Origin of the sequence: Anaeromicrobium sp. (genome assembly GCF_025210435.1) — a bacterium.
GTDB lineage: Bacteria > Bacillota > Clostridia > Peptostreptococcales > Thermotaleaceae > Anaeromicrobium.
This window is the reverse complement of sequence record NZ_JAOART010000013.1, coordinates 1-42,117: the sequence shown is the minus strand read 5'-3', so window position 1 is coordinate 42,117 and position 42,117 is coordinate 1. Positions and strand designations below refer to the sequence as shown.

The window sequence follows — 42,117 nt, the reverse complement described above, 5'->3', positions numbered from 1 at the left end:
CAGATTGACGGGTAGAATAACCTTTTGTGACAAATAAAAGATTTTTAATGTTTTTTAATTTTTCAATGCTATGCATAGAGCCATAACCACTATCAGTGCGAATGATGAGTTTTCTATTATTAAGCTCTAAATGAGCAAATCTGATTACAAATATTGGCAAATAAATAAAGACATCCGAAACATTTTAGTGTATGATAAAGTTCTCACACAAAATCACACTAAAAGGAATGTTTTGAATGTCAAACTCTATACTATCAAATAATGAATTAGTTAGCAAGTTTTTCGAGGAAAATAATCTTGATTTTTATTACACAAAAACTGCTGTGAAACATTTTAAAGAATTTGTTGTAGCTACATCTTCTAAAGGATTTACTGCCAAAACTACAGATATTGCTGAATTTAGTGTTAATCACCGTACTACCATTGGTCATTTTTTATCTAATGGAGTATGGGACGAAAAATATATTGATAGAATAATAAAAAAAGAAGTAACTCATTTTATGCTCAAAACTTTTCTGATATTACCATAAAAGAATTTCTAATGAAACTATGTAGGTAGTTCTTAGACTTATTAGTAAGCGTCAAAGTGTGTTTTAAAGAATTGATATTTAGTCAATTCTTCAGGATATGCTTTGACGCTTACTATAATCATCTCTAAATATTCTACTTAGAATAAATTAAAAACTTGTTATTCTCTAAACGTCTAAATACTTAGTTAAAAAAACTCCCATATACGTAAATAAGCATAGGTCAAGCTACTATATACGTAAGTTTGTAAAAAGGGGGGAGGTTCTTGTTATGGGAAAAGATAATGGAGAAGAAAAGATTATAGATATGATTAACAATGACCTTATATATAAAAATACTAAATTGCCAATAAATGGATTGGAATTTAAACGACGTAAAGTATCCAAATCCGTAAAAAAAGTGACTTCTAATATTAACCAACTAAATTTACAAGATATTGAAAATATAATCACCTATTTAATTCTTTCTAGAATGAAAGAGGAAGGACGGATTTAGTGAAGTAAAAACTAATGGCAACGAAGAAATTAGTTTTTAGTACATATTAATTTTTTCATTATCATAATCCATGTGTACACATGGAAAACTATAAATAGTAGTAAAATAATAAGTTCTACTATGGAGGTCATAGGAATGAATGTTTATGGTTATGTTAGAATATCTAGAGATGATAAAGGTGAAAATTATGAAACGATTATTACTCAAAAAAGATTAATAAAAGATTATATTAAAGATAGATTCAATTGTGATATGAAGAAAATATACGAAGATGATAATGTTTCTGGGTATAAATTTGATAGGAGTGGATTTGAGAAGTTAGAGGAAAATATAAAAAAAGGTGAGGTTCAAGTGCTTGCAGTAAAAGACCTATCAAGAATAGGCAGGAATAATGCCCTAACTCTACTATTTTTGGAGTTTTTAAAAGAAAACAATGTGAGATTTATAAGTATATCAGATAATTATGATAGTTTTAAGGATGAAGATGATGTGATTGGTATAAAAACATGGTATAATGAAAGGTATGTCAAGGATATTTCTAAAAAAATTACTGGCAATCTAAAGGTTAAACAAAGGAATGGGGGAGTCATTATAAGACCATACTTTGGTTATAAAATTAACCCAAATGATAAAACCAGATTAATTATTGATGAAAATGTTTCAGGCGTGATTAAAAGGATTTTCAAACTATATGTAGAAGGTAATGGATATAGAAAGATATCAGATATACTAAATTCTGAAGGAATCCTAACTCCATCACAATATAAGAAAATACAAGATGGAAATAAGCGCCCAGTAGCAAAATACTGGACTCCAGTCCATGTATCTAGAATTATCAATGACGATGTATATGTGGGAACGCTACGTTGCGGTAAAACGAAGAAAAAGAAAATTAAAGGTCAATCTATTAGGGTTCCAAAGGAAGAACATATTGTATATGAAGATCATCATGAAGGCATAATTTCAAAGGAAGACTTTAAGCTAGCTCAGGCTATTGCTAAAAGAAGAGATCAAAGAAAAATTAGAGCAGGCTCTCATGGAATAAATTTGTACTCTGGCTTTTTATTTTGTGGAGATTGTGGTAAATATATGGTAATGCGAAGGAGAAAACATAGGTCAGATTCCTATATATGTGGAACTTATCATGGTATGGGTTCAAAATATTGTACATCTCACCATATTAAAGAAGAAGATATTAATAATATACTTTTGAATAATTTACAAGAGCATATGGAGTGTATAGAAGTAAATTTTGAAAAAATACAAGATAATATAGAAAGGGCAAAAAAAAGTAAGAACAATTATGACAAAATTATTAGAAATTTAAATAAAAGTGCTATAAATAAGAAAGAAGAAATAAAAAACTATGCAAGGCAAATGGCTAGGGGATTAGTTGATGAACAAATTCACAATGAATTAGTATGGGAAGCTAATCAAGAATTAAAAATAATCATAAATCAGATTGATGAAATGGAAAAATACAAAAGGTTAGCTTCAAAATCTCAAGAAGAAGTACTAAAGGCAATGGATGAGTTAAAGTCTATTGTAGAAAAAGGAGTTTTAACACGTAGAGATATTGAAGTACTACTAGACAAAATCATTGTATATCAACCAATAAAACCAACTAGAGGCTCTAAATCTGACATACAAGTTCATGTAAAATGGAATAGGTTTATTGGCACAATTTAGACATATACCCAGGAGGATGTGAAATTGGTCCTAGGCCTATAGACCTGCATTTGAAAGCTTTAAGACAATTGGGTGTAAAAATTAAAGAGGCACATGGATTTTTAGAATGTGAAGTGGTAAAATTAGATGGTACAGAGATACATTTAGATTACCCTAGTGTAGGAGCTACAGAAAATACCATGTTATTAGGAGTAATGGCAAATGGTACCACTAAGATACGAAATGCAGCAAAGGAACCAGAAATAGTTGAGTTGCAAACTTATTTGAACAAAATGGGTGCGAAAGTATCAGGAGCTGGAACTAGTGAAATTATTATTGAAGGTGTAAATAAGTTAAATAGAGTTGAGCATAAAATAATGGCAGATAGAATTGTGGCAGGAACTATGTTAGTGGCAGGGGCCATGACTGGTGGAGATATTCTTTTAAAAAATATAGTTATAGACCATATAAAACCAATCATATCTAAGTTAAAGGAATCAGGTTGTATTATAGAAGAAAAATCTGACTCTCTAAGACTTAAAACTAATAAAAGGATAAAAGCTATCGAAATGACTAAAACTTTACCTTATCCTGGTTTTCCAACGGATATGCAGGCACAATTTATGTCACTTATGGCTATTGCTAAGGGAACTAGTATAATTACAGAAACTGTATTTGAAAATCGTTTTAAGCATGTGGATGAACTTATGAGAATGGGAGCTAATATTAAAATAGATGGCAGAGTAGCTGTTATTCAAGGGGTATGTGAATTAACAGGAGCTAATGTTACTGCAAAGGATTTAAGAGGAGGAGCTGCTTTAGTTTTAGCAGGACTTGGTGCAGAAGGAATTACTATAGTAAATAATGTTAAGCATATAGATCGAGGTTATGATAGGATTGAAGAGATGCTAAAATCTCTAGGAGCAGAAGTCTATAGATTGAATTAAGAAGCAGCGTAAGCTGCTCTTAAACAAGTGAAAAAAATGGACAAGTAATGGGATGGTTATGATGAAAAAAAGCAGTGTGGGATTAAAAGTTAATAAAGAAAAGAAGTTGTTCATATTTACCATAATGATATTGATAACCATAGTTTCATTTATTATAGTATTTAAAACAGAGCTATTTAGTGTAAAGCATGTGGAAGTTTTAGGAATAGAAAAGGCAACAAAGGAAATTGTAGTAGAAGAGGCTGGAATTAATTTTGGAGGTCATATATTGAAAGAAGATTTGGAGAATATTAGGATGAATGTAGAGTATGACCCCTATGTTAAAAGTGCCCTAGTAGAACGAAAATTTCCTAACAAAATAGTCATAAAGATAGAAGAAAGAAAAGAAAAAGCTTTAATTAACTTTATGGATACATACTTAATAATTGATGAAGAAGGAGTAGTTCTAAGATCTAGCTTTAATAGTGAAGATTTAATTTTAATTAAAGGCATAGAATTTGACAATTTTGTTGAAGGAGAAAAATTATCAGTAAAGAATCAAAAGGAGTTTATATGTGCACTAAGGATGGTGGATGAAAGTGAGAAGAGCGGAATAAGTGTAGAAGAAATAAATATTAATGATTTAAATGATATTAGAATAAATATTAACAAAGATTTAGTATGCAAGTTAGGTTCTGGTGAAGGGTTAGAAAGAAAACTAAATACCTTAAGGAAGATTTTAAAGGATTTAGAGAAGAAAGATATAGTAAGGGGTATTGTAGATATGAGCCATAATGGCTATCCTACCTATAGACCTATAGAATAGGAGGGATAAAATGAACCAAATGAAGGCTAGAATCTCTATTGGAATAATATGTATGATTTTAGGGTTAGTTTTAGCATTGCAGTTTAGGTCAGTACAAAATAATTATCTTCAAGGAATTGGATCCGCTCAAAAGGCTCAAGATTTGGCTGTGGAACTTAAAAAAGTTAGAAGGGAAAAGGACGCTTTAAAGAGTGAGATAAATTCTTTAGAAGGTAAGATAAAAGAAATAGAGGAATCAGAGGCTAAAGAGGACGTTCTTGTAAGAAATATTAGAAATGAATTAGAAAAGTATAAAATGATTTCTGGACTTAAAAGGGTGAAAGGCCCAGGCGTAGTTGTGGTTATAGATGACCCTCCAATAGATCCTCAATTTCCTACTGATGTTAGTATTATAATGTATAATTATGACTTATTATTAAGTTTAATAAATAAACTAAACGACGCAGGAGCAGAGGCCATATCCATAAATGAACAAAGGGTTGTATCCAAAACAGAAATAAATTTAGCCGGAAGTAATGTTAATATTAACTCTGTACCAACGGCCCCTCCCTTTGTAGTTAAGGCAATTGGCAATCCAGATACTTTAGCTTCTACTTTAAATATCAGATTTGGTATAGTAGAACAAATGAGAAGTGAACGATATAATTTAAGGGTAACCGTTGAGAAAAAGAAGGAAGTACTAATTCCTAGATATAACGAAGTAATTAAATTTAGATATGCAAAGCCTGTGGAAGAAGAACAATAATAGAGGTGAACTCATGAATAGTAAAAAAGGTAAGTGGGTTATATTGTTTTTTTGCTTAATACTAGGAATAACTATTTCTTTAGAACTTAAAAATGTGAAGGATAGATATTTGTACGCACCTTTGAAGGAAATACATGATTATAAAATTACCCTTGAAAGTGAAAAACAAGAAATAAAGAAAATTAAAGAAGTTATAAAAGAAATGAATAAAAAGATACTTGCCTATGAAAAAATCAAAGAGGATGATGGTAAATTAAAATACGAAATGCTTGATGAACTAAAAAACCAAAGGGCTATGGCTGGATTTAGTGAATTAGAGGGACCAGGAATAATACTAACTGTAGATGATAGTGACAGAGAATTATTTGAAGGAGAAGATCCTAATAATGTAATAGTTCATGATGCTGATGTACTAAACTTGGTAAATGACTTAAAAGTAGCAGGAGCAGAGGCCATATCCATAAATGGACAAAGGATAATAAATACTACAGAATTAGTATGTGCTGGCCATAGTATAAGAATAAATAATCAATTTTTTGCTCAGCCCTTTGTAATAAAAGCCATAGGAGAGCCTAAAACCTTAGAGGCATCCTTAATAGCACCTACTACATATGGAGCATTACTTAAGGAATTTGGACTATATATTGAGGTTAATACCTCTTCTCACATTAATATACCTGCTTATGATGAAGGTGTTAATGTGAAATACATGAAAGTTATAAAAGAAGGTGAGTAAATGTATATTGCCATAATAGGATTAATAATAGGTATTGTATTAGGATTTTATTTACCAATTACCTATCCAACATCTTATTCTTTGTACATGTCCGTAGCCATATTAGCAGCACTAGATTCCGTATTTGGTGGAGTAAGGGCATATGTTCAAGAAAAATTTGAAACATTTATATTCATAACAGGTTTTTTTGGTAATGCCATTTTGGCAGGATTATTAGCATACATAGGAGATAAATTAGGAGTGCCCCTATACTATGCAGCCATATTTACTTTTGGTGGTAGATTATTCCAGAACTTCGCCATTTTAAGGAGATTGATGATAGAAAAAATTAGAGAAAAATAATATTTTTTTCTCATAAAAAAAGGGAATTTAAAAGAAATGTTGAATTTACTATAGTAGCCTAGTTATAGTATTTGAAAAAATAGTGTTTATTTAAAATAGAATTAAACTATGCTCCAAACATGATAACATATTTAAGATGTTCATAGCTAAAAGAGGAGGTAATTTCATGTTAGAATTTGATGTGGATATGGAACAATTTGCACAGATTAAAGTTGTTGGAGTCGGCGGCGGGGGAAATAATGCTGTTAATAGAATGATTGAATCACAACTAAAGGGAGTGCAGTTTATTGCTGTAAATACAGATAAGCAAGCGCTGTTTACTTCAAGAGCAGAATATAAAATTCAAATAGGAGATAAGCTTACTAAAGGATTAGGAGCTGGAGCCAATCCTGATATTGGAAGGAAAGCCGCTGAAGAAAGTAAGGAAGATATATATCAAGCCCTACAAGGTGCTGACATGGTTTTTGTAACTGCAGGTATGGGTGGAGGTACAGGAACGGGAGCAGCTCCTGTAGTAGCTCAAATAGCAAAGGAAATGGGTATATTAACTGTAGGAGTTGTAACTAAGCCATTTACATTTGAAGGTAAAAAAAGAATGCAACATGCGGAAAAGGGAATAAAGGATTTAAGGGATAAGGTGGACACTTTAGTAACTATTCCTAATGATAGATTATTACAGGTAGCAGAAAAGAAAACATCCATAATGGATGCATTTAAAATTGCAGATGATGTGCTAAAACAAGGTGTACAAGGTATATCAGACTTAATAGCAGTACCTGGTCTTGTAAACTTGGACTTTGCAGATGTTAAGACTATCATGTTTGAACAAGGTTTAGCGCACATGGGAGTTGGAAGAGTTAGCGGAGAAAATAGAGCAGTTGAGGCAGCTAAACAAGCTATTCAAAGTCCTCTTTTAGAAACTTCAATTCAAGGTGCTAAGGGCGTACTTTTAAATATTACAGGTGGAGGAAACTTAGGATTATTTGAAGTTAATGAAGCAGCTGAATTAGTTTCGCAAGCGGCAGATCCAGATGCAAATATTATATTTGGTGCTGTAATAGATGAAAGTTTAAAGGATGAGCTTATAATTACTGTTATTGCTACTGGATTTGATAATGATAAAACTCCAATTCCTAAAGCTTCTATTTTACCAAAGGAAGAAAGTAAGGATGAAGGCCCTGTTGAGACCAAGACTGAGGAAAGTCAAGGGGAAGATAACTTGGACATACCTACTTTTTTAAGGAGAAGAAGGTAATTTAATTTACAACAAAACATAAATACAATTTAGAGTATATGAAAAGAAAAAGACAATATTATCACAATAAAAAAGTAACTAAAACTTAAAGTTTTAGTTACTTTTTTATTGTCGTAATATAACAGATTATAGAGGGAAATAACCCTTTTTCGACTTCATAGAATGACAAGGTTTTAAAAAAAAATAATATATAATATACATATCCTAAGGGACATGGGAATATTTTTTAAGAAGAGATTATGCTAAACGGGGGAGTAAGTATGTATGAAGTATATGCTGAGTATCTTTTTTTAGAAAATTTACTTATGAATTGGATGATATTACATTTAACAGCACATTTTAGCAAATTTGAAGTGAAAAAATATAAAATATGGGTTGGAGCAATAGTTGGTGCCTTATATGCCTTTGTATTTTTCTTTCCGTCACTTAGTTTTATGTACTCAATGATAATGAAAATAGCTATGTCCATATTAATAGTTGTTCTTACTTTCATGCCATATAAGTTTATTGACTTTTTTAAGCTGGTGGGTATTTTTTACTTAATATCCTTTATGTTTGGAGGGGCAGCCTTTGCATTATTCTATTTTACTGGATTTGAAGGTATAGTCAGTAATGGTATATTCTATATTGGAAATTTCACAACAAAATTATTAATATACTCGGGTATTGTGTCATATATACTAATCAGATTTTGCTGGGAGTATGTGCAAGAAAAAATTTCTAGGGAAAAACTATACATTCCAGTTTCAATAGAAGTGGAAAATAATAAAAGCACAGTAAAGGCATTGGTGGATACAGGAAATTCATTAGAAGATCCATTATCTAAATATCCTGTGATGGTAGCAGAGTATAGTGCCATAAAGGAGCTAATTCCAAATGACATTAAGGATATGTTGGCTAGTGACAATATTACCTATGATTTATTCTTAAAAATAGGCAATGAGTCTAATTGGAACAGCAGAATTAGGGTTATTCCATTTAATTCATTGGGAAAGGAAAATGGTATGCTAATAGGATTTAGGCCAGATATGGTGAATGTGGAAGATAAGAAGCATATTAAAAATATCATAGTAGGAATATATACTAAGAGACTATCTAAAAATGGAGATTATAGTGCTTTACTACATCCAAATATTCTTAAGTAAATTTACATCAAATGGGAGGCGATAAAGTGTTTGAAATATTATCTAACATAAAAAAATCATATAAAAGGTTTATGATTAATATTAAGATTAAACTGGGAATATTTCAGATAAAAGACGTTTTTTATATTGGGGGAAGTGAAGCTCTTCCTCCGCCCCTAAAACCTCAAGAAGAAATGGAATTATTATCTAAACTTGATACGGATAGTAACTATGTGAGGACCGTTTTGATTGAGAGAAATTTAAGGCTGGTAGTATACATAGCTAGAAAATTTGAAAATACGGGTATAGGAGTAGAGGATTTAATTTCAATAGGAACAATAGGTCTTATAAAGGCTGTTAATACTTTTGATCCCCAGAAGAAAATTAAATTGGCTACCTATGCTTCAAGGTGTATCGAAAATGAAATATTAATGTATTTGAGAAGAAATAGTAAGGCAAAGGCGGAAATATCCTTTGATGAACCCTTAAATATCGATTGGGATGGTAATGAATTATTGTTATCAGATATATTAGGAACGGAAAATGATATAATATATAAATTTTTAGAGGAAGAAGTAGATAAAGAACTACTAGATTTGGCTTTAACAAAGTTATCTAGCAGGGAGAAAAAAATAATGGAACTTAGATTTGGACTTAGAAATGGACAGGAAAAAACTCAAAAGGAAGTGGCAGACTTATTAGGAATTTCCCAATCCTACATATCTAGATTAGAAAAGAGAATAATATTTAGACTACAAAAGGAGATAAAAAAGATAACCTAATAGGAAAAAACAATAGGTAGGATAGATTCCTACCTATTTTCTATTTTTTGGATATAGGAAAGTGTATAAACCTAAAATTAAGAGGCAATAATTTTATTAAGTAAGGGGGCAATAAAAGGTAGAAGCGGAGGAATAAGTAATGCATATAAACAAAGTAGAAATTTGTGGTGTTAATACGTCTAAGCTTCCTGTGCTTACAAATAATGAGATGAAAAAATTATTTGGAAGAATTCACGCCGGAGATTTATCAGCTAGAGAAGAGTTTATAAGGGGAAATTTAAGACTAGTTTTAAGTGTAATACAGAGATTTAATAACAGAGGTGAGCATGTGGATGACTTATTTCAAGTTGGATGTATAGGGTTAATAAAGGCAATTGACAATTTTGATTTAAGTCACAATGTGAGATTTTCCACTTATGCAGTTCCCATGATAATAGGAGAAATAAGAAGATATTTAAGAGATAATAATTCCATACGAGTAAGTAGATCACTTAGGGATACTGCATATAAAGCCCTTCAAGTTAGGGATCAATTGATAAATAAAAATTCTAAGGAACCTACAGTAGGAGAAATAGCAAAGGTATTAGACATGCAAAGGGAAGATGTGGTATTTGCCCTAGATGCAATCCAAGACCCCATATCTTTATTTGAACCTATATATCATGACAGTGGAGATGCCATATTTGTTATGGATCAAGTGAGTGATGAAAAAAGTGAGGATGAAATTTGGTTAGAAGGTATAGCCCTAAGGGAAGCCCTTAGAAAACTAAATAATAGGGAGAAGCACATTCTAACATTAAGATTCTTTGAAGGAAGAACTCAGATGGAGGTTGCAGATGAAATAGGCATATCTCAAGCTCAAGTTTCAAGATTAGAAAAAACTGCCTTAAAGCATATGAAGAAATACATATAAATTAAAGGGAAAGCATTATGCTTTCCCTTTAATTTATAAATGGAGTAATTTAATTTAAAGAGAAATAATATACTATTAATAATCAGTATTTCAATATGTATATAACATGGGGTATATGGCTTTGAGTTTAGGAGGGATAAAAGATGATAAGTACAGCTGAATTGAGAGAAAAGGAAATAATAAACATGTCAGATGGGAAAAAATTGGGATTCATATCAGATATAGAAATAAACTTAGAAAAGGGAAGGGTAGTATCTGTTGTAGTTCCCACTGAAGGTAAATTTTTAGGCATATTTGGTAAATACAACGAATATGTCATACCTTGGAGAGAAATAAATAAAATTGGAGTAGATGTGGTATTAGTCAATTCTAAGAATGTGGTGGAAACTAATATGAATAATGAGGAAGAATATGAAGAAATACCTGTAGAAAAGGAGATTTTTATCAAAAAAGAAGGAAATATATAGACATGAGGGAAAAGAAATATTATAATTTGAGTAAAAGTAGATAAAATAGGGGGTGTGCATGTGAACTGCCCGTTTTGTGAGTGTTTTGATACGAAGGTTGTAGATTCACGACCTACTGAAGAAGGACAAGTAATAAGGCGTAGACGAGAATGCAACAAATGTAAGAAGAGATTTACTACATATGAAAAAATAGAAGAGATTCCTTTAATAATAATTAAAAAAGATGGAAATAGGGAAGCTTATAATAGAAATAAAGTATTAAATGGTATAATAAGAGCCTGTGAGAAAAGGCCCGTATCTTTAAAGCATATTGAAAAAATAGTAGACAATATAGAAAGAAATCTTCATAATTCAATGGAAAAGGAAATAAAAAGCACATATGTAGGAGAACTTGTAATGAATGCTTTAAAGGAAATAGATGAAGTTGCTTATGTGAGATTTGCATCTGTATATAGACAATTTAGAGATATTAATACTTTTATGGAAGAATTAAAAAAGATGTTAGATGAAAAATAAAATCATAAATATATATAAATAATAGGAAGTTATATAACTTCCTATTATTTATATATATTTTAGTAGGGAGTTGATTTAGGTGTCTTTTGTATTAAAGGAAAGTATCAAAGGTACAAAATATTATGTCATAGATGAATTTAATAAGACGAAGATGGTAAAGACTTGTTTTACTACAAGGATAGGTGGAGTTAGTAATGGTGAATTTTCAACTTTAAATATGGGAACTAAGACTAGTGATAAAAAAGAAAATATAATTAAAAACTATGAAATTCTATGTGATGCACTAGGTACAAGTATAGAGAACTTAGTATTATCTGATCAGGTACATGGGGATAAAATTAAAATAGTACATATGGATGATAGGGGAAAAGGCCTTTTGTGTGAAAATCCTATTAAGGAGATTGATGGATTAATAACTTCACAAAAGGGAGTATGTTTAGTGACCCAATATGCAGATTGTGTTCCCATATATATATTAGATAAGAAAAATAAAGTAATAGCATTAGTCCACTCGGGATGGCGTGGAACTGTGAAAAAAATAAGTAAAAGGGCCATTGAAATTATGAAAGATGTGTATAATACAAATCCCATAGATTGTTTAGGGGCAATAGGTCCGTCCATAGGTCTTTGTTGTTACGAGGTAGATAAAGGGGTTATAGGTGAGTTTGAAAAGAATTTTAATAATATAGAAGATTTTGTGAAAAATAAGAAAAGTGGAAAATATAATCTAGATCTGTGGGAAGCAAATAAAAGTATATTAAAAGATATAGGTTTTAAGGAAGAAAATATTATAGTGAGCCATGTGTGTACCATGTGTAATGAAGAACTATTTTCATATAGAAGGGATAAGGGAAACACGGGAAGAATGGTAGCAATGATAGAGTTACTGTGAAGGGAGATACAAAATGAAGAAGATATTAGTAGTAGATGATGAGGAATACATACGTGAGCTTATTGAATTTAATTTAAAAAATGACGGTTATGAGGTAATTACTAGTGAAGATGGATACATGGCCATAAAGGTGGCCAAAGAAGAAAAACCAGATCTAATATTACTCGACTTAATGTTACCTAAATTAAACGGATTTGAAGTTTGTAAGGAAATTAGAGTTAATGAGGAAATAGGATCTACACCTATAATAATGCTTACAGCTAAAAATGATGAAGGGAATAAAATTGAAGGATTAGACGCAGGGGCAGATGATTATGTGACAAAACCTTTTAGTGTGAAGGAGTTATTGGCTAGAGTGAGGGCTGTTTTAAGGAGATATGATAAAAATCATAAAAAGAACAATGAAATAGTAATGAAGGATTTAATCATAAATTTAGATAGTTATGAAGTAAGAAGAAATGAGAAAAAAATAGATCTTACTAATAAGGAATTTGAATTATTAAAAGTGCTAATTGAAAATAGAGGAAAGGTTCTTACTAGGAATTTTTTATTAGACCATGTATGGGGATATGATTATTTTGGAGATTCTAGAACTGTAGATGTTCATATAAGATATTTAAGAAAAAAAATAGAAGACACTAATAATGAATTTATAGAAACGGTAAGAGGAGCAGGATACATATTAAGATAGGGTGATTTAATGAAGAAAAAGATATTTGTAGTATATGGTACACTCATGATAATAGGAATTATGCTTACAGGTTTTTTGGCCTTTAGCTTAATTAAAACTAATTATACTATGAAAATCGAAGAGCAATTAATAAGTAATGGAGAACTAATTAATAGTTTTATAGGGGAAAAATTAGAAAATAGTTCTACAAAATATTTGGATTTTGACTCATATGCCATGGAATATGCCATGAAGTCAAAATTAAGAGTAACTTTTATAGATAAAAATGGAATAGTTATGGGTGATTCGGAGGTTAGTGAAGACCTATTAGATCTTATGGAAAATCATATGTATAGGGCAGAAGTAAAAAAAGCTCTAAAGGGTTATATAGGAAAGGATATAAGAACTAGTAGCACTACGGATGTGGAATATATTTATGTGGCAATTCCTTTAAAAGTTAATAATGAAATATATGGTGTAACTCGAGTAGCATTTCCCTTTACAGAAATGAGAAAGATTAATCTTACCTTACTAAAATATATATTTTTATCTGTTATATGTGGAATTTTTTTAAGTCTAATAATTGGATACAGATATGTGGACAATGCTACTAAACCCATAAAGGAAATAACAGAAATATCAAGGAAGATTGCCAAGGAAAACTATAAAGGAAAAGTGGAAGTTAGTGGAGAAGATGAGATTAGAATTTTAGCAGAAAATTTTAATATAATGGTGGAAAAATTAAATAACACCATAAAGGAAACTCGGGATAAAAATATTAAACTAAAATCCACATTAAGTAGTATGAAGGCTGGTATATTTGCTGTTGATAAGGAATTAAACGTAATACTTGTAAATCATGGGGCGAAGGAACTACTAAATATAGACGAGGTAAATGTTTATAAAAGGCATATGGATGAAGTAATACATAATGAAGAATTAAAGGTACTGTTAAAAGAGTTATTAATCAAGGGAGAAAGTATAGAAAAGAAGGTAGAAGTAAAGTTATTAGAAAAAAGAATTTTAAAGATTTATACAAATCCAATAAAATTAGACCTGGATCCCAATAGGATATTAGGAGTAATGGCCCTTATTGAAGATATAACGGAAATTACAAGATTAGAAAATATGAGAAGTCAATTTGTGGCCAATGTTACCCATGAACTAAAGACTCCCCTCACATCCATAAGTGGGTTTATAGAAACCTTAAAATCTGGAGCTATTGACAATAAAAATGTGAGAAATAGATTTTTAGATATTATAGAGGTAGAAACGGAGAGATTAAATAGGCTCATAGACGATATACTTACCTTGTCTGATATAGAAAATAGAAGTTCAAATACTAGAAAAGAAGAAATAAATGTAAAGTCCAGTGTGGAAGAAGTATTTTTCTTAATGAAGAGAATTGGTGAACAAAAGAATGTGGAGTGTGACCTTGAAATATCATCTTCCATATCTTCCATATATGGAAATAGAGATTGGTTTAAACAAATGTTAATAAATTTAATTGATAATGGAATAAAATATACTAATGAAAATGGGAAGTTATATATAAAGGTCTATGAAAAATATAATAAAATAATCATATCCATTAAGGATACAGGAATAGGAATACCTAAAGAGGATATTCCAAGACTTTTTGAAAGATTTTATAGGGTTGATAAGGCTAGAAGTAGAAAAGTTGGTGGAACGGGTCTAGGCTTAGCCATAGTAAAGCATATAGTTTTATCCTTTAAAGGAGTTATCTCTGTTAATAGTATAGTAGGAGAGGGCTCAGAATTCCTTATTAAATTACCCACAAGAAAGATGCTTAAGTAACTTTAAGCATCTTTTTTCATTAAAAATTTTAAAATGTAAATACTAAATAGAAGAAATAGGAGATTTAGTAAGGAGATGATCGTATGCAGGATTTTATTATATCCATGTTACCTTCCTTTATGATGGGGATTTTAGCTAGAATATATATGATAAGAATAGACCAGAGGCAATATCCTAGTTATCCTCAAGGGTTAATATCCCATTTTACTCTAGGGATTATAGCAGCTTTTTTAGGAGCTGTAGCATTACCTGCACTGGTGGAAAAAGAGTTTGGTGCTGTAACATTTTTGGCAGTGGCAGCTCAACAATTTAGGGATGTGAGAAGTATGGAGAGGGAGAGTTTAGACAATATAGAGCCTACTGAATTAGTTCAAAGGGGTACAGCATACATAGAAGATATAGCCAAGGCCTTTGAAGCTAGGAACTATATGGTCATATTAACTTCCTTATCAACTAGTTTAACCATATATTGTGTAAGGATTATTTATACTAATGTGTATGTGGAGGTTATTTCAGGCATAGGTGTAGGAACAATAGTTATGTTGTTTTTAAAATTTATATTAATGAGACAATCCATAAGACAAATAGGAGAAGTAAAAAGTGCTAAAATGGTATTTGATGGACCCATATTATTAGTAAATGATGTGATCATAACAAATGTGGGCCTAGATGCCACAAAGGAATTTTATTTAAAGTATGGACTAGCAGCAGAGATAATTCCAAGGGATGAAAATGCCATTGAAACTTTGGCAAATGTGGGACAAGGCCAAACTATACTTCATAATATATATGTACAGCTTGGCATTAAAAGGGATTCGGACGATGTGGAGTACATTCCCTTTGCTAAAAGAAATTTAGAAACGGGAACCATGATAATCATATGCATACCACTAATCAAAGATGAAAATCTTCTTTTAGAGAGTATAAAAGGAACACCTGTTTTAGAAACTGCTAAAAGAAAGACCTTAGATAAAAATAGTTTAAAAAAAAGTTTTAGGAGGAATTAAAATTGGATATAGGTATAAAAGATTCCATAGTTGCCATAATTACTACAGACAGAAATTCTATTTCTAATTATTGCTCTGTTCCCATATTTTATGCAGATACGAAGGAAGAAAAGGAAAGGTTAGCTGTAAATTTATCTAAGATTACCATGTCTGCAATTCACGATCTGGAAAATGGTTGTTTTGTCCTAGTAAGACATTAAATACTTGACTAACACAAGATTTCCAATTATAGTGTATATATGTTTTTTTTATGATATAATTTTTAAGGTAAATTTATTTGATAAAGGGTGTACTCAATAATGGAAGTAAATGTAGAAAAATTTAAGAATATAATATTAGATGTACAAAAGGATAGTATTGGAGAAGAATTAGGAATAGAACCAGGGGATATATTATTAAAGGTGAATAATATAGAAATAAAAGATATAATTGAATACATGTTTTTAATTTCTGACGAATATATAGAGATGGAAATTAAAAAGAGAAATGGTGAAATTGAAGTTTATAGTATAGAGAAGGATTATGATGAGGAAATGGGAATAATATTTGAAAATCCCATCATAGACAAAGCTAAGAGTTGTAAGAACAAATGTATTTTTTGTTTCATAGACCAATTACCGCCTAATATGAGAAAGACATTGTATTTTAAGGATGATGATTCTCGATTATCTTTTTTACAGGGAAACTTCATAACCCTTACTAATATGAGTGATGAAGATATGGAGAAGATAATAAAATATAGAATTAGCCCTATAAACGTATCTATACATACAACAAATCCAGATTTAAGGATGGAAATGTTAAATAATAATACGGCTTGTAATCTACATGAGAGACTAGAAAAATTAGCAGAAGCTCACATTAATATAAATGGACAAATAGTTTTATGTCCTAATGTGAATGATAAAGAAAATTTAGATAGAACTATCAAAGATTTATACAAACTTTATCCCAGTGTAAAAAGCGTTGCCATAGTCCCTGTAGGTATTACTAAATATAGGGAAAATCTTTATCCATTAAAAATATTTAATAGGGAAAGTGCAAGGGAAACTATTGAACAAATTAAAAGATGGCAAGGTAAATTTTTAGAGGAAAAGGGTATTAGATTTGTCCATCTATCAGATGAATTTTATATTATGGCAAATGAAGACTTTCCGTCATATGACGAGTATGAAGGTTTTCCTCAAATAGAAAATGGTGTAGGACTCATGGTTAAATTAAAGGGTGAATTTGAAAAGTATCTAGACTCCCTAGATGGTAATAGGAATAATAAGACCATCAGCGTTGCTACGGGCAGATCTGCTAAAAAATTCATAGATAATTTAGCTAGAAACCTGAGTAAAAAATATCCTAATATTAATATAAATGTATATGAAATTAAGAATAATTTCTTTGGAGAGACTATAACGGTAGCAGGCCTCATAACTGCCACCGATATAATAGATCAGCTAAAGGATAAAAGATTAGGAGAAAGGCTTTTAATAACAGAGAGTATGCTAAGGGCTGATACAAATGTATTTTTAGATGATTTAACCATAGATGATGTGGAAAAATCATTAAAGGTGAAAATTCAAGTAACAAAAAATAATGGAAAAGACTTTATAGAAAATATAATAAATTAAAGTTTGTGGAGGTGCAGAAGGTGGCAAAACCAGTTGTGGCAATTGTTGGAAGACCAAATGTAGGAAAATCTACTTTCTTCAATAGAATAGCAGGAAAGAGAATATCCATAGTAGAAGATACTCCTGGAGTAACTAGAGACAGAATATATGCAGATGCTGAATGGCTAAATCATAAATTCACCTTAATAGATACGGGTGGAATGGAACCTGACTCTAAGGATATAATATTATCTCAAATGAGAAATCAGGTCTACATGGCCCTAGACACGGCAGATGTAATCGTATTTATAGTAGATGGAAGAACAGGTTTAGTAGCTCAAGATGAAGAAGTGGCTAATATTTTAAGAAGAACGGGTAAGCCTGTAATATTAGTTGTTAATAAAGTTGATAATAATAATTTACCAGATTCCTTCTATGATTTTTATCAATTAGGAATGGGAGAACCCTTTGCAATTTCATCTACTAATGCCCTAGGGTTAGGAGATCTATTAGATGAAGTAGTGGCTAATTTTCCAAAGGACAAGGATTTCGATTATGATGATGATCAAATAAAGGTGGCTGTTATAGGAAAACCTAACGCTGGAAAATCTTCTATAATAAATAAAATATTGGGAAAAGAGCGAGTTATAGTTAGTAATATAGCAGGAACTACTAGGGACGCCATAGATACCCCATTTACCCATGGTGAAGACGAATATGTATTAATAGATACGGCTGGAATAAGAAGAAAGAGTAGGGTAGATGAGAATATAGAAAAATATAGCGTTATAAGGGCACTAAATGCCATTGAAAGAGCCGACGTATGCTTAACTATGATAGATGCTACTGAAGGGATAACAGAGCAGGATAAGAAGGTTGCAGGGTATGCCCATGAAGAAGGTAAGGGAAGCATCATAGTAGTTAATAAATGGGATTTAGTGGAAAAGGATACTTATACCATGGATCAATTTACTAAAATGATCAGAAATGAGCTAGCCTTTATGAGTTATGCACCAATAATATTTGTATCAGCTCTTACGGGGCAAAGGATAAATAAATTATTAGAATTAATTAAGTTTGTATCTAACCAACACAGTATGAGGGTACCAACGGGTAGATTAAATGACGTAATTAATGAGGCCATATTGTTAAATCAACCTCCTTCTGATAAGGGAAAGAGGTTAAAAATTTATTATGCAACTCAAGCCTCTGTTAGACCGCCTAAAATAGTAATATTTATAAATGACAAGGAAATTGCTCATTTTTCATATTCACGATATTTAGAAAACAAAATTAGGGAAGCCTTTGGATTTGAAGGAACACCTATTAGCATTTTATACAGGGAAAGAGAGGGCAAATACTAGGGGGAGTATTTATGAAAAAGATAAACGTTGGTGTAATTGGAGCAGGTAGCTGGGGCAGTGCCCTTGCCATATCCTTAGCTAAAAAGGGACATAGAGTAAATCTATGGGTAAGGCAAGAAGACTTATTTAATAAAATTAAAAAGAGTAGAGAAAATATAAAGTATCTGCCAGGTGTCCTATTTCCAGAAAATATTAAATTATATAATCACATAGATGACACTGTGAAGGATATGGATTTAATATTAGTTTCAGTATCATCTCAGGCCGTTAGAAATGTATTAGAATTATGTAAAGATAATATTAAGGAAGAAGCTGTAATAGTGAATGTGGCAAAGGGTCTAGAAAAGGGAACTTTACTTAGGATATCCCAAGTTGTAAAAGAGATTCTTCCTAAGAATAAGTACTGTGTTTTATCAGGACCATCCCATGCAGAGGAAGTGTCTAGGCATATGCCAACCACATTAGTTGCGGCTTCACATTCTAAAGAGTGTGCTGAATTTGTACAGGATGTATTTATTACTCCAAAATTAAGAGTATATACTAACCCCGATGTGGTAGGTGTAGAATTAGGAGGAGCTCTTAAAAATGTAATTGCCTTAGGAGCGGGTATATCAGATGGCCTTGGATATGGGGATAATGCAAAAGCAGCCCTTATGACTAGGGGAATCAGAGAAATTTCAAGATTAGGTCAAGTTATGGGAGCTAGTATAAGTACCTTTTCAGGACTTACTGGAATTGGAGATTTAATCGTAACTTGTACTAGTATGCATAGTAGAAATAGAAGATGTGGTATAAAACTAGGCCAAGGTATGGAAGTTAATGAAGCAGTAGAGTCTATAGGTATGGTAGTAGAAGGTATAACTACTACTAATGTGGCTTATGATTTATCTAAAAAGTATAATGTTGATATGCCTATCACAAGGGAAATATATAGAATATTAAATGAAAAAAGAGATGCAAAAGAAGCTGTAGTAAAACTAATGATGAGAAGTAAGACCCATGAAATTGAAGAGGTTGTAAATGATATTGTATGGAAAGAAAGATAGCTATTTAATAGCTGTCTTTTTTTTGAAAAAAGTTTGTAAAACCCCTCTTAAGGCATATTCAAAAAATAAATTAGTCATTTTACTGGTTATTTGAATTCTTTTCTTCGTTATGGAATCACTTACATATGGCTAATATGCTCGCTGACCATGCCTTGAAAACAATCCAAATTCCTCAGAAAATTGACTAGTTTATTTTTTTCATACACCTAAAAGTAATAATAAATTTTTTTAGACATATATATATACTGTTAGTATGTCTAATTTATATAGGGATTAATTACAATGGGAGGGGGAAAATAATGGAGAACTTTGATATATATAGAGACATTGCAGAAAGAACCCAAGGAGATATATATATAGGTGTAGTAGGTCCTGTAAGAACTGGAAAATCAACCTTCATAAAAAGATTTATGGACCTTATGGTTATACCTAATATTGAAAATGCCCATATGAGAGAGCGTGCAAAGGATGAGCTTCCTCAAAGTGGTGCAGGAAGAACTATAATGACTACTGAACCCAAATTCGTTCCTAACGAAGCTGTAGAACTTAACATAGATGAAAATGCTAATGTTAAAGTTAGGTTGGTTGATTGTGTAGGGTACTTAGTAGATGGTGCTATTGGATATGAAGAAGAGGGAAAACCTAGAATGGTAAAAACTCCATGGTATGATAAGGAGATTCCTTTTGCAGAGGCAGCAGAAATAGGAACTAAAAAGGTTATAACAGATCATTCCACTATAGGATTAGTAATATTAACTGATGGTACTGTTACTGATATTGATAGAAATAAATATATACAGGCAGAAAATAGAGTTATGGAAGAGTTAAGGGCACTAAATAAGCCTTTTGTCATAGTACTTAATTCGTTAAATCCCCATGGTGAGATGGCACTAGAACTAAAGGACCAATTAGAAGAAAAGTATAAAGTGCCAGTGGTGGTTGCAGATTGTGCTAATATGCATATGGAACATATTAATGAAATCCTTAAAAATGTATTATTTGAATTCCCTATTAGAGAAATAAATATATCACTTCCAGGATGGATGGATGGATTAGATTCAGATCATTGGCTTAAAAAGGATATTATGAACCTTGTAAGGGACTGGAGTAGCCATGTTAGAAATATTAATGATATTAAAAATAGCATGGATGGATTTAAAGATATTGATATAATATCAGAAGCTTTACTTAATGATATACAATTAGGTAAAGGAGTTACTAATATTAACATGAAGGCAAAAGAAGGAATGTTTTATTCTGTATTAGAAGAGATAACTGGACATAAAATTCATGGAGATCATGAACTATTAGGACTAATAACAGAATTTTCTAGGGCTAAAAGGGAATTTGACAGGGTAGAGACGGCCCTTAATGATGTACGTGAAACGGGTTATGGATTAGTTCCTCCAAGTTTGAAGGAGCTAGAACTACAGGAGCCTGAAATATTTAGGCATGGAAATAGATTTGGAGTTAAATTAAGGGCAAATGCCCCATCCCTTCACATTATTAGAGCTGACATTGCAACAGAAGTATCACCTATTGTGGGAACAGAGAAACAAAGTGAAGAACTAGTTAAATATCTATTAGATGAATTTGAATCGGATCCTACTAAAATATGGGAAACTAATATGTTTGGTAAATCATTACATGATATGGTAAAAGAGCAATTACAACATAAACTATATACCATGCCAGATGATGCCAGAAGTAAAATGCAAAAGACATTGCAAAAGATTATTAATGATGGTAATAATGGATTAATATGTATAATTCTTTAAGGATTGTAAAATAATAAATTTAGTGTTAATATGGTTATAGAAGAATTTACCTAAATGAGGTAGTATTAAGTTGTAGGTACTTTCATTTAATAAAAACTTAAAAAATAATATAATTCGGGGCGTATTTCAGTTTGGTAGAATACATGACTGGGGGTCATGTTGTCGCAGGTTCAAGTCCTGTCGCTCCGACCATTGGAATTTAAACAGATGGGTTTTTACTTATCTGTTTTTTTATTTTCTATTTTACCTATATGAAGTATGATTTTTTTGGCTTTTATGAAGGAAAATGGCGCTTCTATGAAGAAATAATACTAGTGTGAGAGGGGGAATGAAAGATTTCTAGGAAACGTAAAAAAAATAATAAATTTAAATATTTTATATTTGCAATATTTATTAGTTTTTCTATTTTAAAAGTATGGCCCTTAGTTTTTTACTCAAATGATACCATTGTGGCTCAATACGGAAATCTACAGGTGATTGATTCTGTGGATGGATATATTATAAGGGATGAAAAGATAATTAAAGCAAATTATGAAGGGGAAATTAAATATTTTGCAGAAGATGGACAAAAGGTTGAAAATGGATATAAAGTATTAGAAATTCAAAAGGACAAAGTTGAAGATGAGACCCGCAAGAAATTAGAAATTATTAATCAAAGAATAAATAACTTAGAAAACGAAAAATTTTTTAAGACTGATATAGATAAATTAAATAAGGAGATAAATAATATAATAGAGGAAATACAAGAGAATTCTAAAAATAATAATGTGGAAAAAGTAATAGAATTGAAAAAACAACTAAAAATAAAATTAGATAAGAAGAATATAATAGCAGGGGATAAAAGTTTTTACAATAAGAATATTGATATGTTAAAAAAGGAACAAGAACAGTTAAAGACTAGAATAGATAATGATATTCAAATAATGAAAAGTCCTGTATCTGGTCTCATAAGTTATTATAGTGATGGTTTAGAGGATATATTTACTATTAATAATATGGCGGCAATAGACTTAGAAAAGGTAAAAGATGTCAAATATCATCCAACGAATTTGAGAGAATCTAAAAATGCCATAATTAATCAACCCTTATATAAAGTTGTAAATAATACTACCTGGTATGTGGCTGTTGAGGTAGATAATAAACAAATTGAGAATTATAAAGAAGGAAGAAGGGTAAAAATAAAAATTTCTGATAGTCAAGTGGAAGGAAAAATATACAGAATCATAAAGAATGAGGACGAATTTATTGTAATAACTAAAATAAATCAATACATGGAAGAATTTTATAAAATTAGACAGGTTAAAGCTGAAATATCAGTAATTGATTATGAGGGTCTAAAGATTCCAAAGGATTCCCTGTTGAAAAAAGATGGCATAGTAGGTGTATATGTATTAGATATAAATAGATATGCCGTGTTTAAAGAGGTGAGTATAGTAGGCTATAATGACCATGATGATTTTGTAATAATAAAGAGCAATTTCTTTTACAAAAAAGAAAATGAAGAAATAAAGACGGTAAAAACTGTAAAATTATATGATGAAGTTGTAAGAAATGGAGATAGGATAAGAGAAGGGCAAATTATATACTAGTTATTTGAAGGAGGATATGTATGAGTATAAAAGAAAATATAGAACATATAAGAAGAGAAATAAAAGAAGTTTGTAATAGGGTAAATAGAGAGTATGATGAAGTGACTTTGATTGGAGTAACCAAAACTATTGATTGTGAAAGAATCAGACAAGCATTAGATGATAAAATTGACCATGTTGGTGAAAATAAAGTTCAAGAAATTATGAATAAGTATGAAGAAATTAAAGATGCGAAAATACATATGATAGGCCACTTGCAGACAAATAAAGTTAAATATATAATTGATAAGGTGTCTTTAATCCATTCTTTAGATAGGTTGAGCCTTGCAAAGGAAATTAATAAAAGGGCTAAACAACATGGCATAATTATGGATACATTAGTTCAGGTTAATGTGGCCAATGAGGATACAAAATTTGGATTAAAGGTGGAGGAAGTTGAAAGATTTTTAGAAGAAATAAGGGACATGGAAAATATAAGGGTATTAGGACTTATGACCATAGCCCCATATGAAGAGGACTCAGAAAATGTAAGAATATATTTTAAGGAGTTAAAAAATATATTTGAAGAACTGAAAAATAAAGATTATTCAAATGTGCATATGAAATATTTGTCTATGGGAATGACAAATGATTATAAAGTTGCAATCGAAGAAGGTACTAACTTTGTAAGAATAGGAACCGGAATTTTTGGAGAACGAAATTATTATAAATAAGGAGGACGAAAATGAGCGGTAAGTTTGTTGATAAGGTAAAATATTTCATGGGATTAGATGATTATGATGAGGATGAGGAAATGATGGAGAAGCCTATAGAGGTAGAAGAAGAGGTAAAGACTATAAATAACAATAAAAAAGTGCTAAATATTCATACTAACTCACAGATGAAAGTTATGGTATGTGAGCCAGTTGAATTTGAAGAATGTCCTAAAATAGTAGATAATTTGAAAAATAGAAAACCTGTAATAATAAACTTAGAAAAATTAGATAATGATTTGGCAAAAAAAATATTTGATTTTTTAAATGGTGCCGTATACGCAGTAGATGGTAATATTCAAAAGATTTCTAAGGGGATTTTCATATTAGCTCCTAACAATGTGGATATAGGTGGGAACATAAGTGAAGAATTTAAAAACAAAGGTATTTTCCCATGGCAAAAATAATGATTTGGTGGTGAAGAAATGTACATGTTAAAGGTATCAGTTAATTATTTTTTTAGAGTAATAGAGTATTTAGTTATTGCAAGGATACTATTATCTTGGATAAGCAATAATCCCTATGGAGGTGTTTATGGCTTTTTACACCAAGTAACAGAACCTATATTGGCACCATTTAGGGAACTATCCTATAGAATCGGTTTAGGTGGGGGAATGATAGACTTATCTCCTATTTTTGTCATATTATTTCTACAATTGGTAAATGGATTAATAAATAGCATATTATAGAAAGTGTGATAACTTGATAGATAGAGATAGACTTTTAAATCATATAAGAGATTCAGAAGATAGACAAACAATGACTAAAATATTAAATAAAGCACAAAAGAGTTTGAAAAATTACATTGTATGTGCAACGGAATTTTATAGTCCCTATGAAATAAACATGGCCATACCCATAATTGATCAAATTCATGATATAAGCTACTTTATATATGGAGCATATGAAAATGCAGAGAGAAAAATTATGATTTTTTATCCATCCATATTTGAACTTACGAAGGAAGATTACCCTATAGGAATAATAAAGATAGAGGGGAATTTCAACAAAAGTACCTTAAGTCATAGGGATTTTTTAGGAGCCATATTAGGTCTTGGATTAAAAAGAGGAAAAATTGGAGACATTTTAATAGGTGAGAAAGAGACTTTAGTAATTGGATATAAGGAAATTAATGAGTTTATAAGGTTGAATTTAACAAAGATAGGAAGAAATAATATATCCATAGAACCTGTGGATTTGGATTATAAAATAGAAATAGAAGATAAATATAAGATGGTCACTTCTACTGTGGCCTCTTTAAGATTAGATAGTGTGGTGGCTACAGGATTTTCCATATCCAGAGGCATAGCTACTAAATTAATTAAAGGTGATAAGGTGAAGGTGAATTGGAAACTACAACCTCAGCCTTCAACACTAGTTTGTTCTGGTGATGTGATTTCTGTAAGAGGAAAGGGTAGAATCGAAGTTTTTCACGTGGGTGGAAAAACTAAAAAAGGTAGATATAAAGTCCAAATTAAGAAAATGATTTAGGGAGAGGATTTAATGATAACGCCACTAGATATACAAAATAAAGAATTTAGAAAGTCTATGAGGGGATATAAAGAAAGTGAAGTAGATGAATTTTTAGATGAAATCATTAATGACTATGAAAAATTATACAAAGAAAACAAAGAATTAAATGATAAAATTGAAATGGTACAAGAACAAATTAAAAAGTATGAAACCATAGAAAATACCTTAAGAGATACTTTGGTAGTAGCTCAAAGCACTGCAGAAGATATTGGATCTAATGCAAGAAAACAAGCAGAAATCATAGTACAAGAAGCAGAAGCCAGGGCTAAGGAAATAATAGGTGAAGCTAATAAGGAAGTTTTAAATATAAACAAGGAATATGAGCAAGCAAAGCAACAACTAAACATATTTAAAACTAGATTTAAGACCCTACTTGAATCTCAATTAGAAACTATGGAAAAAATAAGTGAAGAAATATAATAGGAGGCATAAGATGAAGAAGTTTGGAATTATAGGAGCAATGGATGAAGAAACAATTATAATCAAGGAAAAAATGGAAGTGAAAAATACCACTGACATGGCAGGTATGACCTTCCATGAAGGGACATTTTGTGGTAAAGATGTAGTTTTAGTAAGATGTGGTATCGGTAAGGTTAATGCAGCCATTTGCACTCAAATATTAATTAGCAAATTTCAAGTAGATACTATAATAAATACAGGAGTAGCAGGGGCTGTAGACTCCGAACTAAATATTGGAGATGTGGTAATATCTAATGATGTATTAGAACATGATTTTGATGTTACTAACTTTGGTGGATATAAGCTAGGACAAATTCCTAGAATGGATAAATGGATATTTGAAGCTGATGAAAGACTCATAGAAGCAGCTACTAAAGCTAGAGATGACATGGAGTATAATACAAAGGTAGGAAGGGTTTTATCAGGAGATGTCTTTGTGGCATGTAAAGATAAAAAGGCCTTTTTATGGAATGAATTTGAGGGTCTTTGTACAGAAATGGAAGGGGCTTCAATAGGTCATACATGTCATGTGAATAATGTACCATTTTTAGTAATAAGATCAATCTCAGATAAGGCAAATGGTGAGGCTACAGACAATTTTGGCGAATTTGTAAACAATGCAGCTAAAAATTCTATGAAAATGTTAGAGGGAATATTAAATTCATTATAGAAACAGAAAGAGTATGGCAAATGCCATGCTTTTTGTTTTTTCAGTGTGTTAACACACTGGAACTATATTGACATTATATAGCAAAATGATATAATGGATTTGGTAACAATGGAATAATATGTAACAAATAAAATTTAAAATGATGTAACGTTTAGGGAAAAGGGTGAAAAGCCCTTACTGTAGTCGTAACTGTATGCGAGGATGAAAATCAAAATATGCCACTGTCAAATAGATGGGAAGGCTTGATTTAAAGGTGATTCGTGAGTCAGGAGACCTAATGTTACATTCTTCCTAAATCCTTCGGCTTAAAGGAGAAGAAGATATATGATAATTAAGTATATAAGCACGTTAAATAAATGTTTGTATAATTCTAGACATATAATCCTCTTCCTAGTCGGAAGGGGATTTTTTACTTACGCAGTATTCATAAGAAGGGGGTATGGAATTTGAAAAAAATGAAGAAATTATCTTTTTTACTTGTTGTTATGTTAATTGTGTCTTTCATGTCAGGATGGAGCAATACAGGAAAAAGAGTTATAAGTAACATAAAAGATACAAATAAGACTACAGAAAAGTCAGAAGGAACAAAGGAACAATCAAAATCAGATGTTGTGGTAATTGATGGGGTTACATATGAGGGATATAAAGGACCTGTTCAAGGAGAAATTAAATACAAAGAAGGTAGACCAGCAGATGAAAATTCTAAATGTCGTAGAGCTTCAGGAGATATAGAAAGTCCCTATCAGGTGGATTTAGTGGTTACTACAAATTATGGAAATAAAAGATTATATGGAAAAAATGTAGGCCTTGTAAAAGATGAAGTAGGAATGGAAGTTTTGTTTAGAAATTTAGATATTCAAACTGCTTATGGAGGAGGATTTGTAAACTCTATTAACGGAATAGAGTCTAAATACACTTTCTTTACTGGTAAGGACAGAAAAAAGGAAGATTGGTTCTATTGGGTAAATGGAATTATGGCACCAATAGGAGTTGCAGAGTATAGACCTGAGCCTGGTGATGTGATTTGGTGGGATTATCATAATTGGAGCTATACCATGTTTGCACCAGCTGTAATAGGATCATATCCACAGCCCTTCAAAAGTGGTTTTTTTGGTAAAAACCCAGGAACTGTAATTATGTATACAGATAAATATAAAGCAGAAGCTGAAAAATTAAAGGAAAGCTTAATTAAAAAAGGCGTTAAGCAAGTAGATGTAGCAAGATATAATCCAACTGTTTTAGAGAAACCGAAGAAATATTATATGGTATTAGGGGTATGGGATGAATTAGCTAAGAAAAGTAAACTAATTAAAGATATTAATAGAAAGAATAAATTAATCGGAACCTATGTGAAATTTCAAGATGGAAAATTAAAAAGACTAAACTTTAAAGGAAAGACTATTTCATCTTATGACCATGCTGGTGCAGTATATGCTTATGCAGCAGGGTTAGGAAGTGTATGTCCAGTGTGGATGATTACAGGAACAGATGATGAAGGAGTGAAGAAGGCATTAGATGTACTTATTAATAATCCTGGGGCTATTGATAAATATTTTAGTGCTGTAGTATCGAAAAACGGAATAGAAAATGCACCTTCTATAAATTAAGGGATGTGAGAATAGTATGAAAAAAATAAGTGTTTTTTTTAGTATACTTATTTTTATGATTTTACTTATACCATTAGAAGAAGCATATGCTTCTTCTAATTTAGATGTTCATATAGAATCAGGATTTAATTTAAAATGTAAGGCAGGTGGAATAAATCCAGTAAAGGTTATAGTAGAATCAAAAGATAAAGAGTTTAAAGGAAATGTGAAAATAAATGTAGATGAAAGAATTTATACCTATAATGCAACTTTAGGGCCAAATACAAAGAAAGAACTTTTATTTTCAATTCCAATATTTAAAGAGAATGAAGATATTCTAGTTGAATTTGAAAACAAGGGACAAGTCATAGAAAGTAAAACCGTATCTCCAGATATTTTAGGAGAAAAAACTATTTTTATAGGGATTTTAAATGATACTCCTGAAAAAATCTATTATTTAGAAGAAATTAAAAATTATCTACCATCAAATAAAAATTTAGAAGTAATAACTCTAGACAAGGATATGAAGTACACTTTAAAGGAGATGGATAATTTAAATTTAATCCTAATAGACAATTTTAATACAGAAAATTTATCAAGGGAAAATCAAGATAATATGAAAAAATGGATACATAAGGGAAATGTTGCTTTAATAGGTGCAAATAAATATGAATATAAGACATTAACAGGAATATTTGAAGGAATAGATAAGACAAAGCAAATTGGAGATGGTTACATAATTCCTGTTAAAGAAGATTTAGAAAATAGTAATATTGAATTTATTAAAAATACCATAGAAAAGCACATAACTCCTAGGGCACTTTCTAAAGTCCTAGAAGGAAGCAATTTAGTAGTGAAAACTCAGGAATCAAAAAAATTATACCAAGCATTAGAACATTTATTAGAGCCAAGCTATAATAGTGTATTTTTTTTGGTAGCTTTTTTAATAATTTACTTCATATTAATGGGCCTATCTATTTATTTAGGAAAAAATAAATGGTTATTTACTTGCGTAATATTAAGTTTTTCTCTATTCTTTTATGGATTAGCCCTATGGGGAGGATTTCAAAAAAGTAAAGTAGTTGGAGCAGATATAAAAATTTATAAGGATGGAATCAGTTCATATGGTTTATCTAATATATATCCATATAAGGAAACAGAAGTATTAGCCCAGGTAGAGGCACCATTATTTATGGATAATGTAAATGATGAAGAATATTCAATAAATCCTATTGAAGGAAAAATAAAATATACAAGTGTTACAGAAAATAGTCCCTTGTCACTTTATAGTGAAGGATTTGAAGAATATAAGACAGAAAATATGAAGATGAATTTAGATGGAGAAATATTAAGTGGAGAAATTACAAATACATTGGCAGATAAAATGTATAATTGCTTTTTATTAGTAGGAGATACCATTATAAATATAGGAGACCTAGGCGGGAAAGAAAGAATAGATATTAATTATAGGTTAGATCATACATTAAGAAATCTAGGAGATTATAATTACCTTGAAAAAATCTATGAAGTTACAGAAATAGAGTCATATGAAAGGCAAATGTTTGAATATTATTTTTATAATATAAGGGACTATTCCTATGGAGTAAAATTAATAGGGTTTAGTAATGAAAATTCAAATTTAGAGATCAATGAAGAAAAGAGAAAATGTAATAAGGTAACTTGTAATGTGTTTAATGTAAGTATAGACAGTGACAAAGAAAATCATTATATTCCATCTGGAATAATTAGACCTATTATAGATTATGGTAACAATGAAAAGTCAAAAGAAAAGAATGAGTTTATTTTAGAAGAAGGAAAAGAAGTAAAAGCATACTATATTTTACCTAAAAATATAGAAGGGGAAGAAATGAAAATTTATTGTAAAGCCGATTCTAAAGATACTTACTTAGAAGTTTTTAGTAAAGGTACATGGGACCCTTTGATTTCATCAGAATTGAATAAAGAAAAATTGAAAAGCTATATTGAAAAAGGAATATTCATAATCAGAATAAGAGGAAATGGAAGAGTAATAATTCCACAAATTGAAATAATGGCAGGTGATAAAAATGCTTAAACTTATGGATATGAATAAAAGAAATAAAGGTATTATTATGTCCTATGTATTTATTCTAGCCATTATATTAATGAGTTATTTATTTATGGTTACTTTGAGAATTGATGGATATAGTCCTGAGCTTTATAAAAAAGCATATATCTACTTTACTACTTTTTCATTAGTATTATTTTCTGTCATGATTTCATTATGGGAAATAGATAAGGAAAAATATATAAAGATAGTATTTGATAGTGTTCTTTTCACAATTTCATCTACCCCATTAATTTTAATAATTTTTATGGTAGGAAAAATAAATGGTGTAAATATTTTGTTGCCCATATCTATTCAAGTCCTATGGGGAATGGTTATTTTGAGTATGAAAAAAATGATAAATAGTACGAAAATCCATAAAACATGGAAATCTTTTTCTTTAGTTATGTTTATTTTTGTCATAATCATTTTAAGTAGTATATTTTTGTTCTTTTATAGCCAATATGGACAATTGGTTATTACTACCATCTATGACAAGGATATTCCAAGTATATTCTTTTTAAATCCAGTTGTGTCCATATTAGGAACATTGCATACACAGGTTGGTGGATCAAATCAAATGGGTATTGTGCCTATTGTCATATATTTCATATTTTGGACATGTGTAGCTACTATTGGATTTTTTTTAGGAAGCAAATTTCAAAAAACACCAAGGGGTGTAGCCTATGAAGAAAAATAAAATTGACATTATTTTAAGTAAACTAAGAAGAAAGATATGGATAGGAAATATACTAAAAAGCTTAATAAATGGAGTTTTAATTTCTAGTATTGGATTTTTATTCATCACTATAGTAGCACATATAACACCTATAGTTTATGTTTTTAATAAGGCCTTTATTTTAATCACTTCTATTATTATTTTAGGAATTATAGTAGGTGTTTTAAGGCGTCCTAGTATAGTTAAAACGGCACTTATAGGTGATAAACTAGGGTTAAAAGAAAGGCTTGAAACATATTTAGAATTTAAAGATAAAGATAGCTTTATTTGTGAAATGTTTATAGAAGAGGCTGAGGATAGCTTAGAGAATTTTAATGTACTAAAAAAGTATAAGCTTAATATACAATGGAAAAAAGTACTTATTAGTTCCTTAGTATGTGCCTTGTCTGTTGGCATTTATTTTGTTCCATCATTATCAATGAACAAGGCAATAGAAAAGGAACATATAAACAAGGAACTAAAAGAAGAAGGAAAAAATGTTTCTGAACTTAAGAAAAATATTGAAGAAGATGAAGATATAGGTGAAGATCATAAGAAAGAGATTCTTTTGAGTTTAGACGATCTTGAAAAAAAGCTAAATAAAAGCTTTGATTACAATGAAGCAGCATTACAAGTATCAGATATGGAAAAAAAACTTAAAAAAATCAATAATGAAATGACTAGAAGTAATATGAAAAGTATAGCAGGAATTTTTAATGGATTAGACAATGAATATGTTCCATTAGAAGAAATGTTTCAGACAGGAGATTTAGATAGTTTTAATGCTCTAAAAGATAAGAAATTTACAACTAAAGAGCAAGAGACTATTTCTGAAAACATAAAAAAAATGGAAAAATTAAATAAAAATTATAATTCCAAAGAGAAAGAAATGTTAAATGAAATAAAAACAGCTCTAGAAGATAAAAAACTTACAAGTGATAAACTAGAAGATATTATAGAAAATAATGACAAAAAAATTGACAAGTTTGCAAAGGATACGGAAACAAAGCTTAAAAGTATGAAGGAAAGATTATTGGCAAAAGGAAATGAAGGCTTTAAAGGCTTGGGAGGAGAAGAAAAGGGGTCTGATTTTGCAAAGGGACAAAATGATGATTACGAAAATGGTGAAATAAATAATAAAAAATCAGAGGAAATGGCTATTGGTAATGGTGGAAATAAAAGTATTAAAAGTTCAAGTGGTGTAGGTGGAAGTGGCATAGGTGGAGATAGTGAAGATACTATACCTAAGGAAGGTGAAGTAGATAAAAAGGATGAAGCTACACGATTAGGAGAAGATGGAACCAATATATCTAATGTAGAAGGTAATTGGCACAATGAGGGAAATATAACAAATAAATATTCAGAGAATGTAATAGAAGTAAAGGGAGAATTTAAATCTATGGATCATATGTATAATACATTCAAGAAAGAAGGAATGGATTATATATCAAAACAGGAAATACCATTAGAACACAGACAACTAGTAATAGAATACTTCAACAAATTAAATAGGGGGCAGCAAAATGGAGGAAATGGTTATTAAAAATTTTCAAGATGACTTTGACTTAATTGTTAGAGAAATAAAAAAACAAATTGTAGGACAGGATGAGATAATAAAAATGGTACTAACAGGTATTGTTGCAGGAGGAAATGTTTTAATGGAAGGGGCACCAGGACTTGGAAAAACTGTTCTTGTAAAGACTTTTTCAAAGGTTTTGGACATGCCCTTTTCAAGAATTCAGTTTACACCAGATCTAATGCCTGTAGATATAACAGGAACTGTAATGATTAATAAAAAGGAAGATGGAATAGAATTTGAATTTGAAAAGGGACCCATATTCAGTTCTATCGTACTTGCAGATGAAATAAATAGAGCCACACCTAAAACACAAAGTGCTCTCCTAGAAGCAATGCAAGAAAAGACAGTAACAGTGGGAAAAACTACATACCAATTAGAAGAACCATTTTTTGTACTGGCAACAGAAAATCCTCTAGAAATGGAAGGAACCTATTCTCTTCCAGAAGCTCAGCTTGATAGATTCATGTTTAAATTAAATATAAGCCTTCCCAAAATGGAAGATTTATTTAAAATCATGGATTTGACAGTAGATGGTAATGATGAACCTAAATTACGAAAATGTGCGACAAGGGAAAAAATATTAGCTATGAAAAAAATGGCTATGAAACTTCCTATAGTTGCAAGTGTAAAAGAAAAGGCTATAAAAATCATGCTTCAAACTCATCCTGATAGAACAGATATTCAGATGGTAAGAGACTATGTAAAATGTGGAGTAAGCCCTAGAGGTATACAGTCCATAATAGCTGCAGCTAAGGTAAAGGCATTATCAGAAGGAAGATTTCATGTTGCACTAGATGATATTTACCATATGGCATCTTCATGTTTAAGACATAGGATATTCCTTAACTTTAAGGCAATGGCTGATAATATTACTCCAGATATTATATTAAGAGAAATATTAAAGAAGGTGAAGTGATTTGGAAAAATTTCTAAGAGAAATAGAAAATCTAAAGATTTCACCTAAAAAGAAACTCCTAAAAGGAGGAAAGGGAAATTATAAGGGAAAAGGATTTGGAAATTCATTAGATTTTCATGGTCATAGGGAATATTCATTAGGAGATGATATTAGGAAAATTGACTGGAAAGCCTATGCTAAAACAGAAAAATTCTATATAAAAGAATTTACAGAAGAAAGACAAATGCATGTGAATGTAATAGTAGACAATAGTGCATCAATGAATTTTGGAACTCCTAACAAGTTAGAGATAGGAAAAATGATTTCCTTAGGAATAAGCTATTTGACATTAAATCAAATGGATAATCTAAGCTTTTATACATTAAATAATAAGCTTAATAATATTCAAAGAAACATAAGAGGAAAAGAGTATTTTTATAGACTTACCCAAGATGTTTCAAATATTAAGTTTGAAGAAATTACAGATTTTAGTTCTATTTTCAATATGGATACCTTCATGTCTGGCATGACATTTATTATCTCTGATTTTTTTGGAAAAGAAATAGAAAAAATTTTAGACTTTCTATGTTCAAAGGGACAGGAAGTAATTGCTATACATGTACTCTCATCTTCGGAAATTGATCCAGATTATGGAGAAGAGTTAAAGCTTATAGATATGGAGACGGGAAGTGTTAGAAGAATTCAATTTAATCCTAAAATAAAAAAACTATATAGGGATAAAATGAAAAGTTTTATAGAAGAATGTAAAAATGCTTGTAACACAAGGGACGTAAAATATGTATTAGCCCCAACAGATACTTCACCTACTAAAATCTTATTAAAGGCGTTAGGGGGTTTTTAAATGAAATTATTAAATCCTTTAGGCTTACTTTTTTCCTTTCTTTTACCTATTATTGTACTTTTGCACTTTAAGAAGAAACAAATTATAGAGCAAAAAATTTCAAATATAGCTCTTTGGGATGAAGTATTAAAGGAAGTAGAAGGGGTAAAATCAAGAAAAATAAATAAATACTTTCTTTTAATTATACAGATTTTAATTGGGATATTCATAGTTGCTGCCCTCTCAAAGCCCATATGTATCAAAGGTTTTAGCGGAGATGAAATAACATTAGGAATTGATTGTTCCATAATGATGAAAGCTGAGGAAAAGGGAAAAACACACTTTCAATTAGGTAAGGAAAAAATAAATGAATATATTAATAATTTAGATGATACTACAAGGATTAATCTTGTTTTATTAAAGAAAAGAAGTGGAATTTATTTAAAAGATTCAACAAAGGAAGACATAAAAAAAGCACTCAAAGGAATTTCATGTAGCAATGAAGAGTTAAATATTGATAATGCTTCTAAAATTCTAAGTACAGTTGAAGGGAAAAAGATCATTATTACAGATAAGGATTTATCTTTAGGAGACAGAATTATAAAAGTTGGAAATGAGTTTGAGAATATAGGGATCACAGATGTGAATTATGACTATTATAGTAACACTATTTTGTGTAGGATAAAAAATTATGGGAAAAGAGAAGAAACTGTAGTAGTAAGCATAGTAAATGATCAAGGGAAAAAAGATTTACAAAGGATTAATATAGATTCAAATAAGGAAAAACATATAAGTTTTCAAGTTTTTAAGGATTCAAAATTAGTGACTTTACATATAGAAAATAAGGATATGTTCAGTGAAGATAACAAGTTTACAGTGCCATTAGAAGATAAAAAGAAGGTACTATTAATAGGAAAAAACTTTTTTCTAGAAAAAGCACTTTTAAGTATCCCTTATATAAAAGCTGAATTTATAAATGAATGGGATGAAAGTAAAAGGGCCTATGATCTATATGTTGTAGATAAAGAAATGGATATTGAAAAACTGCCAAAGGAAGGGCATGTTTGGAATATGCATCCTAAGCTTACGGCTGGAGAGACTGAAAATATTTCAAAATTAAATGTTGTAAATGATGAGTTTTCTAAAAATTTAAATATGAATGGTATGTATACTGAAAAAATAAAATTTTTAAAAGAACGAGAAGGATATGAACCTATTTTACAATGTGACAAAAAAAACATAATGATATGTGGAATGGAAAATGAACAAAAGAGAATTTATAGTACTATGGATTTTAGAAAAACAAATTTAGTTATGACGCCAAACTTTCCAATATTTATAAACAATACGATAGACTGGCTTTTAGATGGGAATAAAATATCTTATAAAGGTAATCCACCTTTAAAGCTTGTAACAGGAGAAAGCTACAAAAATATAGAAAGTAAAAACTTAAAAACTAAAACGGCTGTATTTGATTTTGCAGAAATACTAGGAATATTAGTACTAGTTTTTATGGTTATTGAATGGGAGGTGTACAGGCGTGCATCTTAATACTCAGATAGATATAAAAATAATTATTTTTTCAATTCTTATTTTAGGATATTTCATATTTCAAGGATTTCGTTTTTATAATTTGTTTCCCAAAAGGAAATTTTGGACATGGATTGTTTTAAGAGTCCTAGGGATTATATGTATTGTCCTTGTGTTAATGAAGGCAGAAATAGTATTGACCAGTCATAATACAACCACATTATTTTTAGTAGACAGGTCCCTAAGTGTAGATGAAAGGAAATCAGAAATAGAGGAATATGTAAATAATGAGATAAAAGATAAAAAATCAAAAGAAAGCATAGGAATAATAACCTTTGGAAAGGAACCAATGATAGAATTTCCTATTTCAGAAGAAATAAAGAACATAAGACTAGAAACAAAACCAGATGCTGAATTTACCAATATACAAAGGGCCTTAGAATTTGCAATAGAGTATTTTCCAAAAGATAAAAACAAAAGGTTGGTAATCTTTACAGATGGAAAAGAAAATATGGGTGATTCTTTAAATGTTATTCATAGTTTCAAAGAAGAAAATATAAATGTTGTAGTTTATCTATTAAAATCAAAAAACAGAAAAGACGTTCAGCTTACTAATTTTAATATTCCAGCTAATATCCATAAGGGAGAAAGGGTACCAATTACATTAACAGTTAATTCAAGCCTTATAACAGATGGAACATTTTATCTTTTTAATAGTAATGAAAAAATATTAAAAAAGGAACTTCATGTCAAAAAGGGAATAAACAACTTCGAATTTAAAATTCCTATTATTAAAAATGGAAGTATTGATTTTAGAGGGGAAATAAAATTTAAAGGAGATACAAATTTAAAGAACAACATATTTACAAAAACAATAGTTGGAAAGGATAAGCCTAAGATTTTAGTAATTGGAGATGAAGATGATACTAAAAATTTACATGAAATATTAAGAAATTCAGAAATAAACTATGAGAACTATTCACCAAAACAGGTTCCTCGTACCATAGAGTTTTTATCTGGCTTTGACACCATATGTTTAGTAAATGTATCCCACGAAGATTTGACTGAGGATTTTGAAACGAAATTAGATATATGTGTAAAAGAACAGGGAACGGGGTTAGTAGTAGTAGGTGGAGAAAAAACATTTGCCCTTGGAGGATATAAAGGGACAACACTTGAAAAAATCCTTCCAGTAAAAAGCACTATGAAAGGAAATAAAAAACAACCTAATACGGGATTAGTACTAATTATAGATGCATCAGGAAGTATGGATGATGAAAGTGGAGGTATAAAAAAGATTGAGATGGCAAAGGAAGCAGCCATGAGATCTATAGAAATTTTAGAATCAGATGATTATGCAGGAGTCTTAGCTTTTTCTGATAGAGTAGAATGGATTGTACCCTTTGGACAGGCAAAGGATAAGGAAAAGATAAAGAAGCATATAGGAAAGTTAGGCTCAAGAGGAGGAACCCTTATAAAACCTGCCCTACAAAAAAGCTTAGAAACACTAGGAAATGCAGATACAAAGGTAAAGCATATTATTCTTCTAACAGACGGACAAGGAGAAAAGAAAGGTTATGAAGAAATAATAAATGGATTTAAAAATAATGAAATTACAGTATCCACCGTTGCTTTTGGAAAGGACTCAGATAGGAAATTACTAGAGGGTATAAGCAAGAATACAAAGGGAAGAAATTATTATTCAGTAGATTTTCACAGTATTCCAGAAATATTTGCAAGGGAAACTTATTTAGCTACTAAAAAGTATATAAACAACAGAGAATTTACACCACAGATAGTAAATGAAGCAGAATTTTTCAAGAATAAGCCCATTCCTAAATTAAAGGGGTATATGGGAACAGGAATTAAAAGTGAAGGAAATCTTGTTTTAAAGAGTGATATGGATGATCCTATACTTGCTCATTGGAAATACGGATTAGGGAATGTAGTAGTATGGACTGCAGATTTAAATGGAAAATGGAGTCATGAATGGATAAGGTGGAGTGGACTTAAAAACCAATGGAGTAGCATCATCAACTATTGTTTACCTCAGTATAGTGGGAAAGACATGAATATAGACATAACTCAAAAGGGTGCAAGTGTAAATGTATTTGTAGATACAGGTGTAAAGGATTCGGATCAAATGGTTCAACTTCTAATTCAAGGAGGTAAAAATTCTAAAGAAGAAATTATATTGAATCAAGTAATGGCAGGAAAATTCAAGGGCCATTTTAATTTAGATAAAAAAGGAGATTATGCCCTTAATTTTAGACTTATTAAAGATAATGAAATTATAAAGAATACAAAGAGAATAATCTATCTTGATTATTCTCCTGAGTATGCACTAGATGATTCTAAAAATACATATCTATATCGAAATGCTTCTATGATTCACAAAGGTACAAAATTATTTAATTTACCTATAAAAAGAAAAAATAGGTCTAATACACCTTTAGACTTTATTTTACTTCCCATAGCCCTATTATTTTTTATAGGTGATATATGGGTGAGGAAAAGATAAAAAAAGGAGTGTGTAAAATGAAAAGAACAAAGTTTCTATTATGTATGTTGGTATGTTTTTTGATGATGTTCAATTTATGTTTCTTTAGTGTGTATGCTACAGAGTCAAAGGTTACTAGAGATGATGTGTATAAGGCTGCACAAAAGACCATTAAGTATTATAATGATACGTACAAAGAAAATAAATATGCTGGAATTCTTGATTGGCCAGCACTAGGATTATTTGGATTTGGAGAAGATATTAGTGGTCCAAAGTGGACTGTAGATGGAAAAAATGGACCATATTTTAGAGAACAACAAGTAAAAGAAGCAAAGGTAGAGCCAGGATATTATGATAATGCTTTAAGATCAGGAGTAAATACAGATTATCAAAGAACCATTATAGGTGTATGTGCTGCAGGAAAGGACCCTAGAAACTTTGGAGGAAAAAATCTAGTAGAGATTGAAAAAAGTACGATGCTTCCAAGTGGGCACTTTGCAGATTCTGTAATGGACAATAAAACGGGACTTCCAGTGGGAGAAGATTTAGTTAATGCCCATATATTTGGAATTATTGCTCTTCACTGCGCAGGAGAACCAATTCCAAATAGAGATATGTGTCTATATTGGCTGGAAGATCAACAGAATTTAGATGGAGGATTCAGCTTTGATGTAAAATACTTTGATGATCCAGAAGATTATAAACTAGTCCAATCAGATGTGGATATGACTGCTGCTGGACTTATGGCTTTTGCCATATTAGGAGAAGATGAAAGTAATCCAAATGTGAAAAAAGCATTAGATTTTCTTCATAGCAAACAACTAGACAATGGAGGTTTTGAATCCTGGGGAACTGTAAATCCTGAGAGTTGTGCATGGGCTATTCAAGGCATTAGACTTATAGGACAAGACCCTATGGGTCATAATTGGACTACAAAATCAGGAGAAAATCCTGTTAGTGCCATCCTTAAATTCCAAGTAAAAGATGGAAGCTTTACACATGTATTGAATGAAGAAGATAATCTACCTATATATAGCAATGGTATGTCAACAGAACAAGCTTTATATGGCATGGCAGATGCATACAATGAAAAGGGTGCATATGACCTTTTATATGAAAAGTATAGACTAGAAGCCCAAAAGCATTTGTTCAAGGATTTCAAACCAGGTCAATTTGGTTTTAAGGAAACAGCAGACTTAGTTTATGATTATGTTTTATATCCATATGAAGATGGAACTTTTAAACCCAATGATCCTATAAGAAAAGAGGATCTTTCTAAATGGATGAAAAAAGCCTTTGATTTGAAGGAAGATATAAATATAAAGAAGGATACGGTTACAGGAGAGGAATTCATGGTAATCCTTGTGAATGCCCTAAGATTAGAAGGAGAAGGATATTTACAAATAGCAAAGGAAAAAGGATGGATTTATCCTGAATTTAATATTGAAAATAATGTAAATAGAGCTCAATGTGCTTGGACTTTAGGACAAATCAAAAACAAAGTAGAGAAATAGAATTTTGTAAAATAATAGAAAATCAAATAAAATATTGTATAAATATGTATAATATGTTAAAATTTATCATGCATTGATACTTAAAATTAAATAGATAATTTTTAGGTTCTTTGATTCAGATCAAAGATTAAAAGGGAATTGGGTGAAAATCCCAAACGGTCCGGCCACTGTAAGTGGGGAGTGACCTTTCAATATGCCACTGAGAAATTCTTGGGAAGGCGAAAGGAAGCTATGATTCACAAGTCAGGAGACCTGCCTAGAAGTTTTAGCATTTAACCTTCCGAGGAAAGGGACTGTGCAAGGTAGAAGAAAATTTTACTAGTATGTTATTGGTAATATTTACAAATAAAACCTTGGCTTTCATGGAAAAGTCAAGGTTTTTTATTATTTATATATTTTAACAAGGTCTACAAGAGAATGTTTTTTAAAGACTTTGTTTTATATGAATTCATCTAGGTATAAGCAGTAAGTAAATCTTGAAAGTAGAAAGGAGTAGGTTGAAAAAGGATTAGAAATTTAGGTCCAATTGAATTTCATACTTAGCTAACCTTAAAAAAGGAGGAGAAGAAGTGAAAAGTAACAAAAATATATTGGCATTTATTCTAATATTTATGATGTTGTTCTCAAATGTCACCCCTGTCCTTGCAGCAGAAATCAATAAACCACTTACTATGTCACAGGTAAGTGTAAAAAACTTTGAAAACAATAAAGATGCTGAAGTTGAATTGAGAGTAGAGAATACTACTAATAAAGACATAGTAGCAAAGCTTATAGTGGGGCTTTATGAAAGTACCTCTAATAAGATGATTACATATAATTATGTATCAGATACAATTGGTGCAAATCAAGTGAAAAATTGGGGTACTTGTATTCCGGTTCCAAGTGAAGGAGAATATAAAATCAAAGCCTTCGCTTGGGATAAGATGGACAAGCCTACAACAATTAGTAATATGGTTCTTATCAATAAAGAAAAACCGGTATTAACAGTAGCGGAACAAGTATATACAGCTATTAACAAAACGGCTGCTTATCAAATAGAAAATACAAATGATCCAGGTATAGGAACTATTGGAGGCGACTGGACAGTATTTTCTCTTGCAAGAGCAAACTATCAAGTGCCTGAAAACTATTATGAAAATTACTATTCAAAAGTTTTACATAAGGCAAAAGCAGAACATGCTAAACAAGGAAACAGATGGGATAATAAAGTAACAGATGTTGAAAGAGTTGCTATTGGGCTTACAGCAATAGGAAGAAATCCTGAAAATGTGGATGGAATCAACTTACTTGATTATATTTGGAACAAAGGTGGAAATTTCCCTAACATCAAACCTGATGGTGTGCTAGGACATAGACAAGGAGCTAATGAGTTAGTATTTGCACTTCTTGCCCTAGATACAAAGAATTATAAACAATCTGATAATGCAACCATTACAAGAGATGAAATCATAAATAGAATACTTAATGAATATCAGCTTGAAAGTGGTGGATTTGGACTTAATGATAAAACTACAATGAGCCTGGATATTACGGGTATGGCAATTCAAGCGTTAGCGCCTTATTATGATAAAAAGCCTGAGGTAAAAATAGCTATTGACAAAGCAATTACAGTTTTATCTAATAAGCAAGGATCTGATGGCAAATATTTAATTAATTTTGGTGAAAATAAAGCAAAAACATTAGAAAGCATTGCACAAGCTATTGTTGCTTTAACTGCAATGGATATAGATCCTCATACAGATAAGAGATTTGTAAAAAATGAAAACAGCTTAATTACTGCCTTGTTAACTTTCTATGATGAAAATGGTGGCTTTAAACATATTGTAGGTGGTAAGATAAATCCTATAGCTACGGATCAAGGATTATATGCTCTCGTTGCTTATGATAGATTTAAAGAAGGTAAAAATAGTCTTTATAATATGGACGATGTTCAGTCAATAAATATAAAGCCAGTACAACCAGTAATAACAACAAACTTAGCAAATAAAACAGTAGATAAAGAGGAATTTACATTTACTGTTAGTGCAAAGGATAGTTCTGATAAAAAAATAGAGCCTGTTGTAATAGTAAACAGTGTAGAAAAGAAAGGTACAAATGATTCATATAAGGTTATATTAAAAAAAGGAAAAAATGTTATAAAGGTAATAGCAACAGATAGTGAAGGTCATAAAGAAGAAAAGATATTTACAATAAACTATGAAGAAAAAGCACCAGTAGGTAAGGTAAAGTTATCAATAGAAAAAAGAACGATAGGTAAGGGAGACCCCCTTTCTCTAACAGAGGTAGATCTTTATGAAAAGGATACTCCATGGGATGTACTTAAAAGAATAACAGATGAAAAGGGAATAAAAATTAAACATACCTAT

Annotated in this window: 40 protein-coding genes, 1 tRNA gene and 2 riboswitches; all 41 genes read left to right on the top strand. The window is 30.5% G+C overall.

The genetic code is table 11. The features are described 5' to 3' along the window. The first annotated feature begins 236 nt into the window (after positions 1-236). A complete protein-coding gene (locus N4A57_RS01415; protein WP_293655593.1) occupies positions 237-530 on the top strand; it encodes a hypothetical protein in 294 nt (97 codons plus the stop codon). 268 nt (positions 531-798) lie between these two features. Next, positions 799-1,023, top strand: coding sequence for a hypothetical protein (locus N4A57_RS01410; RefSeq protein ID WP_293655592.1), 225 nt, complete (start codon positions 799-801; stop codon positions 1,021-1,023). 135 nt (positions 1,024-1,158) lie between these two features. Continuing rightward, a complete protein-coding gene (locus N4A57_RS01405) occupies positions 1,159-2,712 on the top strand; it encodes a recombinase family protein (RefSeq protein WP_293655591.1) in 1,554 nt (517 codons plus the stop codon). A 2-nt stretch (positions 2,713-2,714) separates the two neighbouring features. Then, complete coding sequence (gene murA / locus N4A57_RS01400) at positions 2,715-3,638, top strand: UDP-N-acetylglucosamine 1-carboxyvinyltransferase (RefSeq protein ID WP_293655597.1); 924 nt, start codon at positions 2,715-2,717, stop codon at positions 3,636-3,638. A gap of 61 nt (positions 3,639-3,699) precedes the next feature. After that, complete coding sequence (locus tag N4A57_RS01395) at positions 3,700-4,443, top strand: cell division protein FtsQ/DivIB (RefSeq protein WP_293655590.1); 744 nt, start codon at positions 3,700-3,702, stop codon at positions 4,441-4,443. A gap of 10 nt (positions 4,444-4,453) precedes the next feature. Next, a complete protein-coding gene (locus N4A57_RS01390) occupies positions 4,454-5,188 on the top strand; it encodes a DUF881 domain-containing protein (protein WP_293655588.1) in 735 nt (244 codons plus the stop codon). A gap of 13 nt (positions 5,189-5,201) precedes the next feature. Then, positions 5,202-5,924: a DUF881 domain-containing protein gene (locus tag N4A57_RS01385; protein WP_293655587.1), complete on the top strand. Its 723-nt coding sequence runs from the start codon at positions 5,202-5,204 to the stop codon at positions 5,922-5,924. Beyond that, a complete protein-coding gene (locus N4A57_RS01380) occupies positions 5,925-6,266 on the top strand; it encodes a small basic family protein (RefSeq protein ID WP_293655586.1) in 342 nt (113 codons plus the stop codon). A gap of 166 nt (positions 6,267-6,432) precedes the next feature. After that, a complete protein-coding gene (ftsZ, locus tag N4A57_RS01375) occupies positions 6,433-7,521 on the top strand; it encodes a cell division protein FtsZ (protein WP_293655585.1) in 1,089 nt (362 codons plus the stop codon). 239 nt (positions 7,522-7,760) lie between these two features. After that, on the top strand, positions 7,761-8,666 hold the full coding sequence (gene spoIIGA, locus N4A57_RS01370) for a sigma-E processing peptidase SpoIIGA (protein WP_293655584.1): 906 nt from the start codon (positions 7,761-7,763) through the stop codon (positions 8,664-8,666). Between the two features lie 26 nt (positions 8,667-8,692). Beyond that, on the top strand, positions 8,693-9,427 hold the full coding sequence (sigE, locus tag N4A57_RS01365) for an RNA polymerase sporulation sigma factor SigE (RefSeq protein ID WP_293655582.1): 735 nt from the start codon (positions 8,693-8,695) through the stop codon (positions 9,425-9,427). Between the two features lie 139 nt (positions 9,428-9,566). After that, a complete protein-coding gene (gene sigG / locus N4A57_RS01360; RefSeq protein WP_293655581.1) occupies positions 9,567-10,340 on the top strand; it encodes an RNA polymerase sporulation sigma factor SigG in 774 nt (257 codons plus the stop codon). Between the two features lie 143 nt (positions 10,341-10,483). Further along, a complete protein-coding gene (locus N4A57_RS01355) occupies positions 10,484-10,807 on the top strand; it encodes a YlmC/YmxH family sporulation protein (RefSeq protein ID WP_293655579.1) in 324 nt (107 codons plus the stop codon). 60 nt (positions 10,808-10,867) lie between these two features. Further along, entirely contained in the window at positions 10,868-11,323 is a 456-nt protein-coding gene (gene nrdR / locus N4A57_RS01350; RefSeq protein ID WP_293655578.1) for a transcriptional regulator NrdR, read from the top strand. A 79-nt stretch (positions 11,324-11,402) separates the two neighbouring features. Then, on the top strand, positions 11,403-12,215 hold the full coding sequence (gene pgeF, locus N4A57_RS01345) for a peptidoglycan editing factor PgeF (protein ID WP_293655577.1): 813 nt from the start codon (positions 11,403-11,405) through the stop codon (positions 12,213-12,215). Positions 12,216-12,228: 13 nt separating this feature from the next. Next, entirely contained in the window at positions 12,229-12,906 is a 678-nt protein-coding gene (locus N4A57_RS01340) for a response regulator transcription factor (RefSeq protein ID WP_293655575.1), read from the top strand. A gap of 9 nt (positions 12,907-12,915) precedes the next feature. Beyond that, a complete protein-coding gene (gene pnpS / locus N4A57_RS01335; protein ID WP_293655573.1) occupies positions 12,916-14,703 on the top strand; it encodes a two-component system histidine kinase PnpS in 1,788 nt (595 codons plus the stop codon). 83 nt (positions 14,704-14,786) lie between these two features. Continuing rightward, positions 14,787-15,710, top strand: a complete 924-nt coding sequence (locus N4A57_RS01330; protein WP_293655572.1) for a YIEGIA family protein — start codon at positions 14,787-14,789, stop codon at positions 15,708-15,710. Positions 15,711-15,712: 2 nt separating this feature from the next. After that, positions 15,713-15,910: a capping complex subunit for YIEGIA gene (locus tag N4A57_RS01325; protein WP_293655571.1), complete on the top strand. Its 198-nt coding sequence runs from the start codon at positions 15,713-15,715 to the stop codon at positions 15,908-15,910. A gap of 99 nt (positions 15,911-16,009) precedes the next feature. After that, positions 16,010-17,332: a DUF512 domain-containing protein gene (locus N4A57_RS01320; protein WP_293655569.1), complete on the top strand. Its 1,323-nt coding sequence runs from the start codon at positions 16,010-16,012 to the stop codon at positions 17,330-17,332. A gap of 20 nt (positions 17,333-17,352) precedes the next feature. Further along, the gene (gene der / locus N4A57_RS01315) at positions 17,353-18,675 is read left to right on the top strand and encodes a ribosome biogenesis GTPase Der (RefSeq protein ID WP_293655567.1); all 1,323 of its coding nucleotides are present in this window, start codon (positions 17,353-17,355) and stop codon (positions 18,673-18,675) included. 11 nt (positions 18,676-18,686) lie between these two features. Beyond that, a complete protein-coding gene (locus tag N4A57_RS01310; RefSeq protein ID WP_293655565.1) occupies positions 18,687-19,721 on the top strand; it encodes an NAD(P)H-dependent glycerol-3-phosphate dehydrogenase in 1,035 nt (344 codons plus the stop codon). A 299-nt stretch (positions 19,722-20,020) separates the two neighbouring features. Next, positions 20,021-21,499, top strand: coding sequence for a stage IV sporulation protein A (gene spoIVA, locus N4A57_RS01305; protein WP_293655564.1), 1,479 nt, complete (start codon positions 20,021-20,023; stop codon positions 21,497-21,499). A 115-nt stretch (positions 21,500-21,614) separates the two neighbouring features. Next, a tRNA-Pro gene (locus N4A57_RS01300) sits at positions 21,615-21,691 on the top strand. A gap of 143 nt (positions 21,692-21,834) precedes the next feature. Then, positions 21,835-23,088, top strand: a complete 1,254-nt coding sequence (locus N4A57_RS01295; protein WP_293655595.1) for an HlyD family efflux transporter periplasmic adaptor subunit — start codon at positions 21,835-21,837, stop codon at positions 23,086-23,088. A 20-nt stretch (positions 23,089-23,108) separates the two neighbouring features. Beyond that, on the top strand, positions 23,109-23,801 hold the full coding sequence (locus N4A57_RS01290) for a YggS family pyridoxal phosphate-dependent enzyme (protein WP_293655563.1): 693 nt from the start codon (positions 23,109-23,111) through the stop codon (positions 23,799-23,801). A gap of 11 nt (positions 23,802-23,812) precedes the next feature. Beyond that, entirely contained in the window at positions 23,813-24,247 is a 435-nt protein-coding gene (locus tag N4A57_RS01285; RefSeq protein ID WP_293655562.1) for a cell division protein SepF, read from the top strand. An 18-nt stretch (positions 24,248-24,265) separates the two neighbouring features. Further along, positions 24,266-24,529 carry a YggT family protein gene (locus N4A57_RS01280; RefSeq protein WP_293655560.1) on the top strand — a complete coding sequence of 88 codons (264 nt, stop codon included), beginning with the start codon at positions 24,266-24,268 and terminating at the stop codon, positions 24,527-24,529. Between the two features lie 13 nt (positions 24,530-24,542). Beyond that, entirely contained in the window at positions 24,543-25,331 is a 789-nt protein-coding gene (locus tag N4A57_RS01275; RefSeq protein WP_293655559.1) for a YlmH family RNA-binding protein, read from the top strand. A gap of 12 nt (positions 25,332-25,343) precedes the next feature. Then, on the top strand, positions 25,344-25,793 hold the full coding sequence (locus tag N4A57_RS01270) for a DivIVA domain-containing protein (RefSeq protein WP_293655558.1): 450 nt from the start codon (positions 25,344-25,346) through the stop codon (positions 25,791-25,793). 13 nt (positions 25,794-25,806) lie between these two features. Beyond that, positions 25,807-26,502, top strand: a complete 696-nt coding sequence (locus N4A57_RS01265; RefSeq protein ID WP_293655557.1) for a 5'-methylthioadenosine/adenosylhomocysteine nucleosidase — start codon at positions 25,807-25,809, stop codon at positions 26,500-26,502. 131 nt (positions 26,503-26,633) lie between these two features. Further along, a riboswitch (cobalamin riboswitch) is annotated at positions 26,634-26,798 on the top strand. 159 nt (positions 26,799-26,957) lie between these two features. Next, positions 26,958-28,109: a DUF4430 domain-containing protein gene (locus N4A57_RS01260; protein WP_293655594.1), complete on the top strand. Its 1,152-nt coding sequence runs from the start codon at positions 26,958-26,960 to the stop codon at positions 28,107-28,109. 16 nt (positions 28,110-28,125) lie between these two features. After that, entirely contained in the window at positions 28,126-30,162 is a 2,037-nt protein-coding gene (locus N4A57_RS01255; RefSeq protein WP_293655556.1) for a hypothetical protein, read from the top strand. Continuing rightward, positions 30,155-30,874 (top strand): hypothetical protein, encoded by a 720-nt coding sequence (locus N4A57_RS01250; RefSeq protein ID WP_293655555.1) that lies wholly within the window; start codon positions 30,155-30,157, stop codon positions 30,872-30,874. The genes N4A57_RS01255 and N4A57_RS01250 overlap by 8 nt, the downstream gene beginning before the upstream one ends. Continuing rightward, entirely contained in the window at positions 30,861-32,435 is a 1,575-nt protein-coding gene (locus tag N4A57_RS01245; RefSeq protein ID WP_293655553.1) for a hypothetical protein, read from the top strand. The genes N4A57_RS01250 and N4A57_RS01245 overlap by 14 nt, the downstream gene beginning before the upstream one ends. Beyond that, positions 32,416-33,387: an AAA family ATPase gene (locus tag N4A57_RS01240; RefSeq protein WP_293655551.1), complete on the top strand. Its 972-nt coding sequence runs from the start codon at positions 32,416-32,418 to the stop codon at positions 33,385-33,387. Before N4A57_RS01245 ends, N4A57_RS01240 begins: the two co-directional genes overlap by 20 nt. Before the next feature lies 1 nt (position 33,388). Then, positions 33,389-34,228, top strand: a complete 840-nt coding sequence (locus tag N4A57_RS01235) for a DUF58 domain-containing protein (RefSeq protein ID WP_293655550.1) — start codon at positions 33,389-33,391, stop codon at positions 34,226-34,228. Beyond that, positions 34,229-35,758 carry a BatA domain-containing protein gene (locus N4A57_RS01230; protein ID WP_293655549.1) on the top strand — a complete coding sequence of 510 codons (1,530 nt, stop codon included), beginning with the start codon at positions 34,229-34,231 and terminating at the stop codon, positions 35,756-35,758. It begins immediately after the preceding gene. After that, complete coding sequence (locus N4A57_RS01225) at positions 35,748-38,258, top strand: VWA domain-containing protein (RefSeq protein ID WP_293655548.1); 2,511 nt, start codon at positions 35,748-35,750, stop codon at positions 38,256-38,258. Before N4A57_RS01230 ends, N4A57_RS01225 begins: the two co-directional genes overlap by 11 nt. A 17-nt stretch (positions 38,259-38,275) precedes the next feature. Further along, positions 38,276-39,751, top strand: coding sequence for a prenyltransferase/squalene oxidase repeat-containing protein (locus N4A57_RS01220; RefSeq protein ID WP_293655547.1), 1,476 nt, complete (start codon positions 38,276-38,278; stop codon positions 39,749-39,751). An 86-nt stretch (positions 39,752-39,837) separates the two neighbouring features. Further along, positions 39,838-40,025: riboswitch (cobalamin riboswitch) on the top strand. Positions 40,026-40,320: 295 nt separating this feature from the next. Then, positions 40,321-42,117 (top strand): prenyltransferase/squalene oxidase repeat-containing protein (locus tag N4A57_RS01215; protein ID WP_293655545.1); only part of this gene is annotated, 1,797 nt, incomplete at its 3' end.

What these genes read in the sequence shown, in the direction of transcription:
- N4A57_RS01415 (WP_293655593.1), top strand. Translation starts at nt 237, where the DNA reads ATGTCAAACTCTATACTATCAAATAATGAATTAGTTAGCAAGTTTTTC.
- N4A57_RS01410 (WP_293655592.1), top strand. Translation starts at nt 799, where the DNA reads ATGGGAAAAGATAATGGAGAAGAAAAGATTATAGATATGATTAACAAT.
- N4A57_RS01405 (WP_293655591.1), top strand. Translation starts at nt 1,159, where the DNA reads ATGAATGTTTATGGTTATGTTAGAATATCTAGAGATGATAAAGGTGAA.
- N4A57_RS01395 (WP_293655590.1), top strand. Translation starts at nt 3,700, where the DNA reads ATGAAAAAAAGCAGTGTGGGATTAAAAGTTAATAAAGAAAAGAAGTTG.
- N4A57_RS01390 (WP_293655588.1), top strand. Translation starts at nt 4,454, where the DNA reads ATGAACCAAATGAAGGCTAGAATCTCTATTGGAATAATATGTATGATT.
- N4A57_RS01385 (WP_293655587.1), top strand. Translation starts at nt 5,202, where the DNA reads ATGAATAGTAAAAAAGGTAAGTGGGTTATATTGTTTTTTTGCTTAATA.
- N4A57_RS01380 (WP_293655586.1), top strand. Translation starts at nt 5,925, where the DNA reads ATGTATATTGCCATAATAGGATTAATAATAGGTATTGTATTAGGATTT.
- ftsZ (WP_293655585.1), top strand. Translation starts at nt 6,433, where the DNA reads ATGTTAGAATTTGATGTGGATATGGAACAATTTGCACAGATTAAAGTT.
- spoIIGA (WP_293655584.1), top strand. Translation starts at nt 7,761, where the DNA reads ATGCTAAACGGGGGAGTAAGTATGTATGAAGTATATGCTGAGTATCTT.
- sigG (WP_293655581.1), top strand. Translation starts at nt 9,567, where the DNA reads ATGCATATAAACAAAGTAGAAATTTGTGGTGTTAATACGTCTAAGCTT.
- N4A57_RS01355 (WP_293655579.1), top strand. Translation starts at nt 10,484, where the DNA reads ATGATAAGTACAGCTGAATTGAGAGAAAAGGAAATAATAAACATGTCA.
- N4A57_RS01340 (WP_293655575.1), top strand. Translation starts at nt 12,229, where the DNA reads ATGAAGAAGATATTAGTAGTAGATGATGAGGAATACATACGTGAGCTT.
- pnpS (WP_293655573.1), top strand. Translation starts at nt 12,916, where the DNA reads ATGAAGAAAAAGATATTTGTAGTATATGGTACACTCATGATAATAGGA.
- N4A57_RS01330 (WP_293655572.1), top strand. Translation starts at nt 14,787, where the DNA reads ATGCAGGATTTTATTATATCCATGTTACCTTCCTTTATGATGGGGATT.
- N4A57_RS01320 (WP_293655569.1), top strand. Translation starts at nt 16,010, where the DNA reads ATGGAAGTAAATGTAGAAAAATTTAAGAATATAATATTAGATGTACAA.
- N4A57_RS01310 (WP_293655565.1), top strand. Translation starts at nt 18,687, where the DNA reads ATGAAAAAGATAAACGTTGGTGTAATTGGAGCAGGTAGCTGGGGCAGT.
- spoIVA (WP_293655564.1), top strand. Translation starts at nt 20,021, where the DNA reads ATGGAGAACTTTGATATATATAGAGACATTGCAGAAAGAACCCAAGGA.
- N4A57_RS01290 (WP_293655563.1), top strand. Translation starts at nt 23,109, where the DNA reads ATGAGTATAAAAGAAAATATAGAACATATAAGAAGAGAAATAAAAGAA.
- N4A57_RS01285 (WP_293655562.1), top strand. Translation starts at nt 23,813, where the DNA reads ATGAGCGGTAAGTTTGTTGATAAGGTAAAATATTTCATGGGATTAGAT.
- N4A57_RS01280 (WP_293655560.1), top strand. Translation starts at nt 24,266, where the DNA reads ATGTACATGTTAAAGGTATCAGTTAATTATTTTTTTAGAGTAATAGAG.
- N4A57_RS01270 (WP_293655558.1), top strand. Translation starts at nt 25,344, where the DNA reads ATGATAACGCCACTAGATATACAAAATAAAGAATTTAGAAAGTCTATG.
- N4A57_RS01265 (WP_293655557.1), top strand. Translation starts at nt 25,807, where the DNA reads ATGAAGAAGTTTGGAATTATAGGAGCAATGGATGAAGAAACAATTATA.
- N4A57_RS01260 (WP_293655594.1), top strand. Translation starts at nt 26,958, where the DNA reads ATGAAGAAATTATCTTTTTTACTTGTTGTTATGTTAATTGTGTCTTTC.
- N4A57_RS01255 (WP_293655556.1), top strand. Translation starts at nt 28,126, where the DNA reads ATGAAAAAAATAAGTGTTTTTTTTAGTATACTTATTTTTATGATTTTA.
- N4A57_RS01250 (WP_293655555.1), top strand. Translation starts at nt 30,155, where the DNA reads ATGCTTAAACTTATGGATATGAATAAAAGAAATAAAGGTATTATTATG.
- N4A57_RS01245 (WP_293655553.1), top strand. Translation starts at nt 30,861, where the DNA reads ATGAAGAAAAATAAAATTGACATTATTTTAAGTAAACTAAGAAGAAAG.
- N4A57_RS01240 (WP_293655551.1), top strand. Translation starts at nt 32,416, where the DNA reads ATGGAGGAAATGGTTATTAAAAATTTTCAAGATGACTTTGACTTAATT.
- N4A57_RS01230 (WP_293655549.1), top strand. Translation starts at nt 34,229, where the DNA reads ATGAAATTATTAAATCCTTTAGGCTTACTTTTTTCCTTTCTTTTACCT.
- N4A57_RS01220 (WP_293655547.1), top strand. Translation starts at nt 38,276, where the DNA reads ATGAAAAGAACAAAGTTTCTATTATGTATGTTGGTATGTTTTTTGATG.